Genomic DNA, 56,732 nt, shown 5'->3' with positions numbered 1-56,732 from the left:
TGTAGAAGAACACCCAAATTCCCGCAGGGATGAACAGGCAAATTCCCGCAGCCGCCATTGACGGGGCCGCCACCGGTGGCCCCCCTTCGTGACCGGGCTCGACGCAGCCCGACGCCCCCGGCACGGAGGAGACGATGGCGCGGCTGCGGCAGGAGCACCGGATGGTGGCACGAGAGATGGTCGGCCGGGACGTCCCGGTTCGGCAGGTCGCGCGAGATCTGGGCGTCGATGAGTCGACGCTGCGCTATCACTTGGCGCGGCCCGAGGACGCGCCCGATGGGCGCCGAGCGCGCGCGTCCGTCCTCGATGGCTGGGGGGAGCGGATTACGGCGGTACTGCAGCGATTCGACGATCCGCGCGTGGGTGGCGAGGCGATGGACCGGATCGAGGCCTCGGTGGTGCACGGCGTGCTACGCCGCGAGTTCGGATTCACAGGCAGCTATCAGTCGGTACGCCGCCATCTGACGCGGCACTACCCGGCGCGGCCGACCCGGGCCGTGCGGCGGGTCGAGACGCCGCCTGGCATGCAGGCCCAGCACGATTGGTTCGATGTCGTCGTGCGCATCGGCGGCACGCGCCGACCGCTGCATGGCTTGATCGGTACGCTGTCGCACTCGCGCGCCCGGTTCGTGTGGCTGAGTCCCGTCATGGATCAGTTGGCGTGGCAGACGGGCCACCTGGCGTTGTTCACGCGGTACGGCGGCGTGCCGCGCTGGATTCGCGTCGATAACTTGAAGACCGCGGTGGCCTCGGGCGCGGGGCCGACGGCCGTGTTGAATCCCGCCTTCATGGCGTTCGCGCGCGCGTGCGGCTTCGCGGTCGATCCGTGTCGCGCGGCGACGGGCAGCGATAAGGGGAAGACGGAGCGGAGCGTGCGCACGAGCCGCGTGGACTTCGCCGATCTGTTCGCCTACGACTGGCCGGAGCTCGTCCCGCTGCAGGCGGCACTCGACGAGCGCTGTGCCGAGTGGCATGCCACGCGACGCTGTCCGATCACGGGCACGCTCATCGCCGAGGCCTTCCAAGCGGAGCAGGCGCAGTTACGGCCGCTGCCGACGCTGCACGAGCTGTTCGACTGCGTGGTCGCGCGGCCCGTCAGTCGCGATTGCCTCGTGAGCTTCGAGGGGCGGCGCTACTCGGTGCCCTTTGCGTGGGTGGGGCGCACGGTCGAAGTGCGCGGCACCACGCAGCAGGTCGTGGTGTGGGCCGAGGGGCAGGTCATTGCCCAGCATCCACGGCACACCGTGGAGCGCCTCGTGATCGACGAGCGCCACTACCTCGGGGCGAGCACCGCCACGGTGCTGGCGCCGACGCCACTCGGCCAGCGCGCGCGGCAGCAGCTCGCGACGGTCCCGCATGCGGAGCGCCTGCCCGCGCCCGAGGCGATCACGCGGCCGATGGCGCAGTACACCGCGCTGCTGGCGGCGCTCACCGGAGGCCGGTGATGGCCTTCGCCAAGCGCCCCGTGCGGCCAGCCGCGCCGCAGACCGGGCTCGATCCGGTCATCACCAAGCTCACCACCCTGGGCCTCGATCATCCGGCGGCGGTGTTGCCTGAGCTGATCGAGCAGGCCGCCCGCGACGATCTCAGTCCGCTCACCTTTCTCGATCTGCTGCTGACCAGTCAGCTCGAGCGCAAAGATGAGCGGCGCATCGCGACGATGCTCAAGCTCTCCGGGCTCCCGCCCGGCAAAACACTCGAAGGCTTCGATTGGGGCTTCCAGCCGAAGGCGGATCGCCGCCAGATCGATCTGCTCGCGACGTGTCAGTACCTGCGCGACAAGACCAACGTGCTGTTTCTCGGTCCGCCCGGTGTCGGCAAATCGCACTTGGCCGCCGCGCTCGGCGTCAACGCGATCAAGAACGGCTTCAGCGTCGCGCACTTCGTGCTCGATGATCTCATGCACGTGCTGAAGGCGGACGCGACGACCCCACCCGCCCGCCTACGGGCCCGGCGCTACTTCAACTGCGGCTTGCTCATCATCGACGAAGTCGGCTTCCGTCCACTCGACCGCATGGAGGCGAATCTCTTCTTCCGCCTCGTCTCGACCCGCTACGAGCGCGGCTCGATCCTGCTGACCTCCAACAAGCATGTGCGGGACTGGCCGGAGATCTTTGCCGGTGACGAAATCCTGACCACTGCCATCCTTGACCGCTTACTCCATCACGTCGCGGTCATTCACATCGACGGCCAGAGCTACCGGCTCCGTGAACTCGGCGCCCTGCTTAGCCCTACCAAGGAGGGCCCCCGAGCGGACAGCCCCCGCTCCAACTAACCCCAGGCGACCGCGGGGATTTGCCTGTTCATCAGATGCGGGACTTTGGGTGTACTTGCACAACTATGGAGTTTGCTGCGGGTGTGAGCCCGCCGCCAGTGTGCGGTGGGCAGCCCAGCGATCTGCTGGTGGCTGAGGCAAGAGCCGATGTATTGATGTGGCGATGACCACGAGCCGGTCGCCGTGGTCGGAAGGGGCTGTCGGCTGACGCGTGGGCACGCCGCGGCGGCGCATCCGGCAAGCGGGCGCACTGAGAGAGTTGAGGACCTGAGCGCGCGGGGGACGGGTCATGGCGGATCCAACCGAGCCAAGGCATGACTCGCTCGGCGCGGCGGCCGCGTCCGGTACAGGTGGCCTTGGCCGCTCTGCGTGCAGCGTGGGACCACGGGGAGTGTGGCAGGCGGCGCCTCGGCCCGCACCGCACGCGGTGCGGAGATCGAAACAGGCGTGAGGCGTGCGTGTAAGGCCTCGTGGATACCCGCGGCCTGAGGCCGCCAGAAGCCATAGTGACGGACTTGAGGTTGTGATAACGGGTGGATCCTGCAAACTCTGTGAGGAAATCGTGGATCTGCGAGTTTACAGACGAAGTCGCTTCACCATCTCCATAGGGCACATCAAACTCAAGGGCGCGATAGATGCCCTTGAGATCATACCCGAGCGCCCTCAGGTCAGCGGTCGTTGGCGTGTTGAGATCGTGCTCCGCCATGTGCCGAATGATGAATACCAGTTTCATCATTCGCTCGATCCCAATCGATAGCTGAAAGAATGCCGAATAGTACGAACCCTTGTCGCCAGGATTCGCAGGCGATTACGACCTTACCACTGCTTTAGCTGACCGCGAAGCGCGCGACAAGACCATTGATCGTCGCCGAGTGTAGCACCGCCTCATCCGGAATGAGCAGATAGCGCCATGGCTTGCCGCCGTGCACCGCCGCGTGCGCGTTCGCGTGCTGGCACCATTCGACCGCGGCCCGCGCCTTGGCCTGCACCTCCGTGTCCACGATCTGCTCGGGGTCCTTGATCTCGACGATCAGGCGATTGGCTGAGGTCTCGACGATGAAGTCCGGCAGATACTGGCGGTCGGCACTCCAGTAAATGCGAATGTCCGCCTTGCCCGGGCGGAACCAGCGCGTGGCACGATCGGCGGAATCTTCGAGGAGCACCGCAAAGCGCCGCTCCCCGTCTGAGTCGAATTGGACCTCGGGAAAGAGGCACCGTGCCATGTAGCCGAATCGCATCTGGCGGATACGCGCCCTATTGGTGACAGGCTCGCGGTAATTCGTGATCGGCTCGTCCCGAGCCACGGTGCGGCTGCGCCCTTCCGGCTTACTCCAACCATGGCTAATCACCGGTTCGTAGCCGGCAGGCGTTTCGTGACGATGCGCGCGCAGATGCCTGGCGATCTGGGCCGAGATGGATCGGGCGTGAAACGCGACGAGTCCGTGGAGCTTGTCCTCATCGGGCTCGTAGGTGCGAATGTGCTCTACCGCTTCGGCCGCACGCCGATACAGCAGGTCACCGTGCGCGTCGTAGTCGATGTCCGGTTCGTCGATGAGCGCACGTACGATGTAGTTCTCGATGCGCGCCTCGGTGGCAGGCAAGCCGGCGGCGATTCGGAATTGTTCACGTGACTGTAGCTCACGCACCACGATCTCCTGCTCCGGCAGCACGAAACGCATACCCCCGTCGGGGAGCGGCACGTCGTCGTACGTGACAATGGTCTCACCCAGTGGCTGCAGGAGAATTCGGGGGATGTCGATGACAGTCCCCACGACAGCGGACAGGACCTGCGACACGACCCGTTCCACATCGACGGCGGTGGCGCTGGCGTCGCCGCCGAATTCCAGCTGTCCCTTGCTGAGCGTTTCACGCACCATCGCTGCGACGGCCGCCTGCTGCGTCGCATCGGCAAGCTGAGTGCTGCTGGGTAAGGTGCGGAACGCATCCAGGGCCCCGTACACCACCTGGCCGACTCGTGCCTCCGCGGCGCTGGCGAATAACGGCGGGGCGCTGGCCACCGGCTGAGCGACCGTCGGTGCGGCTGACGGAGGTGGCTCCACGGTGGAGGGGCTCGAAGCTGAACCCTGCACTACGACCGGCGCGCTGAGCATGGCCTCCATGGTGGGCACCACAGTGAGCGCCACCAACGGAGCCGCCGCATCGCCTTCGCTCAGATCGATGCGATCGATCTTGAAGGGCGAGTCGCCGCGCTCCGCCTCATCGACAATCTCCTGGAACCGATCGTGGGCCACGATGGTCAGCCGATCGACGACCGGGACACCGGTGGGCTTGCCGTACGGCAAGCGCAACCCGCGCCCGATTGACTGCTCCACGAGCGTCCGGGAGTTGGCCGCCCGGAGTGGCACCACGGTGTACAGGTTGGTGACGTCCCATCCTTCTTTGAGCATCTCCACGTGAATGACGATCTCCGTGGGCTCATCCGCATCTTCCACCCGCAGCAGCCGCTGGATGACTTCGTCCTTCTCGGTGCCGGTCCGATTGGAGTGCACCGTGATCACACGGCCGGCGTACAGGCCACTGTGAAAGTCGCGCGCCGACATCATGGCCTGCAGCTGCTCGGCGTGCTGGGTATCGCGGGCGATCACGAGCACGAACGGCTTTACCCGTCTCACGCCCTCGCGGTCGGCGTACGCGATGAGTTCGGCCTTCACCTGCTCGTGCAGTACCAGCGCGTCTTCCAGCTTGATTCGGTCCAGAGCTTCCACATCACTGGTGTCCACTGGGTGGTTGCTGCGCCCGGCCACGGCGGGCTTCTTCACGAACCCATCGGCGATGGCGTTCGCCAGCCCATAGCGATAGGCCACGTTGCTGAACGGCTCCACCCGGGTACCGCGCTGCACCTGCGGCGTGGCGGTAAGCTCTATCCCGAGCAGCGGATTCAGGTCGTTGAGCGCCGTCGCGGCAGCAGCCGCTCGATAGCGATGCGACTCGTCCATGAGCACAACGAGATCGGGGAGCCCAGCCAAGTACTCGAAGTAACTTGTCCCGATCGTCTCCCGCAGGGTGCGCATGCGGGCGCCTTCCTTCGAGTCGAACTTGGAGATATTGAGCACGTTCACGAACACGCGTTCCTGAAACAGATCGCCACCAGCGCCTCGTACGCCGCGGCCGGTGTCCCAGTCCTCGGAGATCAGCTCCGGTGGGGTGGCGGCGAACTCCGGCAGGCCAGCGAATACGTACTTGGGCGTGTTCTGGGTAAAGTCGCGCCGCAGCTTGTCGTATATGGTGAGATTGGGCGCGACTACGAGAAAGTCACGGATGCCGTGCACCCGATGCAGATAGGCGATCTGCGCGCCCATGAGCCGTGTCTTGCCAACGCCGGTGGCCAGTGCGAAGGTGGCGCTAGGAAACGCTCGATCGAATGAGATGAGCGACGGGGCCACGGCCGTACAGGCTTCACGTTGCGCCTCGCGATCGCCGGTCTTGATGGCGGCGAATGCGCGGCGATCGGCATCCGCGGAGGGGAGCTGCAGGGCAGTGGCCAGTTTGCCAAGCATGGCCAGCGCATCATGCTGCGGTTTACGAAGCGAAAGGCGCTGCGCTATCTCGCGAACGGCACGCTCGTTCATGCGTCGCCCTCGGCCAGCAGGTCCGTCTGCGGGTCGCTCTGTGCCCCACGCTTCGTCGCTTTCGCCTTGGCCTTCCGGGATTGGGCCTGCCCAGGGGCACCGCTCTCTTCAGGTTGGGCTTTGGTGCTTTCCGTGTCATCGGCTGCTGATACGGGCGCGTCGGGCAGGGCCGCAATGCGCAACGAGTAGTCGTCCCGCCCAAACTCGCAGCGGCCGAGGACCGCGTTTGGAAGCTTCTTGAGCGAAAGGTTGGGCCACGCTTCGGCGCTACCCAGCCAGGCGCGACAGAGCACCAGCAGCGAGCGGTCGGGGCCAACCGATTCATTGAGCCACTCCAGCTGGCGCGCATCAAGCGTTTGCGTGGTCACGTACAGGTAGTCGCGCTCCGTGCTCCTGCCGTGCTGCCAGAACACTTGCGGATTGGGCTCGTAGCGGAACCCATGCAGCTTGCACACCGCCTCGGCGAGCATGGTGGCGTTGTATTCTCGGCTCACCACCCAGTTGCCCCAGTGATCGCGCTCGAGCAGCGACGGCGCGAGGCGCAGGAAACGGAACCCGCCGCCGCCCTTCCAATTGGACTGCGCTGTGACACCGCCGGGGTCGGCGCCATCGATCACTTTGCGCAGGCGCGGTACACAGTGAGTAACGGCGTGATCGCCTAGTTCAATGCCGATCCAGCGGCGGCCCATCTTGTGCGCGACGGCGGCGGTGGTTCCGGAACCGAGGAAGGAGTCGAGTACGAGGTCGCCAGGACTGGTGCAACAACCAATCAAATAGGCGACAAGACCTTCCGGCTTCGGAAACGAGAACTTGTTGTCCTGACCGAAGAGCGCCACGCTCTCGTTGGTACCGTGCTGCGTATAGTGCCCGTCAATAACCGAGACTGGCTTTGCCCCCCGTTCTTCACCGGCTTGATCTTTGAGGTACTGCTTGTAGTTCACGGACCACTTGCCGGACTTCTTTACAATCACGATTTCACCGCGCGCGCGTGCGGCGGTGACGCGCTCGGCGTTCCATTGCCACTGCTTCTCCGGCCAGATGTCCTCGCCGTCATCGCTAACGATCCTATAGCGTAGATTTGGCCTGCGATCCATGCTGTTGGTAGCTAGCGGTTGAAGTCGATAGGGTCCGCGGACGTGAAAGTACTCGTCCTGATACTTGTAGTACTTGAGGACTTTAGGGTCAGGAGGCAGGAGGAATGGCGACAATCTTGCAATGTCCTTTGCATAGCAGAGTGCGTATTCATGCTGGTTCACAAAAAACCGTGATTTTGCGCCGCCACCGTAGCTCTTCTTCCAGGTAGCGACCTCGATTCGATTTCTCCGGCCGAAGTGCTCGTCTAGCAGCGCTCCGAGGTAGAATAGCTCGTTCGCATCAATCGTTACGAACAGAATTCCATCGCCCGCAAGCAAGCGATAGAGCACATCTATTCGGTCGCGCATCATCGATAGCCACAGCGAGTGCTCCACACCATCGTCGTAGTGCTCGAACGCGCTCCCGGTGTTGTACGGAGGGTCGATGAATACGCACTTCACCTTTCCCGCATACTCCTGCTCCAGCGCCTTGAGCGCGAGCAAGTTGTCGCCCTGAATGAGCAGGTTGTCGAAGCGATCATTTGCCGTGACGCGTGCCGCCGCGTGGTACGACAGCGCCGGGTCTTCGATGAGGATGCGCGGTTCGAGGCGCGGACGGTCGTCCTTGCCCACCCAGGTGAGTTCCAGTTTCTGCGAGCGCGTCATGCGGGTATGGTGCAATAGGGGTCTGACAGTGCGTTCATGGCTCAAGCAGCCACCGTGCCGCCGGCATCCACTGCAGGCGGCCCGGCAACTCGCGCGCCGGCGGTGTCGGATCGAGGGTGACCAGCAGAGCTTCTGCCTCTGGATTAGCGGCGGACGCTGACATGAGGGCGCGGACTTCACGATCCCAGGTGTCGTCGGCCGAGGTATCGAGGCATACCTGCACAAGCAGCGGCGTCGCACCTGCGCGCGTGGCAAGGAAATCGACCTCCCATCCCTCTTCGGTACGGTACCAGTCGACCGCGTATCTCCGGCGCTCCAGTTCCAGAAGGATGGCTGTTTCGAGCGCCCGCCCGCGATGCGTGCGTCCCGCAGTCTCGTAGACCGCGATGAGTCCGGGATCCACCGGATAGACCTTGCGCGGGTTGCTCATGCGCTGCCGCTCGGAGCTGCTGTGCATGGTGATGCTGCGCAGCAGGAACGCATCCTCGAGATGGTTCACGCAATCGTACACGGTGTCCTTTCCCACGCCGATCCCCTGCGAACGCAGGCTGTCGTAGAGCTTCTTGACGGACACGCTACCGCCCGGTGTGGCCAGCAGGTGCCTTTGCAGCCAGCGCAGTGCCCGCACGTTGGTAACGCTGTGTCGCTCGATCACATCGCGCAGCACCATGGTGTCCACGTACCCGGTGAGCAGGTCGCTGCGATCGATCGGGTCTGCACGCTGCGCCTCGGGAAATCCGCCCACCGTGAGATAGCGCTGCAGCGCCTGATCTAGCACCGCGCGTTCGGTGGCGGCCAGCCGCTCCCAGGGCTCTGCAGGTTCCGACTCGGCGTGACGGAGCGTCTCGCGGAAGGAGAAGGGGTGGACGAGCACCTCCATCGCCCGGCCGCGGAGCGAGGTGGCCACTTCCTTGCTCAGCAGCTTGGACGACGATCCCGAGACCACGATCTCGACGTCTCCCGCCGCCAGCAGGCGATGCACGAGCGTCTCCCAATCGGGCACGACCTGTACTTCGTCCAAACAGAGTGTGAGCGTACCGCCCTGCCGTACGTGGGGATATCGGCGACCATGTTCCTCGACAAGCCAACCCAGGTCGGCCGCCGTGAGGCCGACGAGTCGCTCGTCCTCGAGTTCGAGGAGCAGCTGCGACTCGCGCGAGCGCCCCGCGGCGATCTGTTCGGCCATGCGGCGCAGCAGAAATGAAGTTTTCCCACCGCGGCGCACGCCGACAACCGCCAGGGCCTTGCCGGGTATCCCGGGCACGCGCACATCACGGGCGATGCGCGGCGGGATGGCGGTCTTCATCGCTTCAGAGAGCTTATCGCGTAGTCGTTCGCGGGATACCGGCTGATCTTGGGCCATCTTTCATTCCTGGAAGGACAGCTTATGGTCAGACTTTCACTGTGCAAGTGAAAGATTACACACTTTCCGTCCTTTAGGGAAGGGAGTGTCTGCAGAAACTTTCAACGTGAGCTCACACCAGCCGCCACCCGACCACGAACCGTTCGCTCCAGGCGTGTTGGACCGCCATCTGCCGCTCAACCGCGGCAATCAGCTCGTCCCGACGTTCGGCGATGCGGTCCTGGGCGTCGAACAGTTCGCGCCGAGCCACGTTCCGGCGCTGTTCAAGCGCCTTGAGCGCACGCTGCGCGTCCAGCTTGGCGGCCAGCGTATCGGCACCGCGGGCCACTCCTCGGGCTTCCACTATCTGCCGGTCGAGCTCCTTGAGCTCCCGCTCCAGTGACAGTCGCAGATCGTCGGCCCAGGCATCCAGTTTGGTCACCTCCTCATCGTACCAGCCGGCATTGCGACGCTCCACCTCCGCCAGCACACGTTGGCACGCCTCCTCCCGCGCTGCCGTGACCGCGAGCGCCACGGCAGCGAACGACGCCGGTACCTCCTGCACCACATCCAGCGTGAGGAGACGACGGGCCTGCTCCTCATCGAGGACGCGGCCATCGGTGCTGACGGCCGCCAGCACGGAATGCGTCTCTGTCTGCAGTGAATGCACGGTGAACTGCCCGCACACCAGCCAGCCGCTGGCGCCGCTGAACTCGGCCAAAGCGGACACTGGCGGTTGGCGCTGGCTGAACTGCAGCGTGAGTTGGGCAGCCGGCAACTCGCGGCTGAGCGCCCGCTCGATGAGCGCCGCAGCCAATGGATGATCCGGCCGGAAGAACGCATCACCGAGCCGGTCGGCATCGGGCCAGAGCAGCGCATACCAGCCACGCGGTGCCAGGTCTCCGTGGTAGCGAAAGCGGGGCGCATCGGCAGCGAAGTCCGCGTGTCCGGCCAACTCGTGCCGAGCCAGTGACCAGAGGGTGCGCTGGTGTGCCTCGAGGGCCTGTTGCGCCTGCTCACGATGCACGTGCAGACGGGTTTGCACGTCGTCATCGAAGTGTTCAAGCACCGCACGGCGCGTCCGCTCCATGCGGTCGGCGATCTCGGCCTCCAGTTCAGCCTGCAGCGCATCGAAGGCGGCGTGGATATCGGCGGTTGTGCGGCACGATTGGTACACCTGGGCAATCCGCCGTTCAATGTCCACGCCGCTCTCAAGTGCACCGAGCACGCCGTCGGACGCACCAAAGACCCCCTCAAAGAGGCGAAACTTGGCCGCGAGCAGCTCAAAGACCCGCTTGTCGGCCGCGTTGGCGGTGTTCACCAGGTTGAGCACCACCACGTCGTGCTGTTGGCCGTAACGATGACAACGGCCGATCCGTTGCTCGATGCGCTGCGGGTTCCATGGCAGGTCATAGTTCACCACCAGCGAGCAGAAGTGCAGGTTCACCCCTTCGGCGGCTGCCTCAGTGGCGACGAGGATGGTTGCCGTGTGACGAAAGGCATCGATGATGGCCGCGCGCGTGTCGGCGGCGCGGGAGCCGGAGAGTAAAGCGGTGCCGGCGTGCGCATCTCGCCAGGCTTCGTAGCGGGCGCGGGAGATCGGGTCGCTGTTCTGGCCGTTGAGGAACACGACCTGGCCCGCATAGCCGTTGGCTTCGAGCAGGCGCACGAGATACTCCTGCGTGCGGCGCGACTCGGTGAACACAACTGCTTTGCGTGCAGCACCGAGAGCCGTGGCGCGATGGAGGGCCGACTCGAGGGCGGCGAGGAGCGCTGTGCCTTTCGCGTTGCCATCGATGGACTCAGCCAGCGCCGCATAGCGCCGCAGCTCGGCGAGCTCGGAAGCTGGATCGGGCGCAGATGTGGTGGCATCTGGACCATCCGTTTGGGTGAACTCGTCGTTCAGTTCATCCAGACCATCGAAGTCGCCCGAGATGGCCGCGTCGATCTGGGGAGCGTGGCTCGTTGCTGTGGCCCCGGCAATAGCCTCGAGCCGAGCCGCCAGCGCGCGCAGGGTGCCGGCAATGGCAAACGATGATGAAGCGAGCAGGCGTCGCAGCACCAGCGTGAGCAGCGCCCGCTGGCTGGGGGGAATGGCCAGCAGATCGGTACGCTGCAGGTAGGCGCTGACCAGATCGTAGAGCTGCTGTTCGGCCGCAGAGGGGGTGAAGTTCTGCGTAAGTGGAATGCGATTGGTGAACCGCACGTACTCGAGCACCTGCGAGCGCAGCGTGCGGGTGAGGACCCCACTCATCCGCTCACGCAGGCTGGCCGCCGCGGGCGCGTCGAGCGCGGCGCCGGAGCCGAAGCGGGCGCGAAAGGAGGCTTCGTCGCCAAAGCAGTGCGGGTCGACGAACGACGTGAGCCCGTACAGCTCCAACAGGGAGTTCTGCAGCGGCGTGGCGGTGAGCAGCAGTTTGGGCGCCTGCGCTGTGGCGTCTCGCAGCGCAGCCGCAATACGGCTGCCCGGCTTGTACACATTGCGCAACCGATGCGCTTCGTCGAACACGACCAGATCCCACATCACACCTGCCACCGATGCCGCGCGGCCGGCGGCAAACTGATACGACGTGACCAAGATGGCGTCGGTACGATCCAGCGACTGTGTGCGCTGATCGAGGATCTCCGCGGGGAGGCCAAACTTCTGTCGGAGCTCCTCGACCCACTGCTTGCGCAGGGTTGCCGGAACAATCAGCAAGATACGGCGGCGGCGCTCGGCCCAGCGCTGCGCGATGACAAGACCGGCCTCAATAGTCTTGCCGAGTCCCACTTCATCGGCAAGAATGACCCCGCGCGCGAGCGGGGAGCGCATGGCGAACAGCGCCGCGTCGACCTGGTGCGGGTTGAGGTCGACCTTGGCGTTGGCAATGGAGCGGGCGAGGTCGGACACCGTCCCGGTTGCCTCGCTGGCAACGAGCTGGAGCGCCCACCAGGCGGCGTGGTAGTCGGTGGTGAGGGGTGCGTCTGGAGACCCGCGCATGTGAGGAAATGTACTCCGTAGTCAGGGCGATCGTTTCGCTCTGCTCTGCCATCACTATCTGTCTCCAGCATGCGACATCTTGTCGAGCACTTGCAGCGCGCGGCGGAACACGCGTGCTGCTGACTGGAAACCGCCGGAACCTCCAAGCTCGATCAGCCAGCCGTAGAAGGCGACATCCCCTCAAGATTGCCGATCAGCACACGCGCTTCCTCCTCACCTGTCGGGGACTCCTCTCCACCGAAGGCGTCGGCGTCAAACCGTTCTTCGAGCGCGCCTTCCGCGGATATGGATTGCCGTTGGCCATCCGCACGGACAACGGGGGGCCGTTCGCCACGACCGGTATTCATGGCCTGTCAAAGCTCAACGTCTGGTGGATGCGGCTCGGCATTCAGCATCAACGCATCCATCCGGGACGACCGCAGCAGAACGGCGCGCATGAACGAATGCATCGGACGCTGAAGCGTGCCGCCAGTCGTCCGCCACGGGCCAATGCCGCCGCGCAGCAGCGGGCGTTTGACGCCTTCCGGCGCGAATACAACACGGAACGCCCCCACTAGTACCTGGGTGGGGAGACGCCGTCTGCACATTACGCGACGTCGCCCCGTGCATATCCGAAGCAGCTCCCGGCCCAAGAATACCCCGGGCACTTCTTGGTGAAGAAGATCACGACCGGTGGAACGTTTCGCTTCCAACATCGACTGCTGTTTATCGCGCAGTCGCTCACGAACCACCACATCGGACTGGAAGAGACAGACGACGGCATCTGGTCGATCTTCTTCAACACCGTCCTCTTAGCCAAGCTCGACGAGCGGGACTACATCATCCGCGGGTAACCCGTTCTCAAGTGTTACCCATGTTGCCGGTTTACTCTGTTACCCATCTCCCCGGTTGCTCAAAGACGGCTATGTGGACGGACGCTCACGGCTCAAGATCTCGCCACCTTGAACCGCAAGTTGCCCGAGTACTCCGCTTGTCTGACCCGCTCGTCGATGAATCTCCTTCACGATTGCTTCCGCATCTTCAATTGTGCGTTCCGCAATGGCTAGAGTACACCGCTTCTCCCATGCAGTCTCTGGGTACTTTATCGATTCGGGCGGCGGTCCTGGTTGCATGACTGATAAAGATTCCGTTCGAGCGTGGGCAAGCACGTCACGGAATTTCCATAGTTCAACAAGCGACTGAAATGGCCTTCTACCGAAGTCGGGACGAATGTCGGCATGCCTGCAGATCATGCTCAACTTGTTTCGTACTGAAATTCGCTCTACATCTTCCCAGAATGGAAAGAGATTCTCTCCGACGAAGTTTAGGTAAGCTTCCACGGCGAACGCCGCCATGACCTGCGCAGTCAAGAAATCTGACTGATTTGGCTCCTCTCGGCCGCGACTGAGCGCGAGTCGCGCAATGGAGAACAGCGCCGAGTGCGCAAGTACTGTTCGATCCAGCCGGTGGGCAAGTGTCTCGCGCTGTGTCATCGTTTTTGGCGTGGCTAACGCCCAAGCTAAGCTGCAAAGCGGCCCACGCTGCCCCTGAACGAACGAGGAGCTCCGGGCCGCTTTGTCAGCTTCAGCGCCTCGTTAGCTAGCCAGAAGGGTAGCATCAGGCCGCGACCCGTAGAGCGACGGGGAGATATACACTGCCAGCCTCCTTCTCGATTGCTCGGCGAACGTCGATCGTGCCGCTTGAATCGAGCACCTCGATGATCACAGAGAAGGATTGCGTGTAGTTGTCTGGCAGGTCACCTCTCGTCATTAGGCGCAGCCGCAGCTCCCACTCGCCTGCAGCATACCCGCGTCGGAACGGATGCGAGAAGTGCACTAAGGGGTTCCATGGGAAGAGCACATCATCCTCCGCACCACCGATGCTCACCTCCCGCATGCCTGCCTCCGTCCGCTTGCGCAGTTGGCCGGAAATCCGACAGAGCGAGTAGTTCACTGAATCATCGGCGCTGACTGGAGGATCGAACACGACCGTGCCGCGCACTGTGAGCCGCGCTCGCGGCTCGTCCGCTAGTGCGCTCGGGACGTGAAATGGTAGGTACAGGTACGAGTCCTTCCGGATCTCCCCTTGGAAGAGGTAACTCGCGGAGGTAGCGCCAGAGAACATTGCCTGATCAACATCAGGTTCGCCGAAGCCGCACAGATGATGTGCTTCCAGCGGTGCACCTACAGCCGGAGTCTCGACAGGTCGGGCGAAGTGGCAAAGAAGCGCTCTCACTAGGTTCGGATGCGCATCCGGGTACGCATCGAAGATCCGCGCAGCGTACTGTGAAACCAGGGGAGCGGAGTAGCTCGTCCCGGTGGCGTACTCCAAGTGCGTACCCGCCCTTCCCAACCCATAAGCGGCAATGCGAGGAGAGGTCGCCCAGCCAGCCCCAGTGAAGAAGACATTCCCGCCATGTGCAGCGAGTTCCGGCTTCAATGCGCGATCTGCGCCTGGACCTCGCCGCGAGTACGGCGCTAGTTCACGCTCTCGTGCCACGCAATTAGGCTCGCAGTAACGCGCAACAGATCCGACGGTTAGCGCGAGCAGAGACTCGGCAGGGAACAGAATCCTTGCAGACTCCGGTGAGAAGTGGTGAGGTGGAACCGCGCACGGATCGGTGATATTGCCTGCAGAGATAACAAAGAGAACCTGGTACTTGCGCGCTAAGTGGTCGATCAGGCGTGCGAGTGACGAGTAGAAGCCGTCCGAGATGGGGGCAATGCCGAGCGAGATGTTGAACACCTTTGTTCGATCGCGCAGAGCCGGGACGACGCGCTGTAGGACTTCACCGAGTTCAGATGCACTCCGCGCGATGCGGTTTCCAAGTCCGTCATCCCCGGTGACCTGAACGTCAATGATGGGACACCAAGGTGTAGCCCTACGACTCAGCACTCCCGTAATCTCGTCGCCGTAGACGACACGGCTGGCGACGAACGTTCCATGGGCGAGATGAGGCCCTACACTTCTCGGCGGTAACTCATCCACCGTGTGCACTACCAACCCGTCAAGAAGGCTGCAGCGTGAGTTGACGCCGGAGTCGATCACAGCGACCGGCATTTGACAGCGAGGTGAGTCGACCTGAAGGATCGAAGGCACCGGATCCGCCGGAGTGCCGCTTTCGGTGACCACTTCGGCGTTCGATTCGATGGAGCGCACGAACATGTACTGCTCGCCTACACGGTCCATCTCGGAACGAGTCAGTTCAGCCGCTATCGCGACCAGTCCGTTGTCGTACTGGTGAAGCGCTGCTGCTCCCATTCCGCGGTCGCTCAGGTCCCGTGCGATCCGCTGGGCGACCACGGCCTTCAACTCAGCAGGCAGCGCGGAGTAAAGTGTAATCAGGCATTTCGTTGGCGCTTCACCTGCAACTGTTGCAAGCACCGGTTCTACCTTTCTTTGCACCCCTACTGGCTTGATAGAGTCAATTGCAGAGAGATTGCTCTTCCCCACATGCCGCGGTGTATTCGCGTAACGTTCGATCTTACGCTGAAGTGCTCCGATGCGCTCGCGCGGAATCCGTGCGATGGCAACGTTAGCTGCCTCGGGTGACAAGGCCACAACCTCGAAGCCAAGGTTTCGCAGATGAAGCCGCTCCTTGCCTGCCGGACGGTCGGCTGCCATCGCGATCTCAACGATGAGGTCAGTCGCTATGTCGAGGTCCGCTTTCCCTTGGAACTCGCTGATCGACCTGGTAAAGGCGTCAAGGAGGGTGCGGCTGTGCTCTGCGAGATCCGGGCGCTCGTAAGTGTCGCCGCCACCACGCGGGGCGAACGTCTCGGTTCGCACCCGCTCGCCGGGAATCCACAAGTGCGTGAGTGGCGCGTCGGGCATCTCAGAGTGGAGAGTGAATCGGTTGACCAGCTAACGAGAATTCACCTGTGTGAAATCACTGCACACAAACCTTTACGCTGTGCACCTCGCCAACATAGCACGTCGATTGTCTGACTGCTTCTCGTTGCGCAAAGTAAGTGCAATCAAGAGGTTACGTCCATACCGTGACAAGCTGAGCCGTAATTTATCCCTGTGCTGAACGTTCTGTATGCCGGGCGAAGTCTCGGTTCACCTAGGCAATGGCCCCATCGCGGCTCTCCATCCCCCCGCCTGATCCTCCTACAACTGCCCCGTCTCCCCCCAACTCTCAAGTCTGGCACGGTACCCCGAATCCTCATACCGCCGCACATCAAACGCCGCCGCATACTCCGGCCCTTCCGAACCCACGAGCCGAGCCCCCACCATCTCCGCCGCCGCCGGCGCGGCCATCAGCCCAAACCCGCTGAATCCCGCGCACACATACGCGCCGTCTGCACCCGCCGGCCCAATGAGCGGCCTGTTCTCCCGCGTCTTGGTGTAGTAGCCGCCGTCCACCCAGCAGCGCGGCAGGCGCTCCAGATACGCGCGCAACCCCGGCGCCAGCGCACACATGCCACGCAGCACCACTTCGGGATAGTACGGGTCCTCAGGCAACGGGTACATCGGCGCGTCGTACCGCTGCGCGCCGTGATAGTCCCACAGCATCAGCACCGTGCGACTCGCGCCGTATCCCTCGGGCCGCAAATGAATGCCCGCCGGCAATTCATGAGTCATCCACGCCAGATCGGGGTCGGCCGCCAGCTCGGCGCGCTCCTCACTGCTCCACGGCAAGGATATGGGGTCGTCGAGAATCACCAGCCCCGTGCCACGGTCCACCACACCATGCTCGTCTTCCATGGACAGCTTGTAGTGGGCCTCGCTGAACAGCGGCAGGTCCTGCCCGCACAGCGCGCCCACCGCACGCGCATGGGGGCCCGCGGCATTGACGAAGGCGCCGCAGCTCACATGTCTCGACTCGCCACCAAGCGCCACGTCCACACCAACCACCCGGCCGCCCTCCACCCGCACGCGCTCCACGCGCCCCTCCACCAGCACACCATCTGCCGCACGCAGTTCTTCCAGCAGCATCATGCCCAACTGCTGACCGCTGAACCATCCGCAGCGGCGCGCATGCAACACGGCACACACGTCGGGCGACAGCCAGGGGAAGTGCGCTCGAATGGACTCGGCGTCCAGAAACAGGTCCGCGCCCGGGGGATGATTGGCCCAACCCTGCAAGGCCGAGGGCTGGTACTGCTCCGCCTCGGCCGTTGAGCGATACACTCGCAGCGGCCCCGCACCCTGCGCGCTGGCCAGCGCCGCGTTGCGTTCAAACTCGGCGGCACGCGACGCACGCGTGGTGGCATACACATACCCGCGCCGGTTGAGCAGGAACCGATTGCCCGTGCGCTCTGCCCAGTGCTCCAGTCGGTCAATGCTGCGATTCATGAAGCGCACCATGGCGTCGTCGGGCCCCGGCCACCAATTGCGATAGGCCTCGGTGCTCTTGTCGCTGGTGAGACTCATGGGCGCATGCTCGCTCACCACCAGCACGCGCAGGCCATGGGTCACCGCCAACTCATGCGCCACCGCAAGACCCGCAATGCCCGCACCACACACCACCACGTCGGACACCGGTGGCACAGCACTCACGCGCGCTGCCCCGCGTGAATGGCCGCCGCCCAGCAGGCGCGCTCCACCTGTGTGGCCGTCCACGTGTCACCCAACACCGCACGCAACTGCTCGGCGCGCGCACTCAGAGCCGCGGCATACTTGCGATAGTAACCCGCCGTCCACGCCACCGGCCCCAGGCCCTCCACCTGACGCGCCACCAACTCGTCAAAGAAGGGGAAGGCCTGCGGGTCCATGAGCGCCAGCACCGCCGAGGCCGTGGCCGGGCCCACACCACCCAGTGAAGTCACCGCGCTGAGCGCCTTGCCCGGCTGCTGCAGCAGACCCGCCGCACGCATCGTGGCGTCTTCCACCACACCAGGGGCGTTGTTCTTGACCAGCACCAGATTGGGCGCGCGCCACACCCCACGCGCCATCTTCCACTCGGTAATGCGCACCATCTCGTCGTGCGTGACATGCATGGGCGCGCGCGATGTGACCAGCGCCGGCAACTCGTGGCGGTACCACAGGTCATGAGCAGCCAGCCGCTCGCTGGGCAGCGCGGCAATGGCGGCGTCGTACGACGAGAGGGCGTCGCGCCAGGCGTCGGCGGTGCTGGCGGACCACAGGGTGGGTTGGGTCATGCCGCAATTTCGTGCGCGGGTAAGCGAGCCGCGAGACTTCCCGGTCATTTCGTGTGTAATTACATTGTAGTTCCGGCGTTGGAGGAAACATGAAGACTCGACTGGTACAGATCGGAAACTCACGTGGCGTCAGGTTGGCCAAGCCGATCATCGAACAGGCCGGACTCACCGAAGAGGTGGAGGTCCGCGTGGAGGGGGGGGCGGTGATCATCACCTCCTCAGCAACACCAAGAGCCGGGTGGGCGGAGGCAGTGTCCGCCAATCCACCATCCGGGTTGATTGATCCGCCATCGAACACGCAGTTCGATGACACGGAGTGGACGTGGTAGCCGCAGGGATGGTGCGCCGAGGGGAGGTCTATCTGGTGGCGCTGAATCCGACGCGTGGTCGCGAGATTCGCAAGACACGGCCGTGTGTCGTGGTATCACCCGACGAGCTCAACACGCGCATGGGGACGTATATCGTGGCCCCGCTGACAACCGGCGCTCACGCATATCCGTTCCGCGTGGCCTGCCGCTTTTCCGGAAAGGACGGCCATGTAGTGCTGGACCAACTGCGGACCGTGGACCACGAGCGTCTCGAGAAGCGCCTCGGGGTACTGACGGGCGCGACACAGGCCAAGATCTTGAGCGTGCTTCAGGAAATGTTCGCGCCCTGACAGCGCGTCTCCTTCACGCGTCCTTGCGACGCGTTTTGCGCGGGCGATACGCCGGCGCGACCGGCGCCTCAGCCACCGCATGCGCCAGTTGCGAGACGCGCCATACGGCAGCCAGCGCCTCCTCGGCACTCTGCGGTACATGCACCGGCGAGTCGTCGTCGTGCATCAGCACGTGCCGACCCGTCCAGGTGGCACGCCTGCGCGCGGCGCGCGCGGCGAACGAGGGGTCATCCAGGTAAGAAGTACCTGTCTGCTGCACCGATGCATCGCGCAGTTGCACGGAAACATCCATGCCCACCAGATCGAACAAGCGCAGCGCCGCGTCCAGACTGACATTGGGACGCTGACCGCGCTCAAACTCGGCAACCAATCGCACGCTCACAGCCGCCTCGGCTGCCAGCGCCCGCCGAGTCTTGCCGGTCCGCTTCCGTGCCTGCTTCAGCAGGGCGCCCAATGCGCTGGCCTGCATCACCGCCTCCTGAAGGAATGGGCCAATGCTTGAAAACTACGGCAAGGGACCCTCCAAAACAACCCCTTTATGTGCCACCTTCAGGCCGTTTTGATCAGCCCCCGCACCACATACGTCGGCACCTGCCCGCCGTCCCCACGCGCCACGGCGGCGTCCACATGCGCCTGGGTGGTCACACCCGTCAGCAACAACGCCGAGGCAATGCCCACCCCCGCGGCACCGGCAATGTCGGTGTGCAGCGTATCGCCCAGCATCACCGCGTCGCGTGTGCCCACACGACGGAGCGCCGTATCAAAGTGCAGCGCCGCCGGCTTGCCCAGCACCGTGAACCGCGGCGCAGTGTCGCCCAGCAACAAGTGCAACGCACGCTCCAGCATGTGTGCCAGTGATCCGGCCGTGAAGCCAAAGCGTCCCGCCGACGCGGGATACACCAGATCGGGGTTGGCCAGCAGCAAGTGCGGCGGCCGTCCTGCTTCACAGGCCGCGAGAATCATGCTCAGCAACTCGTCCATGCTGTCCAGTCCATCAAAGCCGCCTTCATCGGCAATGACCACCGCACGCGCGGGTGTCTGCACGCTGGGCGCTACCACCACCGCGCCCATGTCGCGTGCGTACTGCGCCGAGTCACCCGTGCCCAGCACCACCACACTTTCGCCGGCCATGCCAAGCGCAGACAGCGCGGGCCCAATGAGCATGCCCGAACTCATCACGTGCTCGGGCGACACGGGAATGCCAAGCCGCATGAGCCGCGCCGACGCCCGTGCCGGTGAGCGTGAGGCATCGTTGGTGACCACGAGAAACGGCCGGTCCCTGTCCAGCAGGTACTGCACGGCCTCCGCCGCGCCAGGCAGCGCGCCCGATGCGTCCACCAGCACGCCATAAGCGTCGAACAGCACGGCCTCGTGTCGCTCGGCGACGTCTTCAAATGGCAGATGCAGTGGACGGCGCACAGGCTCGGGGCCAGCGCCGGATGCGGAACCTGACAGGGGCAGCGATGTGGGTAGCAATTCGGACATGGTGCAGAACTAGACGGACGGCCCGGCACACACAAGCTTTGCTGCGTTGGCCCCTGCCCCTCCCGCCCAGCCGCCATGTCTGCTCAACGCCGCGCACTGCCCGCCGCTCTTCTGTCCGCCGTACTGATTCTCGCCCTGCCGCTGCTGCTCGAGGCGCAAGGCGCCCGCGTGGCGCTCAGCGAACCGGCCCTCTCGCCCGACGCGCGCGAAATCGCCTTCGTGAGCGGCGGCGACATCTGGACCGTGCCGGCCGCCGGCGGTGAAGCGCGATTGCTGGTGGCGCACCCGGCCAACGACACACGCCCGCTCTATTCGCCCGACGGCACGCGCTTGGCCTTCGTGAGCACGCGCAGCGGCAATGGCGATGTGTACGTGCTCACGCTGCGCACGGGCCAGCTCACACGACTCACCTACGACGACGCGGCCGAAACGCTGTCGGCCTGGTCGCGCGACGGACAGTGGCTCTACTTCCACAGCTCGGCGCAGGACATCAGCGGCATGCAGGACGTATACCGCGTGCGCAGTAGCGGTGGCACGCCCACCGCCGTTGCCGCCGACCGCTATGCGAGCGAGTTCTTCGGCGCGCCCTCGCCCGATGGACAGACGCTCGCCATTTCGGCGCGCGGCACGGCGGCCGGACAATGGTGGCGCAAGGGACGCTCGCACCTGGACGAAGCCGAGCTGTGGCTGGTGCGCACAGGCGGCGCCACGCCCAGTTACACGCGCTTGACAGACGACGGCGGCGAGAAGGCCCTCTGGCCCCAGTGGTCGGCCGACGGCAACACCGTGTACTACATGAGTGATCGCACGGGCCCCGAGAACCTCTGGGCGCGCGCGGCACAGGGTGGCAGCGCCACGCAACTCACGCAGTTCAGCAATGGCCGCGTGCTGTGGCCCAGCATATCGCACGACGGCTCGGCCATCGTGTTCGAGCGCGACTTCGGTATCTGGCGCTACGAAGTGGCTGGCAAGCGCGCGGCGCAGGTGGCCATTGCGCTGCGCGGCGCGAACAGCACCCGCGGCAGCGAGCGCAGCACGCTCAGCACCGGCTTTCAGATTGCCCTCTCGGGTGACTCCAAGAAGGTGGCGCTCATTGGCCGCGGCGAGCTCTGGGCCGCTGACGCACGTGAAGGGGGCGAGGCCACGCGGCTCACGCAGTCGGCCGCACTGGAAACCCAGGCCCGCTGGCTGCGCGGTGATCAGGCCGTGGTGTATGTGGCCTGGACAGCCGATGGCGCACGACTCATGCGACACGACGTATTGGCCGGCACCACGCGGGCACTCACCACGCAGGGCGCCGCGAGCACGCCCACACCCAGCCCCGATGGCCGTCTCGTGGCCTACACCAGCAACGGCAACGAGCTGCGCGTGGTGAACGCCGACGGCACGAATGACCGGCTGCTCGCGCGTGGCATCTTTGGACGCGCGCCGTTTGACGGCGGCCGGGTGATGGCGTGGAGTCCAGACAATCAGTGGGTGGCATTCCTCACGCGCGGCGAACGTGGTTTCACCAATGCGCATGTCGTGCCCGCCGCGGGTGGCACGGCGCGGCCGGTGAGCTTTCAGGGCAGCTCCAACGCGGGTGACCTGTGGTGGCATCCCGACGGGCGTGCGCTGTACTTCCTCACCAATCAGCGCACGGAGGCGTCGCGCCTGGTGCGCGTGGACCTGGTGCCGCGCACCCCGAGCTTCCGCGAAGACCGATTCCGCGACCTGTTCGGCCCGCCCAACACGACACCGCCCAACACGACACCGCCAAGCACCACACCACCGGGCAACACCACACAGTCACAGAACGCCAGCGAAACGCTGGTGAGTGTGGCGCCACGTGTGCGCAGCGCCCCGCGCGATACCACGCGCATCGTATTCGAGAGCATTGCACAGCGCACGCAGTTGCTGGACCCGGGCATCGAAGTCAACAGCATCGCCATTGCGCCCGACGGCAAGACCATGCTGCTCATCAGCGCCGGTGGCGGTCAGCCCAACATCTACACGTGGTCGCTGGACGAATTGGCCAGCACACCGCCCACACCGCGGCAGATCACCACCACCGCTGGCGGCAAGAGCATCGTGGGCTTCTCGGCCGACTCACGCGAACTCTGGTACACCGATGCCGGTCGTCTCAACATTCTGCCGCTGGCGGGTGGCAATGCGCGCGCGGTGGCCTTGAACGCCGAGCTGGAGACGGACTTCCAGAGCGACAAGCGGGCCGCGTTTGAGCAGGCCTGGGCCACGCAGCGTGATCAGTTCTACGACCCCAACATGCACGGCGCCGACTGGAACGCCGTGCGCGAGCGCTTTGCGCCGTACGTGGAGAGCGCCACGTCGCCCGACGAGTTCCGTCGCCTGCTGCAGCTCATGGTGGGCGAGCTCAATGCGTCGCACTCGGGCGCGAGTGGCCCCACGGGCTTTCCCTCGGTGCCTGTGGGCAAGCTGGGGCTGCGCTTTGCGCGCAGCGGGGACAACACCAGCGATCGATTCACGGTGCGCGAAATCATTGCGCAGGGCCCCGCCGCAGTAGCCGGTGTGCAGGTGGGTGACGTGCTGCGCGCCATCAACGGCACGGCGGTGTCGCCCGCGCTGAACCTGGACAGTGTGTTGGCCGGCAGTGTGGGCAAGCGTACCGCGCTGCAACTCACACGCAGCGGTCGTGACACCACGTTGGTGTTGCGTCCGGTGTCCACGAACGCCGAGAAGGGTTTGCTGTATCGGCAGTGGGTGGCCGAGCGAAGGGCGTATGTGGCGCGCGTGTCGAACGGGCGACTGGGCTACGTGCACATGGCCGACATGAGCGCCGAAGCACTCACGCAGCTCACCATCGATCTCGATGCGGAGAACTTCGGGCGTGAGGGCGTGGTGATTGACCTGCGCAACAACAACGGCGGCTTCGTGAACGCCTATGCGCTGGATGTGTTTGCGCGCCGCGGCTACATGACCATGACCACACGCGGCTCGGTGCCGGTGCCCGCGCGCACGCAGCTTGGTCAGCGCGCGCTCGAGAAGCCCACGGTGCTGGTGGTCAATCAGCACACGCTGTCGGATGGTGAGGACTTCACCGAGGGCTATCGTGCGCTGGGCCTTGGGCAGGTGGTGGGTGAACCCACAGCGGGATGGATCATCTACACGTCCAACATCACCCTGGTGGATGGCACCTCGCTGCGTGTGCCCTTCATCAAGGTCGACGGCGCCGACGGCAAGAACATGGAGCTGGTGCCGCGGCCGGTGGATGTGCGGGCGGTGCGGCCGGTCGGTGAGTCGTACGGGGAGCGTGACAGCCAGTTGGATGCGGCGGTGCAGGCCCTGTTGCCGCGTCTCCGTCGCTGAGCGGATGGGGAACCGGCTGAGGTCGCTTGGGGTTGGTCACAAATCCGTCTTTTTGCCGGCTTTTGACCTACCCCCCTTGGCAGGGCGCGGAACACAAGGGTACCTTTAGAGAAGCGATGCACGTGTTTCGGCACGTGGACATGTTCCGACTGAACGGGCCTGCCAAAGCGAGCGGGTCCGTTTGCGTTTGTATCGTAGCCGCCAGGTGGCGGCGCCCGTCGTGAGGGCGATCACGAGCAGTGGACGGCGGTTTCGTTTTGCATGGGCCCTATGGGCCGTTGCTCCGACCATCCGAACACCGAGCAACACCCATCAGGAGATTCATCATGCGTACTACCGGCACCGTGAAGTGGTTCAACGACGCCAAGGGCTTTGGCTTCATCACGCCGTCGGACGGCCAGAAGGATTGCTTCGTGCATCATTCGGCCATCCAGGGCAGCGGCTTCAAGTCGCTGACCGAAGGCGAGCGCGTTGAGTTCGACATCGTGCAGGGCCAGAAGGGCCCGGCCGCCGAGAACGTCGTCCGCGCCCGGTAAATGGTTGGGGCGGGCACGCGACCTTCGGGTCGCGTGCCCGCTGTTGCAATGCCTTGCGTGTCGCGGCGGTGAGTCTTTCCCCGCAGGCCGGCACGCTACCCGAACAACGGAGTCGCCATGATCGATCAAGCCTCACCCGAGCGGATTCTGGACGCGCAGCTCGGCGCTGATCGCACCGCATTCCTGGCCTCGCACCGCGCGCACAGCGTCGCGACCCGCGAATTCACCCGCTTCGCTGACACCATCGTCAAGGCGGTCAAGGGCATCGCGGCGGAAAAGGAAGTTGAGCCGCCTGTGCTGCGCATGGCCCCCGAACGGTGCATCGTGCAGGTCGGTCCGGTGGCCCTCACGGCCGCTCACATCAAGACTGGCAGCGACGTACCCCTGGGTGGCCATTTGCTGGCCATCGTGTGGCATGGTACGATTGCTCCGCGCGGGGACCATGTCCCTGAGCGCAACGGCGCCCGCGCCAAGGCGATCACGCCCACGCAGCTCTGGGAAGAGTCGTGCACGGTGTCCGCCGACAACGAAAACAACTGGCACTGGCATCCGAACGGTCTCGATCAGGCGGGTTACACGTCGACCGAACTGGCGGAACGCTGCCTTGCCCAGCTCACGCAGGCCCTCGAAACGCATCGGCCCGATGCAGAACTCAACACGGAGAGTGCATGAAGCAGGATCTTATCGAATTTGAAGGCGTCGTCACCGACGTCCTCCCGAGCACGATGTTCCGCGTTCGTCTGGAGAATGACCACGAAGTGCTGGCCACGGTGGCTGGCAAAATGCGCAAGTTCCGCATCCGTATCCTGGCCGGGGATCGGGTGACGGTGGAAGTGTCGCCCTACGACCTGAGTCGCGGTCGCATCACCTTCCGCCACAAGTAAGCGCGCGCGCCGCCCCGGGAGCGTTCCCATGCGCGCGGTGCGAATGACGGCTCCACGGGAGCCACTGGCAGACGCCGAGCTGCCGCGCCCGACACCGGGCGCGCAGGAGGTGCTGGTCCGCGTGCGCGCCGCCGGCATCTGTCACTCCGATGTGCACTATCGCGCGGGACGATCGCGCGTCGAGCCGCTGCCACTCACGCTGGGCCACGAAGTGGCCGGCGAGATCGTGGCGGTGGGTCATGGTGTGCCGGAGCATCGCGTCGGCGAACGTGTGGCGCTGCACTATCTGGTCACCTGCGGCAATTGCGTCTGGTGCACGACGCAGCGCGAGATGTTCTGCGAGCGCGCACTCATGCTCGGCCACTTCACCGATGGCGGATGGGCCGAGTACATCGTGGTGCCGTCGCGCAACGCGGTGCACGTGCCGGACAACGTGCCACTCGAGCAGGCGGCCATCATGATGTGCAGTTCGGCCACCTCACTGCATGCGCTGCGTCAGGGCCGGCTGGCCGTGGGCGAACGCGTGCTGGTGATTGGCGCGGGCGGACTGGGCATGTCAGCGGTGCAGTTGGCGCGCATTCTCGGCGCCCAGCAGGTCGTGGCCATGGACCGGGATGCGGGCAAGCTCGCGCAGGCCGAGCAGTTCGGGGCGGATACGGTGCTCGCTGAGGCACACGACACGCCGGCGCAGTTGGCGGAGCGAGTGCGTGAGGCCACGGGTGGGCATGGGGTGGATGTGGTGCTGGACTTGGTGACGAGCGAGGCGACGATTGCGCTGGCGCTTCGTGCGGTGGCGCCGCGAGGTCGTGTCGTGGTGGTGGGGCTCAATGATCGTCCACTGCCCGTCGATACGTATGCGGGGCTGATTGGGCGCGAGGCGACCTTGGTGGGGAGCAATGACCATACGCTGCAAGAGCTCGAGGAGCTGATGGGGTATGCGGCGGATGGGAGGTTGAGGCTTGGGGATGTGGTGGCGCGGCGGGTGCGGTTGGAGGCGGCGGTGATTGATGGGGTGTTGGATGAGTTGGAGGAGGGGAGGGGGGTGGTGAGGACGGTGGTGGTGCCGGGGTAACTGCGGGGGAACTGCGGCTGGCCATCCACTGCCGTGTGCCATGGGCTGTGGGCTGTGAGTGGGAGTGGTGTGGAAGCGGCATCACAGAGTCCCCGGGTTGGTATTGCTGCGGCGCGCTCTGCTCTGCGCGATCACCGTGGCGTGCAGCTTGATCAGAGCGGGCCGAAAATCCTCGACCTGCGCCAACAGCAGATCGGCAACACCTGGCGGCAAGGCATTCGTATCGCGGAGAAACAGCAGGTGATTCTGCGTTTCGGTGGCGGAGCCTATGGCAATGGCCAGGAACCGCGCAAACTGCTCCTGGCTGGGCTGACTGCAGCCCTCGGCGATATTGGCCGACACGGACGTGGACGACCGACGCAGTTGCCCTACCGTGGCCCGATGCAGAGCGAGCTGACGCTGCACCTGGCGATCCGCCAAGACCTGCGCAACCTGCACCGCCAGTTCATGCGCGCGTTGCCACACCCGCAGCCGAGTAAAGTCTTGCATAACACACTCTAGGCAAACCATGCCGAATCATCTTCATCAATTCCTTGCACAACCCATCTCGTTTACGCACGAGCACTCGCCGCCACACCACTCCCACTCACAGCCCACAGCCCAGAGCACACAGCAGTGGACCGCCAGCCGCAGTTCCTAATCGAACGGCTCCCACCCCTGCCCCCTCAAACTCTCCACCGGCAAAAACAACGGCCCCGGCATCTCCCCCCACTCGCACCACCGCCACTCCGCACACCGATCGGGTTCGCGCAACTCCGGCTCCCCCTCGTCGCAGTCGGCCAGCATCATCACCGTCACATAGTGCCGCCCTTCGGCCTCAAACACATTGCTCGTCCAGGGACCCGGTCTGACATTCGTCACGCGCAATCCCGTCTCTTCGAACGCTTCCCGCACCGCGCACTCGGCCGGCGATTCGCCGTACTCCAGATGCCCGCCCGGAAACTGCCAGGTGCCGGCGCCGTGTCTCGCATTGCGCAGCCCCAGCAACACCTTGCCGCCGCGCCGGATCACTACTCCCACACCCACACGTGGGCGTTCTGGCGTTTCACTCACGACGGTGTGCCGGTGGCATCTGCGCTGCGCAGTGTGAAGGTGGGCTCGGCGCGCACCACGGTTTTAACGGATTGCGCGATGAAACACTCCTCGTGCGCCTCGTGATGCAGCGCTGCGTCCTGCTCCGGCGTGGGCGCCGCGCCCGCATAGGTGACATGGGGCCTGAGCACCACCTCCGTCATGGCCAGCTTGCCCTCGGCGTTGCGCGCCATCGTGCCCTCGGCCGTGTCCTCGTACTGATCGACCACGAATCCCGCCATGGCCGCGATGGAGAGGAACCAGAGCATGTGACACGACGACAGCGATGCCACAAAGGCTTCTTCGGGATCGACGGCGTGCGGATCGGAGAACGGCAGCCGCACCACCGAGGGCGACGAGGACGCCGGCACGGTCACCCCACCGTCGAAACTCCAGCGATGCGCGCGGCTGTACTGCTGATCGGTAAAACGCGCCCCCTCGCGCGTCCAGGCTATCGTGGCGGTATAGGTGCTCATGTGTATGGACTGGTCAGTGTGAAGTCAGCCTGAGACTGGCGTGCGACGAGTCGGAAACCGTGCTGCCCAGCGTCTGTCCGAGCTGCACCGACGTGCCGATGGTGAGCGGGGCAATGCGGCCAAAATCCGGCGAACACACCAGCACAACGGTGCTGCCAAACTCGAAGTGGCCGATCTGCTGCCCCTTCTCGAGCGCAACGGGCGGGTCGTAGCGCCGCGTATCGATGTGGCGACGACGGGCGTTGGTGTGCAGATCGTCGAAGGTGAGACGTGTCATGCCCACCATGGTGGCGCCAACCGGCACGATGGCCATCACGCCGCCCTTGGCGCCCTCGAGCGCAATGACGATGCGCTCGTTGACCGCAAAGAGACTGTCGACATGCTGCACCGCGGCCTCGTTGACCGGCCAGAGCGCACCGGGAATGTAGGTGGCGCGTGTCACGCGTCCGCTGGCCGGTGCATGAATGCGGTGATAGTCGCGCGGCGACAGATAGAGCGTGGTGTACGTGCCGCCATCGCAGCGCGCGGCCAGCTCGGTATCACCCAGCAGCGCGCGCAGCGAGTACGTGCGTCCCTTGGCCTGCACGAGCGTGTCGTGCTGCACACTGCCATAGGCCCCGACCGCCGCGTCCACGGGGCTGACCATGCCCGCGTCCGAGGTCGGGCGCACGCCTGGGGCCAGCGTGCGAGTGAAGAACGCGTTGACACTCTCGTACGACGCGAGCGGGGCGCCCACCTCCGACAGATTCACCCCAAACACCCGCGCATAGCCGCGGTACACCGCGACGCGCCACCCCACGGGAATGCGCCGGCTGGCCAGCCAGCCCGCCACCCGGCTCATGCCGTGCTTGGGAAGGACGGAGAGGAGAGCGATGAGGGAACGGGAAGGCATTGGGGAAAGATACAATGGGAGCAAACGGCGGAGGGGCCCATGTGGCCCCGCTACGCAATCCACTGCTTTGGGCTTTGGGCTTTGGGCTGTGAGCTATGGGTTTGAGTGGTGTAGAGGCATGCACCACTCGATCCCATAGCCCAGAGCCCACAGCGCAAGGCAGTGGATCGCCAGCCGCAGTTCCCCTACCGAATCCGTTCCCCCTTCACGAAGTCATACAACGTCAACCTCCTCACCCGATAATACGCATCCCAGTACCCCCTCAGCGCCCTAACGTACGCCTCCAGCGCCTGATCCTTCTCGTTCTGCGCGATGAACAGATTGCTGATGTCAATGCGGCCGATGCTGTACCGATTGCGCGCCACCTCGAAGCGCTTGGCGCCTACCGTATCCGCCTTGGCGGCCGTGGTCAGCTGCCGCACTGCCTGATCGAGTTCCAACGCCGCAAATCGCGCGTCCTGCGCCCGCCGTTCACGCAACACCCGCACATCGGTTTCCACGCGCTCCTCGTCGGCCTTGGCCGCCTCGATACCGGCCTTCCGTGCCCCCCACTGCACCAGCGGCATCTCCACACCCACCGAGAACTGCTGGCTCTGCAGCGGCGACCGATACGCGTCGTTGAATGTCTCCGCGGTCTGGTTGTAGCCCACGCTGGCGGTGACCGTCGCGCCAAACCCCGTGTTGCGCCGCGCCTCCGCCACCCGCCGCTTCTGCTGCACGATCTGCAGGTCGGCATCGCGCAGCGCGGCCCCATTGCGCAGCGCCTCCTGCACGGCCAGTACCGTGTCGACCTGCACGTTGGGCACCTCGTTGGTCACACTCAGCGCGAGCGGCGCGTTCGCCGGCATGCCCAGGTGCAACCGCAGCGCCGCCTCCGCGCGCTGCTCGGCCAGCTTCGCTGCGTCGAGCGTATTACGCGCCCGCAGGACCTGCAGCTCACTCTGCAGCAGGTCGTTTTCGCCAATGCGCCCCACCTCGTAACGGCCGCGATTGAGCGTAAGCAGCGTGTCGTTCACATCGGCGTTGGCCTGCGCGTTGGCCAGTGCGGTACGCGCCGCAAACAAGTCGAAGAACAAGGCCGCGGTCTGCTGCGCAATGTTCTCGCGCGCTTCGAGATACTGCTGCTCCGAGGCATCGAACCGCAGATCCTGCTCGCGATTGTCCCAGGCCAGGGTATTGAGTCGGAAGATGGGCTGACGAATACCCACCTGCACCGGGTTGGTACGCCAGAGCCGTGTATCCTGCTGCCCGAGAATGTTGATGTTGGTCACGCCTGACTGAATGAACAGATCGCCGCCGGTAATGGGGATGCGCTGCCCCAGTTGCAACCCCAGTGACGACTGGCGCTGCTGCTGCGCCGCGAAGCGCGTACTGCCGTCCGGCTGCAGTACGGGAATGATGGCCCGACTGTACGTGGGCGCGTCACCGGTGAGACTGAGCTGCGGCAGCAAGCGCGCGTTGTAGGCCCGGTCGCGATAGCGGGCGGCATCGCGGCTGCGCGCGGCAGAGCGCGCGGAGGGGCCGCGCTGCTGGGCCATTGAGATGGCGTCCTGGAGCGTGAGATCCTGCCCGTACACAGGCGTGCTGTGCATCAGAACAGCAAACAGCGATAGCCAGGCTGCCGAGAGCCTTCGCGCCGGAAGCCTTTGCAGCAGAAGCCGAACGGGCAGGAGAAGCAGTCGGGGTTGGGGTCGGATTCCGAGTATGTGGCTCATTCGTACCTCAAGCAGACAACAGGATCCTGACGGGCCGCGCGCCAGGCGGGAAGAATGCCGAACACCAGACCAACCGTGATGGACACACCGAACGCCACGATCACCGACATGGCCGACACGATGGTCTTGATGTCGGCAAAACGCTCGATGGCGAAACTCAGCCCGCCACCCACCAGAATGCCGGCAATGCCGCCAGCCAGACTGATGAGAATGGCCTCGGCCAGGAACTGCGCGAGGATTTCGCGCTGCGTAGCCCCCAGCGCGCGACGCACACCAATCTCTCGAATGCGTTCGAGCACCGAGGCCAGCATGATGTTCATGATGCCGATGCCGCCTACGACCAATGAAATGGACGCGATGGCACCCAGCACCAGATTGAAGATCGTACGCGTGCGCTGCTCCTGACGCAGCAACTCCTCGGGCACGGAAATCTCGAAGTCGACCACGCTGTTGTGCCGACGCTCCAGCATGCGGCGCAGCACCTCCGCGGTGTTGGTCACGGCCTCGGCTTCGCGTACCCGCACGATGAGCCGGTCGAGCTGGTGATAGTTGCGACGCTCGGCCTGACGCTCGGCGTCTTCCTGCGAGCCGCCGGCAGCCACGAACACCACCTCGCCGTCACGCGCCGCCTGCTCGATGTCGCGTGCACTCAGCCGCGCGCGGTCGCGGTAACGCAGCAGCATGGTGGACATGGGCACATACACGTCGAGGTTCGCATCGCGAATCCCGAGGCGCTGCGCCGTCTGCTCACTCAGCGCGCGATCGGCCAGTACGCCCACCACCGTCAGCCAGTTGTCGCCCACCTTGATGCGGCGTCCAATGGGGTCTTCGGTGGTGAAGAAACGTGCCTTCACGCCGGCGCCGATGATGGCCACCGGGCGTGCGCCGGCAATCTGCGAAGGCGTAAACAAGTGCCCCGACGCCAGATCGAGATTGAGCAGCGAGAAGTAGGCCGTATCGACTCCCACCAGCTTGCCACTTCGCCGCCGACCCTCACGGGTGATGAGCGTGTTGAGCACGATCTCGCCCGACGTATGCTCCACCTCGGGGATGATGCGTTTCACGCTTTCGCCATCACGTGCCGTGAGGCCCGGCGTCCAGCGCCGCGGCTGTTTCTCTCCAGCCGCCTGCGCCGCTTCTTCCTTCTGCTCGACGATGGGTTTGACGATGATGTTGTTGCTGCCGAGCAGGCGCATCTGCTCGAGAATTTCCTGCTCGGCGCCGCGTCCGATGGCCAGCATGGCAATGACCGAGGCCACACCAAAGAGAATGCCAAGCGAGGTCAGGCCGGCGCGCAGGGCGTTGTGTGACAGCGCTTCGACACCGGCGCGCAACGCAAACATTGCGATGGCGCTGAACTCGCGCCATCGCCCTCCAGTTGTGCCTGTCATGTCAGGGTGCTCCGACCTTCTTGGCGCCTACGGCCGTGTCGCCGCCCGGCACCGGCTTGACCGACGGAGGCAGCGCCACCAGCGACAGTTTGAGACCGTCGGTCGGTGCAGACAGCAGCACCCGATCGGACGCCGTCAGCCCCGCAGTGATGACCACCTCGTCGTCATTCATGGCGCCGGTCAGCACTTCCTGCCGCACGGTGCTCGTCCCGTTGCGCTTGTACACAAAGGTCGTGTTGCTGTCACTGTGCACCGCTTCGAGCGGCACGTACAGCGCGTTCTTCACGGTTTGCGTGAGCACGGCGTTGGATGTCGTCATGCCGGGTCGCAAGGTGGTGTCGGGCTTGGTGATGTTCACATGCACCTCGAACACCTTGGCATCGGCATTGGGCCGCTGCTCTCCCACGTTGGCCACCTGACTGATGACGCCTTCCAGCACCTTGCTGGGGTCGGCATCCAGCGAGATGCGCACGGGCTGGTTGACCGCCACCTTGCGCACATCGATTTCATTGAGATAGGTCACCGACTCCATCTGCGTGAGATCGGGCAAGGTGGCCACCGTGGGCTCCCACGGGGTGACCTGTGAGCCGGCCGTCTTCTTGCGGCCGTTCCATTCCTTCACGTAAATGACCATGCCGTCTGAGGGCGCCTTGATGGTGAAGCCCTCCATGACCGTCTGTATGGTGGTCATGCGGTTGCGCTGCCGATCAAGATCGGAGCCCACCTCGCGCATCTTGGCCGCTGCCTGCTCCTGCTTGGTCTTGTAGTCGGTAGTCGCCTTGGCCAGCGCGCGTGTGGCCTTCTCGAGATCAATCTCCGCCTGTCGCTTCACACTGGGCGCCTCGAACTGCGCCTGGTCCTTGGCAATGCGCTTCTCTTCGAGCTGCAGCTGCATGTTGCGCAGGTCTTCCCGCGCCTGCGACAGCGTGAGGGTGGTATCGAGCTGCGCCTGCGTGTGCTGCGCCTCGGCCTTCTGCAGGGCCAGCATGACTTCCTGCATTTTGGTGGCGAGCGGCGATCGGTCGAGATCGGCCACCACATCGCCAGCCTTCACCACCGTGCCTTCCGGAACGATGGTCTGAATCTTGAGCTGATATGCTTCAGCCTGCTGGGTGTTGGGCGGCAGCGTGATCTGCACAAACTTGCGCGCCCGCAGTTCGCCGGCGGTGGTCACCACGACCGTAAAGTCACCCTGCTTGACCGGCACAACGGAGGCTACGGCCGCGGCACCATCGCCGTCACGCGCATAGAGAATGGCAGAAGCGCCAACGAGCAGTACACCAACAGTGAGGGCAACACGCCCCCGGGATGCGAAGAGCTGACGCATGGGCAGGACATTTGGAGGGAGAGAGGACCAATGGCGTCGCCAATTTGCAGCCGCGTTGCAGCGGGCGGAGCAACCGGGCGGGCCGGTTCAACGACTTTTCATCCACTGTTAACCGGATCATCATGCAAAGGGACACATCGTCCCAGCCATCCGGTCACCAGTGAAACGGTGGGACGAAACGCCCCACCGCTCCACTGAGACACCGCAGGACCCGCCGAGGTTGCGCGGCCTCCCGAGTCAGGCGTGAATGTACTTCTCGAAGACGCCGCTGAAGTCCTTGCGCAGGTGCTGCTCGAGCACCGCCGTATTGAGAGCCGCCAGCATGGACTGGTAGTGCTCCACCACGGCGCCGGGCGCCGCCGGGCTGTTGAGCTTGAGCATGGAGCCCACCACCGAGGCCGCCGACATGGCGTTGTTGCGCGCGATCTCGTCCTGACGCTGCAGCTTGCCGATGGTGTGCAGCGCCTTGTAGATGTCCTTCAGGGCCTCGAGATAGTCCTTGCGCACATCGATGCTGAACAGCTTGTCGCCGATGCTGAACTTGAGCTCCACGTCCAGATCGATCGTGCCGGCCGTTTCGATACCGACATTGCCAATGGCGTAGTAGGCATAGTCGTAGCGGCGAATGGCGCGCTTGCTCGAGATGGCACTTTCGCCGTCCACATGAATGAGGGCGAGGTTGGTGAAGCAGTACTCGTCCTTCTTCGACTTGATCAGGAAATAGATGCGCTCCTGATCTTCGTGGAACAGGTAGTCGTCGGCATCGACCTTGTCGAAATCCTTCGGCTGCACGATGATGCCGATGTCGCTGAGCCCGAGGGCCTCGGCGGCGAATTTCTTGAACATGTCACTGGTGGGGTGTGGGTGACGACGGGCAGCCCGGCGCGGGCCACCCGTGGTTGACGGGAATGTAGCGCGTGAACCGAAGCTTGGCGCCGTGACGCCATCGCGACCTGGACATGGGCAGGGTGTGACCGGAGCGACCGATCCTTCGCGCTCCCCCTACTCTCAAGGTGACATCTTGTCCCGCCCATTTACTCTCCGCGCCGCAATGCTGGTGGCGCTTGCCGCACTGGCCAGTTGCGCGCCGGACGCTCCCCTGTCCGCACCTGACAATTTGCGTGCGGCCCGCGACGTGGTCGCCCCCAGCGCACTCGTCGGTACCATCTTCATCAACGAAGTCGAATCCAATCAGGGCACGCCAGGCGACTGGATTGAGCTGTACAACGCCGGTTCCGAGGCGGTGGACCTGAGCGGCTTCTACATCCGCGATGACAACAATGCCCGCACGGACCGGCTGCCGGCCGGTTCCGTCATTCCGGCGGGTGGTTTTCTCGTGCTCGACGAAGGCAACCAGTTTGCGTTCGGACTGGGGGCCGCCGATCAGGCGCGGCTCTTCGCGCCAGACGGCGTGACGATTATCGACCAGTACAGCTGGCCGACCCACGCGGCCACGACCTACGCGCGTTGCCCGGATGGCTCGTCCAATTGGGCCACGTCCACGCTGTCCACCAAGGGCGCCGCCAACGACTGCAGCGTGCGCGTGGTCATCAACGAAGTCGAATCCAGCGGCGATGACGCGGGCGACTGGATTGAACTGTACAATCCGTCTCTCGCACCGGCTGATGTTGGCGGCTTCGTACTCAGCGACAACAACGACGCGCAGCGCTATGTCATTCCTGCGGGCACATTCATTCCCGCGCAGGGACATCTGGTGTTTCTCGAGAGCACCTTCGGCTTTGGTCTCGGCGGCTCCGATGCGGTGCGGCTGTTTCGCCCTGACGGGGTGACGCTGGCCGACAGCTACACCTGGTCGGTGCACGCGGCCACGACCTACGGCCGCTGCCCCGATGGCACCGGCACCTTCGTCACCACGCAGGCCAGTACCCGCGGCAGCACGAACAACTGTGGTGCGCCCACTGCCGCCGTGAAGATCAATGAGGTGGAGAGCAACGGAGACGTCGTCGGGGATTGGGTGGAGCTCTTCAACACCTCGGCGCAGCCCGTCGATCTCTCCGGCTATGTGTTCCGTGACAATGACAATACGCGCGGCTACACGCTGCCCGGCGGCACGGTGATTCCCGCCAACGGCTATCTGGTGCTGCTGGAGAGCCAGTTTGGCTTCGGGCTCGGGGGCGGCGACGAGGCCCGCCTCTTTGCACCGGGGGGCGTCACGCTGGTAGACAGCTACGCGTGGCCTACCCATGCAGCGCTCACCTATGGTCGCTGCCCGGATGGCACGGGCGCCTTCGCTTCCACCACGGTGTCCACACGCGGCACGGCCAACGTCTGCGGCACACCACTCTCGTTTCTCGCCTGGCCCGGCAGCGCCACGGTCAGCACCGTGGACGCGGCCAATACGTTCGGCAGCAACATGAGCGGCCTGTCCTTCCAGAGTGTGGCGGGTGTTCCGACCGGTGTGGTGTGGGCGGTCAAGAACGGACCGGGCACGCTGTACCGTCTCACCAACGTGAACGGCATCTGGACACCGCGGGCATCGCGCCTGTGGAGCAACGGCAAGGCGCTGCGCTATCCCGATGGCACGGGTGATGTGGACGCGGAAGGCGTGGTGGCACGCGGTACGGCCATTTATGTGTCGGCCGAGCGCAACAACAACGCGAGCAGCGTGAGTCGCCTGAGCATCCTGCGCTATGATGTGGCGGTGGAAAACGGCGCGACCCTCGTAGCGACACACGAGTGGAATCTGACAGCGGCACTGCCGGCCGTTGGCGCAAATCTTGGTCTCGAAGGCATCACCTTCGTACCCGATGCGTATCTCACCGCGCGTGGTTTCCTGGACGAGAGCAAGGGTCGCGCGTACTCGCCGGCCGACTACCCCAATCATCAGGGGGGTCTCTTCCTCGTGGCCGTGGAAGGCACCGGCATGGTGCATGCCTTCGCGCTCGATCATGTGAACGGCAGCTTCACCCGCGTGGCGTCGTTTGCGGGCGGATACCCGGGGGCCATGGACCTGACCTTTGATGCGGAACTCGGGCAGCTGTGGGTGATCTGCGACGCACCTGTCAGGGTCGCAGCGCCGTGCATCGCATCGACACGCAGGATGGTTCGGTCACACGTGGCCAGTTCGTCGTGCGCGAGCGTTTCGAGCGTCCGACGGGCTTGCCCAACACCAACAACGAAGGCTTCACGTTCGCGCCGCTATCGGCTTGCGTGAATGGCACGCGTCCTGCACTGTGGGCCGACGACAACCAGTTGTCCGGCTTTGCACTCCGGCAGGGCAGCATCACCTGCTCCCCGTTCTGAGGCATCTTCCTTTGACCACCTTCTCTTCACTTCGGGGTGCTTTGATGTGGCAGTCACTCCGTCGCGCCCTCTCGGCTGCGACTGTCGTTCTGGCCGCGACGGCCATCCCCGCCGCTCCGCTGGCCGCACAATCCACCTTCACCGACTTCGCCAGCTTTCTCGGTGCCGTTGGGCCCTATGGCGTGGACAGCTTCGACGATCTGAACGAGCAGATCGGTGGTCCGCTGTCGCGTGCGGCTGGTGGTTATGGATATCAGGTGGCGGCAGCGGCCGCACCGCTCGACCAGTTCTTTCCTGTCGAGTCCACCGACAACCCGGGCGATTGGTGGCTGTCCGAGGAAACGGCCGGATCGGGCATCACCTTCAGTGGGTTTGACAGTTCCATCCGCGGGATTGGAGGCTTCTTCTTCGCGACGGACTTCAACGGTACACCGGTGAGCCTGCCCATCTTCGTTCGGGCAAAGAACGTTCACGGCGCCGAGTACACCACAACCCTCATCACCACTTCGCCGGACGGCTTCTTCGGTGTGGTCTTCGATGACCAGGTGGCCTCGCTGTTCCTTTCACCGGTCGTTATCTCGTCCTCCATCGACTTCCACTTCGCCACCGTCAACAATCTGGTGTTGGCTGAAGGGGCCACGAAGGTACCTGAGCCGTTGTCGGCAGTGTTGCTTGTACCCGGCGCGATGTTGCTCTGGCGCCGCAGTCGTCGGCGCAACCTGAGCGCTGCACCGCACGCCTGATCGCAGTACGCCGCACGTGACGGCGGTCACGCCCCCGGTTGCCATGCGCGACCGGGGGCGTCGACGTTCATGGTCCTGCTGTCACAGTCACCGGGGCGTTGCCCGATCGTGACCGCGCACGGGCCGAATGACCGTGCGCCGGTCGGGCGCGTATACGAGCTTGCAGGCTCGCAATCCCACCCGTCTCCTCTTGCCCCTTGGTCCATGTCCGCCTCACTTCGGCGCGCCGCTGCGCTGGTGTTGTGCAGCGTCGGCGTCACCCTGGCCGCGTGTGCCGATCGCACACCCGTCGCCCCCGTTCTTGCAAGCGCAGCGCGCTTCAATGGTGCCGCGGGCCCCACGGTGCGCATCAGCGAGTTCCACTACGACAACGCCGGCGGCGATGTCGGCGAGGCTATCGAAATCAGCGGCCCGGCGGGCACTGACCTGACCGGTTGGAGCATCGTGCGCTTCAACGGGTCGACACCTTCCGCAGCGACGATCTACCTTGGTGGCCTTGCGGCCAACTCGGCCATCACCGCTGTCCCGTTCCCGAGCGGTACGATCATTCCTGCAACCTGCGGTGACCGTGGTGTGGTCGTGCTCTCGTACGCCACCGACGGTCTGCAGAACGGTGGCAACGACGGCTTCGCGCTGGTGAATGCGCAGGGCACCGTCGTGGAGTTGCTGTCGTACGAGGGCAGCTTCACTGTGGCCGCTGGCGCCGCCGTGGCGGCCGGCCTCACCTCCGTGGATGTCGGGCAGTCCGAGATTGGTACCACACCCATTGGGCATTCGCTGCAGCGTACGGCGGCCGGCCCCTGGGAGGCACCGAAGGCCAACACCTTTGGCAGCTGCAATGATGCCGGCGAAGTACCGCCTCCAGCCGTGGTGGCGACGGTCGAGCTCACGCCCGCCAACGCCGAGCTCGCGCCGGGCGCCACGCTGTCGCTTACGGCCACCGCGCGGGACGCGGCCAATGCCGTGATTGCCGGCGCTGCGTTGACGTGGAGCGCAAGCAATGCGGCCGTTGCCAGCGTGTCGGTCAACGGCACGGTCACGGCCATTGTTGAGGGCACGACCAGCATCACCGCCACCGCAGCAAGTGGCGCATCGGCCAGCGCGATCATCACCGTGGTCACGCCGCCACCACCAAGTGGCGGCGCGGTCCGTATTACGGAGCTGCACTATGACAACGTCGGCAGTGATGTGGACGAACGGGTGGAAGTGGAAGGACCCGCCGGCACCAACCTCAGTGGCTGGAGCCTGGTGTTCTACAACGGCAATGGCGGCAGCTCGTATCTCACCCGCGCGCTGACGGGAGTCATCCCCGCCACCTGTGGTGCACGCGGTGTGATCGTGGAAGCCGTCAGCGGCATTCAGAACGGCGGCGCGGGCACCAACAGTGAACCCGATGGTCTCGCGCTGGTGAACGCGGCGGGCGCAGTGGTGGAGTTCATCTCCTACGAGGGCGTGTTCACCGCCAGCAACGGTCCGGCGGCCGGTCTGACGTCCACCAACATCGGGGTAGCGCAGGATGGCGCGCCCATTGGCTTGTCGCTGCAGCGCAATGTGGACGGCAGTGCGTGGCGTTCGGCCACCTCGGCGTTCGGGAGTTGCGCCACCGATGCCGCGCCGGGCGGCGCGTACAGCATTTCCGTCTTTGGGCGTGACAATGGCGATCCAGCCCTTCCGGTTGGCTACCAGGACCAATTGTTCGCCACCGTGCGGGACGCCAGCAATGCGGTCGTGAACACCCCTGTCACGTGGAGCGTGACGCCACTTGGCGCGGCCACCATCGACGAGCGCGGCGTCCTCACGGCGCTGCAGGCCGGTACCGTCACCGTGCGCGCCGAAGCGCTTGGCGCCTCGCGTACCCTGACCCTCGCCACCACGGTGGCCACGGCTGGTGCAAACGCCGTCTACGCCGGCAACACCGCGTTCGGTGATCCGGTGGATGCGACCCCGGGTGACGACTACATCCTGCGCCGCACCGAGTTCACCAGCTCGTGGAACCCGCAGCGCGGAATTCCCAACTGGGTGAGCTACAACCTCGAGGCCACGCACTTTGGTAGCGCCGATCGCTGCGACTGTTTCACCTTCGACCCCGAGCTGCCGGCGAATTTCCCGCGCTACACCACGGCCGACTATACCGACGCCGGAGATAGCGCAGGCTACGCCATCGACCGCGGCCATCTGGCGCGCTCCTTCGATCGCACCAGCGGTTCACTCGACAACGCGCGCAGCTTCCTGTTCACCAACATCATTCCGCAGGCCGCGGCGGTGAATCAGGGGCCCTGGGCGTTGTTCGAGAACTTCGTCGGCGACCTCGCCCGCCTGAACAATCGCGAAGTGTACATCGTGACCGGCGCCACGGGCAGCAAGGGCACGGTGAAGAACGAGGGCAAGATCACCATCCCCTCGCATGTGTGGAAGGTTGTGGTGGTACTGCCGCGCGATCAGGGTCTGGCCGACGTGACCACTCGCAACACGGCGCAGGTGTACGCCGTCATCATGCGCAACGATCCCGACGTGACCGGTGGCTGGGAGCAGTATGCCACCACGGTGGATGCGGTGGAGACCCTCAGCGGCTACGACCTGCTCTCGCTGCTCCCTGATGAAATCGAGACGCAGCTCGAACGCGGCAATCGCTTTCCGACGGCGGTGCTGAACGGTCCGTGGGCTGGCGTCGAAGGCGAGATGCTGAGCTTCTCGTCGTCCGGCAGCTTCGATCCGGATGCGGGCGCCACCCTCAGCTACCTCTGGCAGTTCGGTGACGGCACCACCTCCACGGCGGCCTCACCGTCCAAGGTGTTTGTGCAGAACGGCACATACAGCGTGTCCCTCACCGTGAGTGATCAGTTTGGCGCCTCGCACACCAGCACGGCGGTGGCAAGTATTGCCAACAGCGCGCCCGTGGTGACGCCGGTACCACCGGCCACCTGGACTGCCGGCCAGAGCGCACTGTTCGGCGTGCGCTTCAGCGACGCCGGCACACGCGACGCCCCATACACGGTGCGCATCAACTGGGGCGATGGCTCGGCCCTCTCCCAGTTCTCCACGCTGGTGCAGCCCGCGACTCCGCTCAATCGCAGCAAGACCTACGCAGCACCAGGCACCTATGTCATCACCGTCACCGTCACGGACCGTGACGGCGGCGTGGGCACGGCTTCGTATTCCGTCACCGTCAACTGATCCTCACCATGACTTCCTTCTTCGCATCACGTATGCGTTCACTGCTGGCGGGCTTCGCGCTGGCGGCGGTGGTCCCGTTTATCGCACCAACCGACGCTTCGGCTCAGGTCTTCAGTCAGGTCGGAAACGGCGTCCCGCTGTATGGCTTCGGCGTGCCGCTATATGCCACAGTCGGGCAGACGTTCACCGCTGCAGTCGATGGCCAACTGAGTGCGTTCAGCTTCTGGCTGGGCAACGAAGCCCCATCCCCTGACGCCAACACGGTCGATGCGGACCAGCTGCGCTTTCGTGCCTACATCATGGCATGGAACGGGAGCGCGTCAGTCGGCCCGGTGCTCTACAGCAGCGACATCACGTCGGGCCCAACCAGCAACCCGCAGCAGTTCACGTTTGCACCCGGTTCGTTGATGCTGACCTCAGGCAGCAGTTACGTGGCCTTCCTTTCGGCCTCAGGACTCTTTCCGGAGAACCCGGACTTTGCCGTGGCGGCTGTGGGGCTGTCCGACGAATCCGGGCTGGGGGGGACATCGGTCTTTCTCGACAGCGGGGATGACATGGACTGCTTCCTCGCGACCTGCGCGGCCGCGTGGCAGAGCGGCACCGATTTCAGTGCGCCGCAACTGCAGTTCGAGATCGTCGTGCGCACGGTACCGGAACCGGCGAGCGTGTCGTTGGCGCTGATCGGAATGGCTGGTCTCACTCTCGCCGCACGTCGGCGGCGTCTGGCGCCGCGCTGACTTCCGGTCGCGCTGTCTCCAACCGCCATATCTGCAACTCTTCCCGGATTCTCGGCCGCCATGACGCGACTCGACGATCGGCATCATGTCGGCTGAGAATTTGTTAACAGCTCACGCAGAGAACTGCAGGAGGACCGCAGAGGACGCAAAGAGGAGCAGTCTGGGCCAAACTACTTTGTCGCGGATTTCGCGGATAAGGCGGGAATAGCACGGATGTAAAGTACGCATCCTGGACGGTGCCCCGGTGTCCACTAATCCGGGGCAAGGTCATCCTCCTCAAATCGTTGTAGATCAACCTCTGCGTCCTCTGCGGTCCTCCTGCTGTTCTCTGCGTGAGCTGTTAACGATATCCGTCGATTGACCGAGACAGGCGAACACACAACGGGCCGCTCATCACGACGATGAGCGGCCCGTTGGTATTTCCTGCCGTACTGCCGTGCGGATCCTGAATGCTTACGCCAAGGTCGCGGTTCGCCGCCGCATGTTGCGCAGCGTGGGCAGCACACTCACCACCGCAAGAATGAACGCGGTGCCCACCTGCACCACTGACCAGCGCGGCGGCAAATCCACCGCAAGTCCAAAGAAGATCAGGCAGAGCGCCAGGCTGTTGGAAATGGCGCCGGGTTGATACGCGGGGGGCACGTCACCCAGGCGGCGCGTGCGCAGAAAAAGCACCACCGACCAGATGAGAAAGCCGAGCGAGAGGCCGACACCCAACCAACCGATTTTTTCCAACATGTCCGGATGGGCGGGGGAATTGGAGCGGCCGCTCCCGCGTCGGACGGGGCCGTGAGCACCGTGGTGTGCACTTCATGAAATATAGTGCGGCCCGTTGCCTCCGTCAGGGTAGCCAGGCGCTACACCGGCGCAAAGGCCGCCACCGCCACCTGTCGTGGCCGCTCGACAGCATCCGTGATGCGAAGGCGAAGGGCCGTCACGGTAACGGGCGCCAGCGGCTCCGCTCGTCGGTAGCCGATGGTCGTGCCGGCCACGAGCGTCTGCCAGCCCGCTGCCGTTTGTCCCTCGAGCACAAAGGCCGCCACCCGCTGCCCCGCGGATATGTCCTCCCGCAAATCCACCGCGCCGATCTCCACCGGGCGCGGCAGGCTCAGGGTGAGCGTGGCCGCCGTGTCACTCTGCACCGCCCAGCGGCCCCGCGCGCTACGTGTAACCGGATCTGCAAAGCGGGCATCCAGCCGCTCGCGCATCAGGCGCAGGTTGGCCACATCGGTCACATGAAAACGCCCCGACGAAGTTGGTGGCACGTTGAGCAACAGCTTGCTGTTGCGCCCCACGCTGGTGAACCAGAGCTGCTTGAGATTGTCCGCCGAGCGTACCTTCGTGTCTTCGGCGGGATGCCAGAACCAACCGGGACGTATGCTCACATCGGTTTCGCCGGGACGCCACACGGTGCCGTCGCGGTCACCCTGCTGCAGCGAACGCATGACCTCCGCCCCCTCGAGCCCGGGAACCGGCACGATCTCGGGACGCACCGTACTCCAGTTGGTCTCGCCGGCCACACCACGCTCATTGCCAATCCAGCGCACATCGGGCCCGGCGTCGGAGAACATGACCGCGTTGGGCTGCAGACGGCGCACCAGCGACCAGGTGGCCGGCCAGTCGTACTGTTGGCGCTTGCCATTGGGCCCCTCGCCGTTGGCGCCATCGAACCACACCTCGTGAATATTGCCGTAGCGGGTGAGCAACTCGGTGAGCTGCGCACGATACACGTCGTTGTAGCGCGGCGAATCACCATAGGCCGGGTGATTACGGTCCCAGGGCGAGAGATAGAGGCCGGGGCGCAGGCCATCAGCGCGACAGGCGTCGACAAACTCCCGTACCAGATCACCCTGACCGTTGCGAAAGGGACTCGATGCCACCGAGTGCGTGGTGGTGGCGGTGGGCCAGAGACAGAAGCCGTCGTGATGCTTGGCCGTGAGAATGAGCGCCTTGGCACCGCAGGCTTTGGCCGCGCGTGTCCACTCGCGGCAGTCGAGGGCCGAGGGATTGAAGATGGACGGATCTTCGCGTCCGTCACCCCACTCACGATTGGTGAAGGTGTTGACACCGAAGTGACAGAACAGCGCGAGTTCGTCGCGCTGCCAGTCGAGTTGTGCGCGCGTGGGGCGGGGGCGACTTGCGGGTTGCGCGTACCCGCTTGGTTCATGGTACAAACCCGAGCGCAACGCGGGCATGAGGGCCATCGCCACCGACTGTTGCAGGAACTCTCGGCGACTGGTCATGTTGTCCGCCCGCTCGACTGGTGGTAGGTTCACCGACTCCTCCAGAGTCGAATGTCCACCGACGACGCGCCGATCATGAGTTGACTCGAATCGAAGGATTCTGCCCATTGCAGGTCGCGGTTAAGGAAGGTGAAATCGCGCTCGTACATTCTGAACTCCACCCAGCGCGATTCTCCGGGCTGCAGAAAGACCCGCGAGACACTCCTGAGGGATATGACGGGCTGCGCGATGGGCGCGCGCTGAGCGCGCACGTACAGCTGCACGACCTCGTTTCCGGCGCGCGCACCTGTGTTGGTGACACGCACACGAATCTGAATAGGCGGTGGTGCGTTGGCTGGAGCACCAAAGGAGCTGGCCGAGAGGATGCTCAGGGAATCCATCGAGAACGTGGTGTACGACAACCCATGCCCAAACGGAAACAGCGGTGCGCCACTGCCGTCGAGGTAGTCGTCACCACGCCCGGTGGGTTTGTGGTCATAGGTCAGCGGCAACTGCCCCTCGCGCTGCGGAAACGAAATGGGCAAACGACCCGAGGGGTTCACGTCGCCGAACAGTACGTCGGCCAGCGCGTTGCCACCCTCTTCACCGGGATACCAGGCCATGAGTACAGCGTCCACCCGATCGAGCCAGGGCATGGTGACGGCGCTTCCCCCCACGATCACCACGACTGTGGGCACACCCGTCGCGGCCACCGCCGCAATGAGTCGCTCCTGTGCGCCCGGCAGTGCCAACACCGAGCGATCACGGAACTCGCCTTCCTCGATGCCGGCCACCACCACCGCCACCTCGCTGGCGCGCGCAGCCGCCACGGCCTCGGCAATCTCCCGCTCCACCGGCTGGGGTGTGCCCACGTCCCAAAGCAACTTGAGCTTTACGTTGCCGCGCCGTTCGTGAAACTCCACCCGGAGCGTGTGCGCGCCCGCGGCCAGCGAAACCGGCGCCCGCCACACGCCGGCGCTGCGCTTGGCCCAGCGATCCAGCACCAGCATATCATCCACCCAGATCCGCACGCCGTCCGCTCCCTCGATGGCGAGCGCGCGTGTGCCACCTTTGGGCACCGTGAGGATACCCGACCATCGAGCGCTGTAGTGGTCGTAGGGCAAGCCTGCGCCTGGTGACGACAGCGTCCACGTGAAGTCGAGCGTTTCATCCACGCGCGAGAGGGTTGGCGAGCCGGCAAGATCAGGGTTGTCCCAGTACTGCGCCGACAGACCGGGGGCGCCGCCATGCGAGAGAGCCGATGCCGGCACCACGGTGAGACCTCGCACGTCACGTCCTGGTCCGCGCGCATACCGCAGCGCAATGCCGCGGCGCGCCGCGAGCGCCGCCCGCAGACTGACCGGCGCAACGCCGGGTCCACTGTATCCACCAAGTCGCACGGAATCGGCATCAGGGCCAATGAGCGCCACACGACGCAGGCCGGCGGCGAGAGGCAGGACCGGTGTGGACGGACCAGTTGCACGTGCACGTTCTTGCTCGCGGCCACCTACGCGGCGCGGTGTGTTGTGCAGCAGCACGATGGACGCCGCCGCCGCCTCACGCGCCAGTGCCCGGTGCGTCGCATGTCCGTTCCAGTAGGCTGCGCTGTCCGGCACAATACGCGTGTCGTCAAACAGGCCCAGAGCAAACTTCACTCGCAGCACGCGGGCCACGGCGCTGTCGATGACCGAATACGGCAGCATGCCCTGCTCGATGGCGCGCCAGTACGGCCGCATTTGCTCGTAGGTGCTCTGAAACACCACATCAAGACCGGACGTCCACGCGTGCACTGCTGCTTCCGGCGTATTGCGCTCGGTGCGGTGCAACACCACCGCGCCGCCCGTGGCCGCCGCGTCAGAAATGACGAAACCCGGGAATTTCCACTGATCCCGCAGCACGGTCGTGAGAAGAAAGCGACTCTGTGTGGCCGGATCGCCATCGACACTGTTATACGCCGTCATGATGCTGCGCGCACCGGCGTCACGAATGACCGAGAGAAACGGCGGGAAGTGGCGTTCGGTGAGCTCGCGTGTGCTCACGTCAATCGGATAGCTGTCACGTCCGCCGGCTCCCACGTTGGCCACGAAGTGCTTGGGCGTCGCCACGATGCCGGCCTGCTCGAAGGCCCGGACATGTGCGCGGCCCATGGCTGACACCAGCCAGGGGTCTTCACCAAACGTTTCCTCGGTGCGGCCCCAGCGCACGTCGGTGGCAATGTTGACCACCGGCGACAGCACCATGCGAATGCCGCGACTCCGCGTTTCGCGGGCTGCCGCTTCGTGCACACGCGCCACGAGCGCCGTGTCGAAAGTGGCCGCGAGACCAATGGCCTGCGGAAAGGCCGTGGCCCCTTCGCGCATGAGCCCATGCAGCGCCTCATCAAAGAACAGCGCCGGAATGCCCAGTCGCGTGCGGGTGCGGAACCACTGCTGCATGCTGTCGAGATGCGCCGCGTGCGCACGGGCCGCCTGCTGCGCCGGTACCCCAGGGCGCACACTCACCTGCAGACCAAAGCTTCCTGCGGTGTAGTCATGCGCAGAGTTATCCAGATTGCCCGGGGTCATGTACAGCTGATGGAATTTCTCCAGCGGTCCCATGCGCGCCAGCAGGTCCTGCACCCGCGCATCGACGCTGCGCGTAGTGTCGAGGTAGGGCGCAGCGCGGAGGTAGGCCGCGGCTTGCGAAGACGCCGACGAAAGCGGTTGCAGCAATCCCGACAGGACCAGAGCGACCCGACAGAGGAGACCGCGACGAGGCATGGCTTTCCACTTCAGAGGGTGGGACGAATGGCTGCTCGACAGCGACATGCTCGAATCTGGCAGTCGGATACTCGCAGCGCAGCATCCGTGCACTACATTTTCCCCACCCCAGTTCCCACCAACCGCGCTGGAGCCCCCATGCTCAAAAAGATCCTGCTCGGCGTTGCCATCCTGCTGGCCGCCGTTCTCGTCATTGCCGCCTTCCAGCCCGACGAGTTCTCACTGGAGCGTCGCACCACCATCAATGCGACGCCGGATTCGGTCTTTGCCCACATCAACGACTTCCATCGCTGGGATGCCTGGTCGCCATGGGCGAAACTCGATCCCGACATGACCACCACCTACGGCGGTCCCCCGTCCGGCGTGGGCAGCGTGTATGAGTGGAAGGGCAACAGCGCCGTGGGATCGGGACGCATGACCATCACCGAATCCACCCCACCCAGCAGAGTGGTCATTGCGTTGGATTTCCTCGAGCCCATGGAAGCCAACAACATCACCACCTTTGTCCTCACGCCGAATGGCGGTGGCACCGACGTGAGCTGGACGATGGCGGGCAAGAGCAACTACCTCAGCAAGCTCATGACCACCTTCGTGAGCATGGAGAAGATGGTCGGGCCCGACTTCGAGAAGGGCCTCGCGCAGCTCAAGACGGCCGTGGAGCAGTAAAGGCGCGCGGGTTCAGCTGTGGGTGCAGGCGCCGTCTTCGGGCGACGGTGCACCCAGCCAGACGCTGCGGCAGAACAGATGGGCCAGCGGCGCCTCACGCGGATGATCGCAGTGGGCCGGGTCATGCGTTGCGTCCTGCCCGGCATGCGTATGTGTGGTGGTGTGGGTGATGGGGTTCGTTTCCGCGAGCGGATGCAACACCATCACACCGGAGCTCCACACAAGGGCCAGTGCCGCCACCGCACCCAGCAGTGAGCGCGTCGACGTGTGCGTGGTGGCGGCCACGTCCTCGCCAGCCAGACGACGGATACGCCGCGGCAGCAGGTCGGCACGCTGAAACCCCACGGTGCCGGCCAGCGCTTGCTCACCCGCACCCAGCCTGAGCATCGCAGAAGCCAGAGGTAGCGCCAATTCGCCGGGCACCGCGTCATCGGCCAGGATCTCCACTTCGTCCTCGAGATCTGCCGCCACGCGCCGCAGCACCGGCAACCAGAACAGCAGCGACGCCAGCGCGCGGAGTGCAAAGAGTCGCAGCGGATCGCGGCGACGAACATGCGCCGCCTCGTGTGCGAGCACCGCAGCCAGTTCGTCCGGCGACAGACGTGACGCCAGGTCAGCAGCCACCACCACACGCGGCTTCAGCCAGCCGGCAGTGAACGCGGGCATGGGCAAACCGTTCACGGCGCGTACCCGTGACACCGCAAGGCCGGCGCGCGCCGCCGCCACCCCCAAAGGCGACAATGCACTGACGCGCGCCACTGGCAGTTCACGCATGATGCGCGCATGGCGCCACATCACCCGTCCACGCTCCACCACGGCATAACCGACGCCTGCGTAGAGCAGCCAGTGCGCCACATCATGCACGGGTTCGAGCAGCAGGTGCAGCGCCACCAGGCAGAGCATGGCGAGGTGATGCTGTTCGGCCGAGAGCCAGGGCACGGCCCCAATGGCGTGATGACCGATGACCGGTGCAATACCGAGCAGCAGCGCAGCGACGATGGCAAACAGCAACACGCGTCGGCGCTGCTCTTCGCGGCGAATGACCGGTGGACGCACCGTGGTCATACTGCTCAACCCTCGCGTTCGCCCAGCCGGCGCTGAATGAGCCGCGCCAGTTCCTGAAGCTGGGCCGGATCGCGCTCAGCCAGCACGTCCACAATGGACGCCGTCACGGCGGCAGTGCCGAGTGACAGGATGCCTTCGACAGCGTGCCGCGAGGCCTGAGCCACAAACGCGGACTCGTCGATCTGCGGCTGGTAGCGCAGCAAACCATCCACTCGTGTGCGCGAGAGGAATCCCTTGGTCACCAGACGATTGAGCACCGTCGTGCTTGTAAGCGGTGACACGGGATGCTCGGCGCGCAGTTGCTCGTGAATCTCACGCGCGGTCAGCGGCTGCTGCGCGTCCCAGCACAGGCGCATGAGGCGGGACTCGAGGTCTCCGAGCACGGCGCCAAGCCCCTGTCCCGAAAGGCGAACCTTTCCAGGCAGACGCGGCGACGCGGGTGCGCTGTCCGATGTCTTGCGAGGGGCCATGGCGGAGTCTATTCGAGCATGTGCTGGCGTGGCAACCGTTGCGGCTCAGGGCATGGGCGGATCGCCGGCCCGTCGAGCCCTACTGGCCGTGTGCGTCAGTCGGACAATCCAGCGATTGCCCCGGCGCTCGAGAATGGCGGTGCCGCGGCCCACCGCGTCCACCTTGCGGTCGGGCAGGTCGGCCATGAGCGCGTAGCGGAAATTGGCCCACGCCATCGTCCCCGACACCCGCGCCTCGATCTCGAACGGACGATAGCGAAAGTTGCGAAACTCCTTGAGCTCGGGTGCGAGATGGTGATCCCGGTAGTCCGTCCAGCCCCGATTGATACCCGCGCCTTCCATCACAATGAGGCTGTCGCCGGCGTACAGGCTGTCGAGTGCCGCCATATCTCCCCGCTCGGCGGCGGCAAACAGCGCCCGAATGGCCTGTGTCACGGCCGCGACCTCCGGGGTGGCTTGTGTGGCCGCAGAGGGCGCATGGCCCGCGTGCCCAGCGTGGCCGGCTGCCTGGGCGGCCGCGGATTCAGTCGCCAGGACCGCCATGGTCAGAACCATTACTGCGGACGAGAAGTGACGCGGCATGAAAACGCTCCGGCACGGGGAGTGAACTTTTTCTGGACCTGAGTACTTTACAGTGTGTAAAGCTCGATCCGCAAGGCAGTGTTCGCCCGTTGCCCGTGGCCCCTGACTGAGCCATTCCGTGCCTGATCATATCCTCCAACGTCCCGTCTCCCGCCGGCGCTTCATGGGCGCCGCTCTCGGCACCGCCGCGGCGACTGGCGCCGGTGCTGTACTGCCCCGGGCGCTGCATGCCGGCGCACCGACTGCGCAGCTCGAGCCGGGCCTTGGCCCCCTGCCGCCGGCGCCCAACGGCGTGCGCGAGTACGACCTCACCATCGCCGAGACCACGCTGCGCCTCGATGGACGCAACGCGCGCACCGTCACCATCAACGGCACGGTACCGGGTCCGGTACTGCGCTTCCGCGAAGGCGAAACGGCGGTGCTTCGTGTGCACAACACGTTGCGCGAAGACACCTCCATTCACTGGCATGGCATCATCCTGCCAACCAACATGGACGGTGTACCGGGCCTCAGTTTCCCGGGCATTCGGCCCGGTGAGACCTTCGAGTATCGCTTCGATATTCAGCAGTCGGGCACATACTGGTTTCACAGCCATTCGGGCCTGCAGGAGCAACTCGGGCACTACGGGTCCATTGTCATCGAACCGGCGGACACGACGGCACCAGCGTACGATCGCCAGCACATGATCGTACTCTCCGACTGGACCTTCGAGAACCCGCGGCGCGTGCTGTCGCGCCTCAAGAAGCAGCCGGACGCCTACAACTATCAGCGTCGCACGGTGGCGGATTTCTTCCGCGACGTGGCCCGTGATGGATTCAAGACCACGGTGAGCGAACGGTTCATGTGGGCCGGCATGCGCATGAATCCCACGGACATTGCCGACGTAACGGGCGCCACCTACTCGTACCTGCTCAACGGTCATGTTGCCGAGACGCCGTGGTACGGCCAGTTCACGCCGGGTGAGCGCGTGCGCCTGCGCTTCGTCAACGCCTCGGCCGGCACGTTCTACGACGTGCGCATTCCTGGCGTCACCATGTCACTCGTCGAAGTGAGTGGTCAGCCGGTGGAACCGGTGGACATCGAGGAGTTCCGCATCGGCATTGCGGAGACCTACGACGTCATCGTCACACTGCCCGAGGACACGGCGTACACGCTGTATGCCGAGACCATGGATCGCAGCGGCTATACGGCGGCCACCCTCGCACCGCGCGAGGGGATGACGGCACAACTGCCGGCGCGACGGAAGCGGCCCATTCTTGGCATGGTGGACATGGGCATGGATCATGGCAGCATGGACCATGGTGCCATGGATCATGCTGCGATGGGACACGGCGCGCCGCCGGCCAAGGCGGACTCCAGTGCGGCCGTTGATCACGCCGCCATGGGTCACGGCACGCCACCGGCCAAGGCAGCCGCCGCCGCTGATCCGCATGCGGGGCATGCCATGCCGACGGCGGCGCCGGCTGCCGCCTCCGCGTCCGCATTGCGCGCCGCTGGCAGCATCGAACCGGAAACACCGCACGCGCCCCGCAACCATGGCCCCGAGAACGCCATGGTCCCCATGTCCACCAAGAGCCGACTGGCTGAACCCGGCACGGGACTTGGCAACGATGGACGGCGTGTGCTGTGCTACACCGATCTCAAGGCACCCGCGCCGTGGCCTGAGTTCCGTGAGCCTGAACGGGAAATCGAGCTCCACCTCACTGGCAACATGGAGCGCTTCACCTGGGGCCTCAATGGAGTGCCGTACAGCGAGGCGGAACCCATCACGCTCCGCCAGGGGGAGCGCATTCGACTCACCATGGTGAACGACACCATGATGAATCATCCCATGCACCTGCATGGCCTGTGGATGGAACTGGAGAACGGGCATGGCAATCGCAGCCCGCGCATTCACACCATCAACGTGAAGCCGGCGGAGCGGGTGTCACTGCTGGTGACGGCCGATGCGGTGGGTCGATGGGCGTTCCACTGCCACGTGCTGTATCACATGGAAGTCGGCATGTTCCGTGAGTTCCGTGTCCTGCCGGCTGATGCGCACGCGCATCACGCGCATCATGAGTCCGGAGCGACCGATGCGCAGTGAGCGACTGCGCCGACTCGCGGTGCGCGTTGCCCTGGCGCTGTTGCCTGGTGCGACGCTCGGCGCGCAGGGCGGAGCGCCAGTTGCGCGCGACACCGCCGCGCATGGTGCCCACGACATGGCCTGGACCCGCGAGACGTTTGTACTGTCAGAGATGCTCGAGCACGACGCGGCCGCCAGCGAACGGCCGGTGCTGTTCGACATCGTGGGCTGGACTGGAGGGGCGCGTCGTCGCCTGTGGTTCAAGATCGACGGCGCCGCACCCACGGTGGGCGGCGGCGCGCACGGCGAAGTGCAGCTGCTCTACGGTCAGATGATCTCGCCCTGGTGGGACGCGCAGATCGGGGTACGCAGCGACCTTGCCCGCGTTGGCCGCCGCACCGTGACACGCACGGGCGCCGTGCTTGGCGTTCAGGGCCTCGCGCCGGGCTGGTTCGAAGTCGAGCCCTCGCTGTTTGTTACCAGCCGTGGCCGTGTCTCGCTCAACCTCACGGCGTCCTACGACCTGTTCGTGACCCAGCGCCTGGTGCTGCAGCCGCGACTGGAGTCATCGGCAGCGCTGCAGGATGACACCGAGTTTGGTGTGGGGAGAGGACTCAGCGAAAGCGCGTTCGGCCTGCGGGCGCGGTACGAGATCCGGCGAGAGTTCGCGCCCTATGCGGGCATCGTGTGGGAGCGCGCTTATGGACGCAGCGCCCGTCTCGTGCGAAGCGGCGGTGGCGAAGTCGGTGAGACGCGCCTGGTAATGGGACTCAGGCTCTGGTACTGAGTTCGCCGGCGGGCAGGAACTGCGCCACCAGTTTGAGCAGTTCCTGCGCGCCGTAGGGCTTCTGAATGAAGCAGACGTGGGGATCGTCGAGCAGCCGGCTGGCACCGACGGCTTCGCTGAACCCACTCGTGAGAATGACCGGCAAGGTGGGGTGATGCGCGCGAATCACGCGCAGCGTTTCCTCACCATTGAGGCGCGGCATCAGCATGTCCAGCAGGACAAGGTCCACATGGGCCGGTGGCGTGTCCCGCCCTTGCCGCTCCACCTCGGGCGTCATGCGAAGATGTGCCAGAGCCTCCGCGCCATCTTCGGCGTGCAACACCTCGAGCCCGGCGCGCGACAGTACCCGCACCGCGAGTGTGCGCAGCATGGCCTCATCGTCGACCACCAGTACCCGACCGGACAGGCGCGTGGCAGCCGCCGCATGCTCCGCCCTCGTCGTGCCGACCTGCTCCTCACTGGCAACGACCGATTCGGCCGGGGCGGGCGTCGCAGCATTCCCTGCAACCGGCAGGAACACCCGAAAGCGCGTGCCACTGCCTGGGGTGGATGCAATGTCCACACCGCCGCCGTGAGCGCGCAGAATGCCAAGCACGGCCGCCAGACCGAGCCCGCGACCTACAAACTTGGTGGTGAAGAAGGGATCGAAAATGCGACTGAGTGTCTCGGCAGTCATGCCAATGCCGCTGTCGCGCACTTCCACCACCACGTAGTGACCGTTGGGCAGTGGGTCGAGCCCGTGGTGCGAACGCACCTCACCCTGGGTGATGTCGCGATGGAACGTGCGCAAGAGCACCGCGCCCTCCGCCTCGCCAATGGCGTCGGCCGCATTGCTGATGAGGTTCATGACAACCTGCCGCAGCTGTGTGGCGTCGCCCTCCACCTCGGGCAACTGTTCACTCAGTTCGAATTGCAGCACCACCTTCTTGGACATGGCCGCGCGCAGCAGACTCGCGGTATCCCGCACCATGGCTGATACATCGAGCCGGGTGATGACTACCCGGCCCATACCGGCGTAGGCGAGCATCTGCCGAGTCAGGTCCGTCGCGCGCGCCGTGGCCTGCTCGATATGGGTCAGCGGCTGCGACACATCATCCGCTTGCGGCACATGCTGCAGCTCCTCGCGCGCCAACTCGGCGTTCGCGCGGATGACACCCAGCAGATTGTTGAAGTCGTGCGCAATGCCGCCGGCCAGGAGCCCAAGGCTTTCAAGCTTTTGCGCTTCACGCAGTCGGGACTCATCCTGCAGCCGCTCCGCTTCGAGGCGACGCCGCTCGGTGATGTCCCGCACGGCACCCGCGAGCCCGGTGGCCAGGCCGTGGTCATCCCGGATGGTGCGGAGCGTGATCTCGAGAATGCGCTCATCGCCCTGAACCGCATGTCGGTACTCACGGGTGACCGGTGTGGTGGTCTTGAGGCTGTCACGGACGTGCTGGGTGAGCGCCTCGCCAAAGCTCTCGCAGACGAGGTCACGGGTATGGGTGCCGATGACCTGGCGAAGGTCGCGCCCCACCATGCGGGCAAACGCCACGTTCACGGCCGTGATATGTCCGTCGAGATCCTGCACCCACAGGCCATCATCGCTGTTGTCCAGAATGGCTCGTTGACGGCGGGACGCTGCGCGTAACGCATCGCCACTGGCCTGCAGCTTGGACTCGGACTCGCGCAGACGTGTGAGCTGCGCTTCGAGCATTTGCTGATCCTGCTGCAATTGGCGTCTGCGCCAGGCATCACCCAGCGTTTGCAGACGCAGCAGGTGCGCCCAGTAACCGCAAAGCACCACGTGCACCAGCGCAATACCGAAATGGAAGAACAACTTGGTGAAACCAACGTGGTCTTCCGGAAAGAAGTGCACCGGATACCCAACGTTGTGCAGCCACGCAAAGAGCGAATGTTGCCCAATGATGAGTAGTGCACCGGGCCACATGCAGCGCCAGTCCTGGTACACGATCATCATGGTGAAGGCCGTGAAGTACCAGAAGTGTTGCTCCGACTGCCCGTGCAACTGGAAAATGTGCAGGGCTACAAAAGCCTGCTGCGCCACGCCGGCGAGCACACGCGTGAAGAAAGTGCGCGGCATGGCCCAGACACTCAGCGCAAAGAGCGCGCAGGTCAGTCCGCCAACCGTGATGGTGACCAGCCAGGTCCCGTGCACCGCAGCCAACGCCAGTGCGAGCGCCATGTGCGACGCCAGAAACCACAGCATGAGTCGGTCGCCGCGCGCATAAATGCCGTCCATGATCTCCCCCACCTCGACCGCGGAGAACCCGTGGTCGTGGGTCGGCGCCAACAGCGCCAGGGGCGAATCGCGTGGTAACGCAGCGGGGAAGAGCATGGAGATCCGAAAGTGACGCGGTCCCCGAGGAACCGGAGTCGCATTGGGGGAAAGTCGACCGCCCGCGGTGAATTCTGGAGCAGTGTATCGAATCTGACCACTTGCTACGCCTTGTCGCTGTTCGAACCCATCCGTAGTGTAGGGAATCCGGGTGATGTGAACCGTCGCCGCATTGACGGCTCGTCCCTCGACGTCCCTCCCCTTCCCCTCCCGTCCCGTGACTCGCTACGCGCATATCACCGGCTGGGGTGACGGCCTGCCACCGGCCGTGCTCACCAACCAGGACCTCTCCACCTTCCTCGAGACATCGGATGAGTGGATCGTGCAGCGCACCGGCATGAAGGAACGCCGCATTTCCCACGTGTCAGCCATCGAAATGGCTACGCTGGCGAGCCGCCGCGCCCTGGCCTGCGCCGATCTCGACCCCGCCGAACTCGAGCTCATCGTCTATGGCAGTTGTTCGCCCGATGAGCAGGTGCCCAACTCGGCGTCGGGCGTGCAGATCGCCCTCAAGGCCACCCGGGCCGCCGCCATGGATGTGAACACGGCCTGCACGAGCTTTCTCTACGGACTGGCCAGCGCCACGGCCATGATCCAGAGCGGCATGGTGCAGAATGCCCTGGTGATTGGGGTGGAGTACATCAGCCCGTTCATGGACTGGAGCAACCGCAACGTGGCGGTGCTCTTTGGTGACGGCGCCGCGGCGGTGGTGCTGCAGGCGAGCGACGAACCCGGCGGCGTGGTTGGCACGGTGCTGGGCTGCGACGCTGAAGCCCGCCAGACACTTCGTGTGCGTGGCATGGGCTGCAGCTATGTGCAGGGCGACCTGCACTACGGCGACACACTGTGGGACTTTGATGGCCAGGCCATCTTCAAGCGCGCGGTGCACGGCATGAGCGAAGCCTGCGCCCGCGTGATGAACGAAGCCGGGGTTACGGCCGACGACATCGATCTGGTGGTGCCGCACCAGGCCAACCTGCGCATCATCGAGTCCGTGGCCAAGTACGCCGGCGTGCCCATGGAGCGCGTCATGCTCACCGTGCAGCGCTACGGCAACATGAGCGCCGCCACGGTCCCGGTTGCGTTGTCGGATGCGCTGGCCGAGGGGCGCGTGAAGCCTGGCAGCCTGTTGCTCATGCCGGGGTTTGGTGGTGGCCTGACCTACGGCGCGCTGCTGGTGCGATGGGGCCAGCGTGTCACGCCGCTCCGTCAGAGCGACGCGGCACTGCCGCCCGTTGCACAGTCGGCGCTGGAGATGGTCAACGCCATTCGCGCGCGACAGGACCCGCATGGGCGCTCGCTCGATGCCCTGATGTCCACGCGCTTCATCGAGGCGGTGGCTGGCTGAGTCCGAGGCACCGATAGCCTGCAAAGACAACGCGGCGACCACATGCTGTGGCCGCCGCGTTTTTGCTTGTGTCTACGCTGGACTCAAAGCGACGACGTTGAGCTTACCGTCTCGAGTTCTCCACCTGTAGCAATGATCTGATCGCCCTCACCCGCCATGATGGTGGCCTTCTGCCCCTGCAGCGAATCGAAGTTCTGCATGGCGCCGCTGCCCACCTGCTTGGCGTTCACCAGCGCGCGGCCCTTTTCCACTCGCAGCGTCGTGCGTCCGACTTCCGTGGCGTCGATTTGCACGGTAGAGCCGTCGAGATGCACCTGCGCGTCGCGTGTTTCGACCACGAACGGGCGCGCGCCCTCGGCGGACGCAATCACGCCTCGGCCGCGGTGCACAGTGATGAGGCGAGGCTTGGCCTCGCTGCCCCACCACAGCGAAAAGTCGCGCACGATCTGCGCGGAGCTGCCGGGCTCGAGCCGCAGGGTGACACCATCGGGCAGTTGATGCTCCACGACCCGTGTGGTGGCCTGCAGACGCACCGGGGTGGCGCGGAACATGGCGAGGGCCGTGAAGCTGGCCACGGTCAACGCCGCCAGCAGCGTGAGAGCCGAGTTGCGCGCGGAGTGACCGAGCACCCGCGTGGGGGCCGTGCCAGTGGGATCGAGGATCATGGGTCGCGCACCTGATTGGAGGACGGGCTCCGGGTGTTCACCTGCGGGACCGGAGCCGGCAGGTGACAAACCCCATGTTTCGGTAGGAGTTCCTTAATCTACGTTTGGGAAAGTGTTGCTGTCCATGCAGTTAACTCTAGGAATGCCGGTACAATACTCGCCCAAGTAGCGGCTCATCCCGCAACGGGTACAACTCACGGCACCTTCCTGCTGCAATCTTCAGGCATTCCGCAATGCGAATCCGTGCCGTTTCCGCCGAATCCGTGTCATCCGCGACGAGACTTTTGGAGTGCGGCCGTCGGCGGCCTGCCTGCGCACACCGTACTGGCCGACGGACCGTCAACAGCTCACGCAGAGGACTGCCAGAGAACTGCAGAGAGCGCAGAGAACAGCAGTCTCCTGCAGCAAACGGCCTCGACGCGGATGACACGGATGCCGCGGAAACAACACGGATCAACGGCGGTCTGAGGCACGCTTGAACTCTCCACCCACGCGCCTCTGCGTTCTCTGCGGTTCTCTGGCAGTCCTCTGCGTGAGCTGTTGACGATGCATGTCGAATGATCGGCAGTCAGCAGCTGCAATACCAAAAATCCGTGCCATTTCCGCCGAATCCGTGTCAACCGCGACAAGGCTTTTGAAGTGCCGCCGAGCGAACGGCCTGTCTGCGCACATCGTACTGGCCGACGGACCGTCAACAGCTCACGCAGAGGACTGCCAGAGAACTGCAGAGAGCGCAGAGAACAGCAGTCTACTGCAGCAAAGGGCCTCGACGCGGATGACACGGATGCCGCGGAAACAACACGGATCAACGGCGGTCTGAGTCTCTTTTGAGTTCTGTACCCACGCGCCTCTGCGTTCGCTGCGGTTCTCTTGCTGTTCTCTGCGTGAGCTGTTGACGATGCATGTCGAATGATCGGCAGTCAGCAACTGCAATGCCAAAGGTCCGTGCAGTTTCCGCCGAATCCGTGTCATCCGCGACAAGGCTTTTGGAGTGCGGCCGTCGGCGG

General features: G+C 64.9%; 45 protein-coding genes. 19 read left to right on the top strand and 26 right to left on the bottom strand.

The window, feature by feature from the left end; genetic code table 11:
* The first annotated feature begins 134 nt into the window (after positions 1 to 134).
* Together istA and istB are read left to right on the top strand one after the other, a co-directional pair.
* Positions 135 to 1,445, top strand: a complete 1,311-nt coding sequence (istA, locus tag B2747_RS02305) for an IS21 family transposase (protein WP_291156366.1) — start codon at positions 135 to 137, stop codon at positions 1,443 to 1,445.
* The gene (istB, locus tag B2747_RS02300) at positions 1,445 to 2,275 is read left to right on the top strand and encodes an IS21-like element helper ATPase IstB (protein WP_291156363.1); all 831 of its coding nucleotides are present in this window, start codon (positions 1,445 to 1,447) and stop codon (positions 2,273 to 2,275) included. Before istA ends, istB begins: the two co-directional genes overlap by 1 nt.
* A gap of 827 nt (positions 2,276 to 3,102) precedes the next feature.
* Here istB and B2747_RS02295 read toward each other — a convergent pair.
* The 4 genes from B2747_RS02295 to B2747_RS02280 form a co-directional block, all read right to left on the bottom strand.
* The gene (locus B2747_RS02295) at positions 3,103 to 5,865 is read right to left on the bottom strand and encodes a DEAD/DEAH box helicase (protein ID WP_291156360.1); all 2,763 of its coding nucleotides are present in this window, start codon (positions 5,863 to 5,865) and stop codon (positions 3,103 to 3,105) included.
* Positions 5,862 to 7,604 (bottom strand): site-specific DNA-methyltransferase, encoded by a 1,743-nt coding sequence (locus B2747_RS02290; RefSeq protein ID WP_291156356.1) that lies wholly within the window; start codon positions 7,602 to 7,604, stop codon positions 5,862 to 5,864. Before B2747_RS02290 ends, B2747_RS02295 begins: the two co-directional genes overlap by 4 nt.
* A gap of 34 nt (positions 7,605 to 7,638) precedes the next feature.
* Positions 7,639 to 8,910: an ATP-binding protein gene (locus tag B2747_RS02285; RefSeq protein WP_291156353.1), complete on the bottom strand. Its 1,272-nt coding sequence runs from the start codon at positions 8,908 to 8,910 to the stop codon at positions 7,639 to 7,641.
* 169 nt (positions 8,911 to 9,079) lie between these two features.
* Positions 9,080 to 11,926 carry an SNF2-related protein gene (locus tag B2747_RS02280; protein WP_291156349.1) on the bottom strand — a complete coding sequence of 949 codons (2,847 nt, stop codon included), beginning with the start codon at positions 11,924 to 11,926 and terminating at the stop codon, positions 9,080 to 9,082.
* A 113-nt stretch (positions 11,927 to 12,039) separates the two neighbouring features.
* Here B2747_RS02280 and B2747_RS02275 point away from each other — a divergent pair, with 113 nt between their 5' ends.
* Together B2747_RS02275 and B2747_RS02270 are read left to right on the top strand one after the other, a co-directional pair.
* Positions 12,040 to 12,483, top strand: a complete 444-nt coding sequence (locus B2747_RS02275) for an integrase core domain-containing protein (RefSeq protein ID WP_291156346.1) — start codon at positions 12,040 to 12,042, stop codon at positions 12,481 to 12,483.
* Between the two features lie 96 nt (positions 12,484 to 12,579).
* Positions 12,580 to 12,759 carry a hypothetical protein gene (locus tag B2747_RS02270; protein WP_291156344.1) on the top strand — a complete coding sequence of 60 codons (180 nt, stop codon included), beginning with the start codon at positions 12,580 to 12,582 and terminating at the stop codon, positions 12,757 to 12,759.
* Positions 12,760 to 13,522: 763 nt separating this feature from the next.
* Here the strand turns inward: B2747_RS02270 and B2747_RS02265 are convergent.
* From B2747_RS02265 to B2747_RS02255, 3 genes are all read right to left on the bottom strand, one after another.
* Positions 13,523 to 15,739 carry a S8 family peptidase gene (locus tag B2747_RS02265; RefSeq protein ID WP_291156342.1) on the bottom strand — a complete coding sequence of 739 codons (2,217 nt, stop codon included), beginning with the start codon at positions 15,737 to 15,739 and terminating at the stop codon, positions 13,523 to 13,525.
* A 279-nt stretch (positions 15,740 to 16,018) separates the two neighbouring features.
* Complete coding sequence (locus B2747_RS02260; protein ID WP_291156340.1) at positions 16,019 to 17,410, bottom strand: NAD(P)/FAD-dependent oxidoreductase; 1,392 nt, start codon at positions 17,408 to 17,410, stop codon at positions 16,019 to 16,021.
* Complete coding sequence (locus tag B2747_RS02255) at positions 17,407 to 18,012, bottom strand: hypothetical protein (protein ID WP_291156337.1); 606 nt, start codon at positions 18,010 to 18,012, stop codon at positions 17,407 to 17,409. Before B2747_RS02255 ends, B2747_RS02260 begins: the two co-directional genes overlap by 4 nt.
* A gap of 89 nt (positions 18,013 to 18,101) precedes the next feature.
* On the opposite strand from B2747_RS02255, the gene B2747_RS02250 reads away from it, so the two are divergent.
* Entirely contained in the window at positions 18,102 to 18,341 is a 240-nt protein-coding gene (locus B2747_RS02250; RefSeq protein ID WP_291156334.1) for a hypothetical protein, read from the top strand.
* 8 nt (positions 18,342 to 18,349) lie between these two features.
* The gene (locus B2747_RS02245) at positions 18,350 to 18,670 is read left to right on the top strand and encodes a type II toxin-antitoxin system PemK/MazF family toxin (RefSeq protein ID WP_343125851.1); all 321 of its coding nucleotides are present in this window, start codon (positions 18,350 to 18,352) and stop codon (positions 18,668 to 18,670) included.
* A 13-nt stretch (positions 18,671 to 18,683) separates the two neighbouring features.
* Here the strand turns inward: B2747_RS02245 and B2747_RS02240 are convergent, their stop codons facing one another.
* Both B2747_RS02240 and B2747_RS02235 read right to left on the bottom strand, forming a co-directional pair.
* Positions 18,684 to 19,139, bottom strand: a complete 456-nt coding sequence (locus B2747_RS02240; protein ID WP_291156327.1) for a helix-turn-helix domain-containing protein — start codon at positions 19,137 to 19,139, stop codon at positions 18,684 to 18,686.
* An 80-nt stretch (positions 19,140 to 19,219) separates the two neighbouring features.
* Positions 19,220 to 20,155 carry an HAD-IIA family hydrolase gene (locus B2747_RS02235; RefSeq protein WP_291156324.1) on the bottom strand — a complete coding sequence of 312 codons (936 nt, stop codon included), beginning with the start codon at positions 20,153 to 20,155 and terminating at the stop codon, positions 19,220 to 19,222.
* A gap of 75 nt (positions 20,156 to 20,230) precedes the next feature.
* On the opposite strand from B2747_RS02235, the gene B2747_RS02230 reads away from it, so the two are divergent.
* From B2747_RS02230 to B2747_RS02210, 5 genes are all read left to right on the top strand, one after another.
* The gene (locus B2747_RS02230) at positions 20,231 to 23,479 is read left to right on the top strand and encodes a S41 family peptidase (protein WP_291156321.1); all 3,249 of its coding nucleotides are present in this window, start codon (positions 20,231 to 20,233) and stop codon (positions 23,477 to 23,479) included.
* Positions 23,480 to 23,805: 326 nt separating this feature from the next.
* On the top strand, positions 23,806 to 24,015 hold the full coding sequence (locus B2747_RS02225) for a cold-shock protein (RefSeq protein WP_343125850.1): 210 nt from the start codon (positions 23,806 to 23,808) through the stop codon (positions 24,013 to 24,015).
* A 117-nt stretch (positions 24,016 to 24,132) separates the two neighbouring features.
* A complete protein-coding gene (locus B2747_RS02220; protein WP_291156317.1) occupies positions 24,133 to 24,687 on the top strand; it encodes a hypothetical protein in 555 nt (184 codons plus the stop codon).
* Positions 24,684 to 24,899, top strand: coding sequence for a translation initiation factor IF-1 (gene infA, locus B2747_RS02215; protein WP_291156314.1), 216 nt, complete (start codon positions 24,684 to 24,686; stop codon positions 24,897 to 24,899). Before B2747_RS02220 ends, infA begins: the two co-directional genes overlap by 4 nt.
* 28 nt (positions 24,900 to 24,927) lie before the next feature.
* On the top strand, positions 24,928 to 25,971 hold the full coding sequence (locus B2747_RS02210; protein WP_291156311.1) for an alcohol dehydrogenase catalytic domain-containing protein: 1,044 nt from the start codon (positions 24,928 to 24,930) through the stop codon (positions 25,969 to 25,971).
* An 81-nt stretch (positions 25,972 to 26,052) separates the two neighbouring features.
* Here B2747_RS02210 and B2747_RS02205 read toward each other — a convergent pair whose 3' ends face one another.
* The 8 genes from B2747_RS02205 to B2747_RS02170 all read right to left on the bottom strand — a co-directional run bounded on the left by B2747_RS02205 (position 26,053) and on the right by B2747_RS02170 (position 33,689).
* On the bottom strand, positions 26,053 to 26,460 hold the full coding sequence (locus B2747_RS02205; protein ID WP_291156308.1) for a four helix bundle protein: 408 nt from the start codon (positions 26,458 to 26,460) through the stop codon (positions 26,053 to 26,055).
* A gap of 147 nt (positions 26,461 to 26,607) precedes the next feature.
* On the bottom strand, positions 26,608 to 27,024 hold the full coding sequence (locus B2747_RS02200) for a nucleotide triphosphate diphosphatase NUDT15 (RefSeq protein ID WP_291156305.1): 417 nt from the start codon (positions 27,022 to 27,024) through the stop codon (positions 26,608 to 26,610).
* Positions 27,021 to 27,518 (bottom strand): OsmC family protein, encoded by a 498-nt coding sequence (locus B2747_RS02195; protein WP_291156302.1) that lies wholly within the window; start codon positions 27,516 to 27,518, stop codon positions 27,021 to 27,023. Before B2747_RS02195 ends, B2747_RS02200 begins: the two co-directional genes overlap by 4 nt.
* Before the next feature lie 13 nt (positions 27,519 to 27,531).
* On the bottom strand, positions 27,532 to 28,410 hold the full coding sequence (asd, locus tag B2747_RS02190) for an archaetidylserine decarboxylase (protein WP_291156299.1): 879 nt from the start codon (positions 28,408 to 28,410) through the stop codon (positions 27,532 to 27,534).
* A 185-nt stretch (positions 28,411 to 28,595) separates the two neighbouring features.
* Complete coding sequence (locus B2747_RS02185) at positions 28,596 to 30,002, bottom strand: TolC family protein (protein WP_291156297.1); 1,407 nt, start codon at positions 30,000 to 30,002, stop codon at positions 28,596 to 28,598.
* Between the two features lie 119 nt (positions 30,003 to 30,121).
* Positions 30,122 to 31,516: an ABC transporter permease gene (locus B2747_RS02180; RefSeq protein ID WP_291156295.1), complete on the bottom strand. Its 1,395-nt coding sequence runs from the start codon at positions 31,514 to 31,516 to the stop codon at positions 30,122 to 30,124.
* Position 31,517: 1 nt separating this feature from the next.
* Positions 31,518 to 32,843 (bottom strand): efflux RND transporter periplasmic adaptor subunit, encoded by a 1,326-nt coding sequence (locus B2747_RS02175; protein WP_291156292.1) that lies wholly within the window; start codon positions 32,841 to 32,843, stop codon positions 31,518 to 31,520.
* A gap of 237 nt (positions 32,844 to 33,080) precedes the next feature.
* On the bottom strand, positions 33,081 to 33,689 hold the full coding sequence (locus B2747_RS02170) for a PH domain-containing protein (protein WP_291156289.1): 609 nt from the start codon (positions 33,687 to 33,689) through the stop codon (positions 33,081 to 33,083).
* Positions 33,690 to 33,864: 175 nt separating this feature from the next.
* Between B2747_RS02170 and B2747_RS02165 the strand changes: the two genes are divergently transcribed.
* From B2747_RS02165 to B2747_RS02150, 4 genes are all read left to right on the top strand, one after another.
* Positions 33,865 to 36,018, top strand: coding sequence for a lamin tail domain-containing protein (locus tag B2747_RS02165; RefSeq protein ID WP_291156286.1), 2,154 nt, complete (start codon positions 33,865 to 33,867; stop codon positions 36,016 to 36,018).
* A 133-nt stretch (positions 36,019 to 36,151) separates the two neighbouring features.
* Complete coding sequence (locus B2747_RS02160) at positions 36,152 to 36,850, top strand: hypothetical protein (RefSeq protein WP_291156283.1); 699 nt, start codon at positions 36,152 to 36,154, stop codon at positions 36,848 to 36,850.
* 204 nt (positions 36,851 to 37,054) lie between these two features.
* Positions 37,055 to 40,024, top strand: coding sequence for a DNA/RNA non-specific endonuclease (locus B2747_RS02155; RefSeq protein ID WP_291156280.1), 2,970 nt, complete (start codon positions 37,055 to 37,057; stop codon positions 40,022 to 40,024).
* Between the two features lie 8 nt (positions 40,025 to 40,032).
* The gene (locus B2747_RS02150) at positions 40,033 to 40,761 is read left to right on the top strand and encodes a PEP-CTERM sorting domain-containing protein (RefSeq protein ID WP_291156277.1); all 729 of its coding nucleotides are present in this window, start codon (positions 40,033 to 40,035) and stop codon (positions 40,759 to 40,761) included.
* 453 nt (positions 40,762 to 41,214) lie between these two features.
* Here B2747_RS02150 and B2747_RS02145 read toward each other — a convergent pair whose 3' ends face one another.
* The 3 genes from B2747_RS02145 to B2747_RS02135 form a co-directional block, all read right to left on the bottom strand.
* The gene (locus tag B2747_RS02145; protein WP_291156274.1) at positions 41,215 to 41,499 is read right to left on the bottom strand and encodes a hypothetical protein; all 285 of its coding nucleotides are present in this window, start codon (positions 41,497 to 41,499) and stop codon (positions 41,215 to 41,217) included.
* A 119-nt stretch (positions 41,500 to 41,618) separates the two neighbouring features.
* Entirely contained in the window at positions 41,619 to 43,004 is a 1,386-nt protein-coding gene (locus tag B2747_RS02140; protein WP_291156271.1) for an alpha-L-fucosidase, read from the bottom strand.
* Between the two features lie 29 nt (positions 43,005 to 43,033).
* Complete coding sequence (locus B2747_RS02135; protein WP_291156267.1) at positions 43,034 to 45,742, bottom strand: glycoside hydrolase family 3 N-terminal domain-containing protein; 2,709 nt, start codon at positions 45,740 to 45,742, stop codon at positions 43,034 to 43,036.
* Positions 45,743 to 45,880: 138 nt separating this feature from the next.
* On the opposite strand from B2747_RS02135, the gene B2747_RS02130 reads away from it, so the two are divergent.
* Positions 45,881 to 46,408: an SRPBCC family protein gene (locus B2747_RS02130; protein ID WP_291156264.1), complete on the top strand. Its 528-nt coding sequence runs from the start codon at positions 45,881 to 45,883 to the stop codon at positions 46,406 to 46,408.
* A gap of 12 nt (positions 46,409 to 46,420) precedes the next feature.
* On the opposite strand, the gene B2747_RS02125 is transcribed toward B2747_RS02130, so the two are convergent.
* From B2747_RS02125 to B2747_RS02115, 3 genes are read right to left on the bottom strand one after another with little or no spacing between them, the layout of a single operon-like run.
* The gene (locus tag B2747_RS02125; protein ID WP_291156261.1) at positions 46,421 to 47,473 is read right to left on the bottom strand and encodes a M56 family metallopeptidase; all 1,053 of its coding nucleotides are present in this window, start codon (positions 47,471 to 47,473) and stop codon (positions 46,421 to 46,423) included.
* A gap of 5 nt (positions 47,474 to 47,478) precedes the next feature.
* Positions 47,479 to 47,943, bottom strand: coding sequence for a BlaI/MecI/CopY family transcriptional regulator (locus B2747_RS02120; protein ID WP_291156259.1), 465 nt, complete (start codon positions 47,941 to 47,943; stop codon positions 47,479 to 47,481).
* 45 nt (positions 47,944 to 47,988) lie between these two features.
* Entirely contained in the window at positions 47,989 to 48,378 is a 390-nt protein-coding gene (locus tag B2747_RS02115; RefSeq protein WP_291156256.1) for a YybH family protein, read from the bottom strand.
* Between the two features lie 265 nt (positions 48,379 to 48,643).
* Here B2747_RS02115 and B2747_RS02110 point away from each other — a divergent pair, with 265 nt between their 5' ends.
* Together B2747_RS02110 and B2747_RS02105 are read left to right on the top strand one after the other, a co-directional pair.
* Positions 48,644 to 50,611 carry a copper resistance system multicopper oxidase gene (locus B2747_RS02110; protein ID WP_291156253.1) on the top strand — a complete coding sequence of 656 codons (1,968 nt, stop codon included), beginning with the start codon at positions 48,644 to 48,646 and terminating at the stop codon, positions 50,609 to 50,611.
* Positions 50,559 to 51,377, top strand: a complete 819-nt coding sequence (locus B2747_RS02105) for a copper resistance protein B (RefSeq protein WP_291156250.1) — start codon at positions 50,559 to 50,561, stop codon at positions 51,375 to 51,377. Before B2747_RS02110 ends, B2747_RS02105 begins: the two co-directional genes overlap by 53 nt.
* Here the strand turns inward: B2747_RS02105 and B2747_RS02100 are convergent.
* Positions 51,361 to 53,712, bottom strand: a complete 2,352-nt coding sequence (locus B2747_RS02100) for a hybrid sensor histidine kinase/response regulator (RefSeq protein WP_291156247.1) — start codon at positions 53,710 to 53,712, stop codon at positions 51,361 to 51,363. The genes B2747_RS02105 and B2747_RS02100 overlap by 17 nt on opposite strands.
* Before the next feature lie 217 nt (positions 53,713 to 53,929).
* On the opposite strand from B2747_RS02100, the gene B2747_RS02095 reads away from it, so the two are divergent.
* Positions 53,930 to 55,060 carry a ketoacyl-ACP synthase III gene (locus B2747_RS02095; RefSeq protein WP_291156244.1) on the top strand — a complete coding sequence of 377 codons (1,131 nt, stop codon included), beginning with the start codon at positions 53,930 to 53,932 and terminating at the stop codon, positions 55,058 to 55,060.
* 83 nt (positions 55,061 to 55,143) lie between these two features.
* On the opposite strand, the gene B2747_RS02090 is transcribed toward B2747_RS02095, so the two are convergent.
* Positions 55,144 to 55,725, bottom strand: coding sequence for a FecR domain-containing protein (locus tag B2747_RS02090; RefSeq protein ID WP_291156241.1), 582 nt, complete (start codon positions 55,723 to 55,725; stop codon positions 55,144 to 55,146).
* Between the two features lie 699 nt (positions 55,726 to 56,424).
* Positions 56,425 to 56,732, bottom strand: a 308-nt coding sequence (locus B2747_RS02085; protein WP_291156238.1) for a hypothetical protein, incomplete at its 5' end; no start/stop codon positions are given.

This window comes from Gemmatimonas sp. UBA7669, from assembly GCF_002483225.1.
GTDB lineage: Bacteria > Gemmatimonadota > Gemmatimonadetes > Gemmatimonadales > Gemmatimonadaceae > Gemmatimonas.
The sequence above is the reverse complement of the archived record's forward strand: the minus strand, read 5'-3'. Positions and strand labels throughout refer to the sequence as shown.

Excerpts from the sequence above, each read along its gene's own strand:
- istA (WP_291156366.1), top strand. The coding sequence starts at position 135 with ATGGCGCGGCTGCGGCAGGAGCACCGGATGGTGGCACGAGAGATGGTC.
- istB (WP_291156363.1), top strand. The coding sequence starts at position 1,445 with ATGGCCTTCGCCAAGCGCCCCGTGCGGCCAGCCGCGCCGCAGACCGGG.
- B2747_RS02295 (WP_291156360.1), bottom strand. The coding sequence starts at position 5,865 with ATGAACGAGCGTGCCGTTCGCGAGATAGCGCAGCGCCTTTCGCTTCGT.
- B2747_RS02290 (WP_291156356.1), bottom strand. The coding sequence starts at position 7,604 with ATGACGCGCTCGCAGAAACTGGAACTCACCTGGGTGGGCAAGGACGAC.
- B2747_RS02285 (WP_291156353.1), bottom strand. The coding sequence starts at position 8,910 with ATGAAGACCGCCATCCCGCCGCGCATCGCCCGTGATGTGCGCGTGCCC.
- B2747_RS02280 (WP_291156349.1), bottom strand. The coding sequence starts at position 11,926 with ATGCGCGGGTCTCCAGACGCACCCCTCACCACCGACTACCACGCCGCC.
- B2747_RS02265 (WP_291156342.1), bottom strand. The coding sequence starts at position 15,739 with ATGCCCGACGCGCCACTCACGCACTTGTGGATTCCCGGCGAGCGGGTG.
- B2747_RS02255 (WP_291156337.1), bottom strand. The coding sequence starts at position 18,012 with ATGACCCAACCCACCCTGTGGTCCGCCAGCACCGCCGACGCCTGGCGC.
- B2747_RS02250 (WP_291156334.1), top strand. The coding sequence starts at position 18,102 with ATGAAGACTCGACTGGTACAGATCGGAAACTCACGTGGCGTCAGGTTG.
- B2747_RS02245 (WP_343125851.1), top strand. The coding sequence starts at position 18,350 with ATGGTGCGCCGAGGGGAGGTCTATCTGGTGGCGCTGAATCCGACGCGT.
- B2747_RS02240 (WP_291156327.1), bottom strand. The coding sequence starts at position 19,139 with ATGCAGGCCAGCGCATTGGGCGCCCTGCTGAAGCAGGCACGGAAGCGG.
- B2747_RS02235 (WP_291156324.1), bottom strand. The coding sequence starts at position 20,155 with ATGTCCGAATTGCTACCCACATCGCTGCCCCTGTCAGGTTCCGCATCC.
- B2747_RS02230 (WP_291156321.1), top strand. The coding sequence starts at position 20,231 with ATGTCTGCTCAACGCCGCGCACTGCCCGCCGCTCTTCTGTCCGCCGTA.
- B2747_RS02225 (WP_343125850.1), top strand. The coding sequence starts at position 23,806 with ATGCGTACTACCGGCACCGTGAAGTGGTTCAACGACGCCAAGGGCTTT.
- B2747_RS02220 (WP_291156317.1), top strand. The coding sequence starts at position 24,133 with ATGATCGATCAAGCCTCACCCGAGCGGATTCTGGACGCGCAGCTCGGC.
- infA (WP_291156314.1), top strand. The coding sequence starts at position 24,684 with ATGAAGCAGGATCTTATCGAATTTGAAGGCGTCGTCACCGACGTCCTC.
- B2747_RS02210 (WP_291156311.1), top strand. The coding sequence starts at position 24,928 with ATGCGCGCGGTGCGAATGACGGCTCCACGGGAGCCACTGGCAGACGCC.
- B2747_RS02205 (WP_291156308.1), bottom strand. The coding sequence starts at position 26,460 with ATGCAAGACTTTACTCGGCTGCGGGTGTGGCAACGCGCGCATGAACTG.
- B2747_RS02195 (WP_291156302.1), bottom strand. The coding sequence starts at position 27,518 with ATGAGCACCTATACCGCCACGATAGCCTGGACGCGCGAGGGGGCGCGT.
- asd (WP_291156299.1), bottom strand. The coding sequence starts at position 28,410 with ATGCCTTCCCGTTCCCTCATCGCTCTCCTCTCCGTCCTTCCCAAGCAC.
- B2747_RS02185 (WP_291156297.1), bottom strand. The coding sequence starts at position 30,002 with ATGCACAGCACGCCTGTGTACGGGCAGGATCTCACGCTCCAGGACGCC.
- B2747_RS02180 (WP_291156295.1), bottom strand. The coding sequence starts at position 31,516 with ATGACAGGCACAACTGGAGGGCGATGGCGCGAGTTCAGCGCCATCGCA.
- B2747_RS02175 (WP_291156292.1), bottom strand. The coding sequence starts at position 32,843 with ATGCGTCAGCTCTTCGCATCCCGGGGGCGTGTTGCCCTCACTGTTGGT.
- B2747_RS02170 (WP_291156289.1), bottom strand. The coding sequence starts at position 33,689 with ATGTTCAAGAAATTCGCCGCCGAGGCCCTCGGGCTCAGCGACATCGGC.
- B2747_RS02160 (WP_291156283.1), top strand. The coding sequence starts at position 36,152 with ATGTGGCAGTCACTCCGTCGCGCCCTCTCGGCTGCGACTGTCGTTCTG.
- B2747_RS02155 (WP_291156280.1), top strand. The coding sequence starts at position 37,055 with ATGTCCGCCTCACTTCGGCGCGCCGCTGCGCTGGTGTTGTGCAGCGTC.
- B2747_RS02150 (WP_291156277.1), top strand. The coding sequence starts at position 40,033 with ATGACTTCCTTCTTCGCATCACGTATGCGTTCACTGCTGGCGGGCTTC.
- B2747_RS02145 (WP_291156274.1), bottom strand. The coding sequence starts at position 41,499 with ATGTTGGAAAAAATCGGTTGGTTGGGTGTCGGCCTCTCGCTCGGCTTT.
- B2747_RS02140 (WP_291156271.1), bottom strand. The coding sequence starts at position 43,004 with ATGACCAGTCGCCGAGAGTTCCTGCAACAGTCGGTGGCGATGGCCCTC.
- B2747_RS02135 (WP_291156267.1), bottom strand. The coding sequence starts at position 45,742 with ATGCCTCGTCGCGGTCTCCTCTGTCGGGTCGCTCTGGTCCTGTCGGGA.
- B2747_RS02130 (WP_291156264.1), top strand. The coding sequence starts at position 45,881 with ATGCTCAAAAAGATCCTGCTCGGCGTTGCCATCCTGCTGGCCGCCGTT.
- B2747_RS02125 (WP_291156261.1), bottom strand. The coding sequence starts at position 47,473 with ATGACCACGGTGCGTCCACCGGTCATTCGCCGCGAAGAGCAGCGCCGA.
- B2747_RS02120 (WP_291156259.1), bottom strand. The coding sequence starts at position 47,943 with ATGGCCCCTCGCAAGACATCGGACAGCGCACCCGCGTCGCCGCGTCTG.
- B2747_RS02105 (WP_291156250.1), top strand. The coding sequence starts at position 50,559 with ATGCGCACGCGCATCACGCGCATCATGAGTCCGGAGCGACCGATGCGC.
- B2747_RS02100 (WP_291156247.1), bottom strand. The coding sequence starts at position 53,712 with ATGCTCTTCCCCGCTGCGTTACCACGCGATTCGCCCCTGGCGCTGTTG.
- B2747_RS02090 (WP_291156241.1), bottom strand. The coding sequence starts at position 55,725 with ATGATCCTCGATCCCACTGGCACGGCCCCCACGCGGGTGCTCGGTCAC.